The organism is Marivivens sp. ABH4_498 (assembly GCF_056160585.1).
Map to the genome: position 1 here is coordinate 1 of NZ_JBSWXL010000004.1, position 57,671 is coordinate 57,671.

The 57,671-nt window shown below is 54.5% G+C and carries 51 protein-coding genes and 1 tRNA gene (1 of these 52 running past the window's edge); 28 read left to right on the forward strand and 24 right to left on the reverse strand.

Annotation, left to right across the window (positions count from 1 at the left end; translation table 11 throughout):
• On the reverse strand, window positions 1-3,019 hold a 3,019-nt coding region (locus ACXAGA_RS10165; RefSeq protein WP_475117365.1), incomplete at its 3' end, for an Ig-like domain-containing protein.
• 660 nt (window positions 3,020-3,679) lie between these two features.
• Window positions 3,680-3,764: transfer RNA gene (locus ACXAGA_RS10170), tRNA-Leu, on the reverse strand.
• Between the two features lie 112 nt (window positions 3,765-3,876).
• On the opposite strand from ACXAGA_RS10170, the gene ACXAGA_RS10175 reads away from it, so the two are divergent.
• The gene (locus tag ACXAGA_RS10175) at window positions 3,877-4,455 is read left to right on the forward strand and encodes a YqaA family protein (protein ID WP_475117366.1); all 579 of its coding nucleotides are present in this window, start codon (window positions 3,877-3,879) and stop codon (window positions 4,453-4,455) included.
• On the forward strand, window positions 4,452-4,925 hold the full coding sequence (locus ACXAGA_RS10180) for a disulfide bond formation protein B (protein WP_475117367.1): 474 nt from the start codon (window positions 4,452-4,454) through the stop codon (window positions 4,923-4,925). Before ACXAGA_RS10175 ends, ACXAGA_RS10180 begins: the two co-directional genes overlap by 4 nt.
• A 28-nt stretch (window positions 4,926-4,953) precedes the next feature.
• On the opposite strand, the gene hflX is transcribed toward ACXAGA_RS10180, so the two are convergent.
• The 4 genes from hflX to trkA form a co-directional block, all read right to left on the reverse strand.
• The gene (gene hflX / locus ACXAGA_RS10185; protein ID WP_475117368.1) at window positions 4,954-6,231 is read right to left on the reverse strand and encodes a GTPase HflX; all 1,278 of its coding nucleotides are present in this window, start codon (window positions 6,229-6,231) and stop codon (window positions 4,954-4,956) included.
• Window positions 6,232-6,465 carry an RNA chaperone Hfq gene (gene hfq, locus ACXAGA_RS10190; protein WP_086450465.1) on the reverse strand — a complete coding sequence of 78 codons (234 nt, stop codon included), beginning with the start codon at window positions 6,463-6,465 and terminating at the stop codon, window positions 6,232-6,234.
• A 106-nt stretch (window positions 6,466-6,571) separates the two neighbouring features.
• Complete coding sequence (locus tag ACXAGA_RS10195) at window positions 6,572-8,092, reverse strand: TrkH family potassium uptake protein (RefSeq protein WP_475117369.1); 1,521 nt, start codon at window positions 8,090-8,092, stop codon at window positions 6,572-6,574.
• Window positions 8,092-9,468, reverse strand: a complete 1,377-nt coding sequence (trkA, locus tag ACXAGA_RS10200) for a Trk system potassium transporter TrkA (protein WP_475117370.1) — start codon at window positions 9,466-9,468, stop codon at window positions 8,092-8,094. Before trkA ends, ACXAGA_RS10195 begins: the two co-directional genes overlap by 1 nt.
• Window positions 9,469-9,686: 218 nt before the next feature.
• Here trkA and ACXAGA_RS10205 point away from each other — a divergent pair, with 218 nt between their 5' ends.
• On the forward strand, window positions 9,687-10,268 hold the full coding sequence (locus tag ACXAGA_RS10205; RefSeq protein ID WP_475117371.1) for a TetR/AcrR family transcriptional regulator: 582 nt from the start codon (window positions 9,687-9,689) through the stop codon (window positions 10,266-10,268).
• A 3-nt stretch (window positions 10,269-10,271) separates the two neighbouring features.
• On the opposite strand, the gene ntrX is transcribed toward ACXAGA_RS10205, so the two are convergent.
• The 5 genes from ntrX to dusB form a co-directional block, all read right to left on the reverse strand.
• Complete coding sequence (gene ntrX, locus ACXAGA_RS10210; protein ID WP_475117372.1) at window positions 10,272-11,663, reverse strand: nitrogen assimilation response regulator NtrX; 1,392 nt, start codon at window positions 11,661-11,663, stop codon at window positions 10,272-10,274.
• A gap of 7 nt (window positions 11,664-11,670) precedes the next feature.
• Window positions 11,671-13,917 carry a sensor histidine kinase NtrY-like gene (locus ACXAGA_RS10215; protein WP_475117373.1) on the reverse strand — a complete coding sequence of 749 codons (2,247 nt, stop codon included), beginning with the start codon at window positions 13,915-13,917 and terminating at the stop codon, window positions 11,671-11,673.
• Between the two features lie 93 nt (window positions 13,918-14,010).
• Window positions 14,011-15,375 (reverse strand): response regulator, encoded by a 1,365-nt coding sequence (locus ACXAGA_RS10220; RefSeq protein WP_475117374.1) that lies wholly within the window; start codon window positions 15,373-15,375, stop codon window positions 14,011-14,013.
• Window positions 15,375-16,457, reverse strand: a complete 1,083-nt coding sequence (locus ACXAGA_RS10225) for a two-component system sensor histidine kinase NtrB (protein WP_475117375.1) — start codon at window positions 16,455-16,457, stop codon at window positions 15,375-15,377. The genes ACXAGA_RS10220 and ACXAGA_RS10225 overlap by 1 nt, the downstream gene beginning before the upstream one ends.
• Window positions 16,454-17,461, reverse strand: a complete 1,008-nt coding sequence (gene dusB, locus ACXAGA_RS10230) for a tRNA dihydrouridine synthase DusB (protein WP_475117376.1) — start codon at window positions 17,459-17,461, stop codon at window positions 16,454-16,456. The genes ACXAGA_RS10225 and dusB overlap by 4 nt, the downstream gene beginning before the upstream one ends.
• A gap of 181 nt (window positions 17,462-17,642) precedes the next feature.
• On the opposite strand from dusB, the gene ACXAGA_RS10235 reads away from it, so the two are divergent.
• The 4 genes from ACXAGA_RS10235 to ACXAGA_RS10250 all read left to right on the forward strand — a co-directional run bounded on the left by ACXAGA_RS10235 (window position 17,643) and on the right by ACXAGA_RS10250 (window position 21,053).
• A complete protein-coding gene (locus ACXAGA_RS10235) occupies window positions 17,643-18,764 on the forward strand; it encodes a bifunctional 2-C-methyl-D-erythritol 4-phosphate cytidylyltransferase/2-C-methyl-D-erythritol 2,4-cyclodiphosphate synthase (protein WP_475117377.1) in 1,122 nt (373 codons plus the stop codon).
• Complete coding sequence (locus ACXAGA_RS10240; protein ID WP_475117378.1) at window positions 18,761-19,258, forward strand: phosphatidylglycerophosphatase A family protein; 498 nt, start codon at window positions 18,761-18,763, stop codon at window positions 19,256-19,258. The genes ACXAGA_RS10235 and ACXAGA_RS10240 overlap by 4 nt, the downstream gene beginning before the upstream one ends.
• Window positions 19,258-19,737, forward strand: a complete 480-nt coding sequence (locus ACXAGA_RS10245; RefSeq protein ID WP_475117379.1) for a CinA family protein — start codon at window positions 19,258-19,260, stop codon at window positions 19,735-19,737. Before ACXAGA_RS10240 ends, ACXAGA_RS10245 begins: the two co-directional genes overlap by 1 nt.
• A 155-nt stretch (window positions 19,738-19,892) precedes the next feature.
• A complete protein-coding gene (locus ACXAGA_RS10250; protein ID WP_086450454.1) occupies window positions 19,893-21,053 on the forward strand; it encodes an ammonium transporter in 1,161 nt (386 codons plus the stop codon).
• A 53-nt stretch (window positions 21,054-21,106) separates the two neighbouring features.
• On the opposite strand, the gene ACXAGA_RS10255 is transcribed toward ACXAGA_RS10250, so the two are convergent.
• Window positions 21,107-21,550, reverse strand: a complete 444-nt coding sequence (locus tag ACXAGA_RS10255; protein ID WP_475117380.1) for a type II toxin-antitoxin system RatA family toxin — start codon at window positions 21,548-21,550, stop codon at window positions 21,107-21,109.
• Window positions 21,551-21,703: 153 nt separating this feature from the next.
• Between ACXAGA_RS10255 and hpt the strand changes: the two genes are divergently transcribed.
• Complete coding sequence (gene hpt, locus ACXAGA_RS10260) at window positions 21,704-22,246, forward strand: hypoxanthine phosphoribosyltransferase (RefSeq protein WP_475117381.1); 543 nt, start codon at window positions 21,704-21,706, stop codon at window positions 22,244-22,246.
• Between the two features lie 83 nt (window positions 22,247-22,329).
• Here hpt and lipA read toward each other — a convergent pair whose 3' ends face one another.
• A complete protein-coding gene (lipA, locus tag ACXAGA_RS10265) occupies window positions 22,330-23,283 on the reverse strand; it encodes a lipoyl synthase (RefSeq protein ID WP_475117382.1) in 954 nt (317 codons plus the stop codon).
• Between the two features lie 165 nt (window positions 23,284-23,448).
• Between lipA and ACXAGA_RS10270 the strand changes: the two genes are divergently transcribed.
• From ACXAGA_RS10270 to ACXAGA_RS10280, 3 genes are all read left to right on the forward strand, one after another.
• Window positions 23,449-24,636, forward strand: a complete 1,188-nt coding sequence (locus tag ACXAGA_RS10270; protein WP_475117383.1) for a methyl-accepting chemotaxis protein — start codon at window positions 23,449-23,451, stop codon at window positions 24,634-24,636.
• On the forward strand, window positions 24,629-25,435 hold the full coding sequence (locus ACXAGA_RS10275) for an MHYT domain-containing protein (protein WP_475117384.1): 807 nt from the start codon (window positions 24,629-24,631) through the stop codon (window positions 25,433-25,435). The genes ACXAGA_RS10270 and ACXAGA_RS10275 overlap by 8 nt, the downstream gene beginning before the upstream one ends.
• A 194-nt stretch (window positions 25,436-25,629) precedes the next feature.
• The gene (locus tag ACXAGA_RS10280) at window positions 25,630-26,178 is read left to right on the forward strand and encodes a redoxin family protein (protein ID WP_475117385.1); all 549 of its coding nucleotides are present in this window, start codon (window positions 25,630-25,632) and stop codon (window positions 26,176-26,178) included.
• 52 nt (window positions 26,179-26,230) lie between these two features.
• Here ACXAGA_RS10280 and ACXAGA_RS10285 read toward each other — a convergent pair whose 3' ends face one another.
• A complete protein-coding gene (locus tag ACXAGA_RS10285; protein WP_475117386.1) occupies window positions 26,231-27,355 on the reverse strand; it encodes a DUF6456 domain-containing protein in 1,125 nt (374 codons plus the stop codon).
• Window positions 27,356-27,581: 226 nt separating this feature from the next.
• Between ACXAGA_RS10285 and ACXAGA_RS10290 the strand changes: the two genes are divergently transcribed.
• On the forward strand, window positions 27,582-27,881 hold the full coding sequence (locus ACXAGA_RS10290) for a DUF6477 family protein (RefSeq protein WP_475117387.1): 300 nt from the start codon (window positions 27,582-27,584) through the stop codon (window positions 27,879-27,881).
• A gap of 18 nt (window positions 27,882-27,899) precedes the next feature.
• Here the strand turns inward: ACXAGA_RS10290 and ACXAGA_RS10295 are convergent, their stop codons facing one another.
• Window positions 27,900-29,450 (reverse strand): trimethylamine methyltransferase family protein, encoded by a 1,551-nt coding sequence (locus ACXAGA_RS10295; RefSeq protein ID WP_475117388.1) that lies wholly within the window; start codon window positions 29,448-29,450, stop codon window positions 27,900-27,902.
• A 194-nt stretch (window positions 29,451-29,644) separates the two neighbouring features.
• Between ACXAGA_RS10295 and guaA the strand changes: the two genes are divergently transcribed.
• From guaA to ACXAGA_RS10335, 8 genes are all read left to right on the forward strand, one after another.
• Window positions 29,645-31,204 carry a glutamine-hydrolyzing GMP synthase gene (gene guaA, locus ACXAGA_RS10300; RefSeq protein ID WP_475117389.1) on the forward strand — a complete coding sequence of 520 codons (1,560 nt, stop codon included), beginning with the start codon at window positions 29,645-29,647 and terminating at the stop codon, window positions 31,202-31,204.
• A 249-nt stretch (window positions 31,205-31,453) separates the two neighbouring features.
• Entirely contained in the window at window positions 31,454-32,530 is a 1,077-nt protein-coding gene (locus tag ACXAGA_RS10305; RefSeq protein ID WP_475117391.1) for an outer membrane protein transport protein, read from the forward strand.
• A gap of 88 nt (window positions 32,531-32,618) precedes the next feature.
• Complete coding sequence (locus ACXAGA_RS10310) at window positions 32,619-33,533, forward strand: DMT family transporter (RefSeq protein WP_475117392.1); 915 nt, start codon at window positions 32,619-32,621, stop codon at window positions 33,531-33,533.
• Window positions 33,534-33,554: 21 nt separating this feature from the next.
• On the forward strand, window positions 33,555-34,418 hold the full coding sequence (locus ACXAGA_RS10315) for an ATPase (protein ID WP_475117393.1): 864 nt from the start codon (window positions 33,555-33,557) through the stop codon (window positions 34,416-34,418).
• A 44-nt stretch (window positions 34,419-34,462) separates the two neighbouring features.
• A complete protein-coding gene (locus ACXAGA_RS10320; RefSeq protein WP_475117394.1) occupies window positions 34,463-35,386 on the forward strand; it encodes a homoserine O-succinyltransferase in 924 nt (307 codons plus the stop codon).
• Window positions 35,370-36,323, forward strand: a complete 954-nt coding sequence (locus tag ACXAGA_RS10325; RefSeq protein WP_475117395.1) for an alpha/beta fold hydrolase — start codon at window positions 35,370-35,372, stop codon at window positions 36,321-36,323. Before ACXAGA_RS10320 ends, ACXAGA_RS10325 begins: the two co-directional genes overlap by 17 nt.
• A gap of 45 nt (window positions 36,324-36,368) precedes the next feature.
• The gene (gene ppk2 / locus ACXAGA_RS10330; protein WP_475117396.1) at window positions 36,369-37,238 is read left to right on the forward strand and encodes a polyphosphate kinase 2; all 870 of its coding nucleotides are present in this window, start codon (window positions 36,369-36,371) and stop codon (window positions 37,236-37,238) included.
• Window positions 37,231-37,848, forward strand: coding sequence for a TetR/AcrR family transcriptional regulator (locus tag ACXAGA_RS10335; RefSeq protein ID WP_086450439.1), 618 nt, complete (start codon window positions 37,231-37,233; stop codon window positions 37,846-37,848). Before ppk2 ends, ACXAGA_RS10335 begins: the two co-directional genes overlap by 8 nt.
• Here the strand turns inward: ACXAGA_RS10335 and urtE are convergent.
• From urtE to urtA, 5 genes are all read right to left on the reverse strand, one after another.
• On the reverse strand, window positions 37,845-38,540 hold the full coding sequence (gene urtE, locus ACXAGA_RS10340; protein ID WP_475117397.1) for an urea ABC transporter ATP-binding subunit UrtE: 696 nt from the start codon (window positions 38,538-38,540) through the stop codon (window positions 37,845-37,847). The two genes, ACXAGA_RS10335 and urtE, sit on opposite strands and share 4 nt — an antisense overlap.
• A gap of 2 nt (window positions 38,541-38,542) precedes the next feature.
• Window positions 38,543-39,283: an urea ABC transporter ATP-binding protein UrtD gene (gene urtD, locus ACXAGA_RS10345; RefSeq protein WP_475117398.1), complete on the reverse strand. Its 741-nt coding sequence runs from the start codon at window positions 39,281-39,283 to the stop codon at window positions 38,543-38,545.
• Window positions 39,280-40,458 (reverse strand): urea ABC transporter permease subunit UrtC, encoded by a 1,179-nt coding sequence (gene urtC / locus ACXAGA_RS10350; RefSeq protein ID WP_475117399.1) that lies wholly within the window; start codon window positions 40,456-40,458, stop codon window positions 39,280-39,282. The genes urtD and urtC overlap by 4 nt, the downstream gene beginning before the upstream one ends.
• 3 nt (window positions 40,459-40,461) lie before the next feature.
• Window positions 40,462-42,384, reverse strand: a complete 1,923-nt coding sequence (urtB, locus tag ACXAGA_RS10355; protein WP_475117400.1) for an urea ABC transporter permease subunit UrtB — start codon at window positions 42,382-42,384, stop codon at window positions 40,462-40,464.
• Window positions 42,385-42,455: 71 nt separating this feature from the next.
• On the reverse strand, window positions 42,456-43,742 hold the full coding sequence (gene urtA / locus ACXAGA_RS10360; RefSeq protein WP_475117401.1) for an urea ABC transporter substrate-binding protein: 1,287 nt from the start codon (window positions 43,740-43,742) through the stop codon (window positions 42,456-42,458).
• Between the two features lie 722 nt (window positions 43,743-44,464).
• Between urtA and ACXAGA_RS10365 the strand changes: the two genes are divergently transcribed.
• Both ACXAGA_RS10365 and ACXAGA_RS10370 read left to right on the forward strand, forming a co-directional pair.
• Window positions 44,465-46,858 carry a hybrid sensor histidine kinase/response regulator gene (locus tag ACXAGA_RS10365; protein ID WP_475117402.1) on the forward strand — a complete coding sequence of 798 codons (2,394 nt, stop codon included), beginning with the start codon at window positions 44,465-44,467 and terminating at the stop codon, window positions 46,856-46,858.
• Window positions 46,855-47,169: a TfoX/Sxy family protein gene (locus ACXAGA_RS10370; RefSeq protein WP_475117403.1), complete on the forward strand. Its 315-nt coding sequence runs from the start codon at window positions 46,855-46,857 to the stop codon at window positions 47,167-47,169. Before ACXAGA_RS10365 ends, ACXAGA_RS10370 begins: the two co-directional genes overlap by 4 nt.
• 74 nt (window positions 47,170-47,243) lie before the next feature.
• Here the strand turns inward: ACXAGA_RS10370 and ndk are convergent, their stop codons facing one another.
• On the reverse strand, window positions 47,244-47,666 hold the full coding sequence (gene ndk, locus ACXAGA_RS10375) for a nucleoside-diphosphate kinase (protein ID WP_475117404.1): 423 nt from the start codon (window positions 47,664-47,666) through the stop codon (window positions 47,244-47,246).
• Between the two features lie 123 nt (window positions 47,667-47,789).
• On the opposite strand from ndk, the gene ACXAGA_RS10380 reads away from it, so the two are divergent.
• Genes ACXAGA_RS10380 through ACXAGA_RS10390 form a run of 3 tightly spaced genes read left to right on the forward strand, consistent with a single transcriptional unit; the run spans window position 47,790 to window position 50,895 of the window.
• Window positions 47,790-49,643 (forward strand): ABC-F family ATP-binding cassette domain-containing protein, encoded by a 1,854-nt coding sequence (locus ACXAGA_RS10380; protein WP_475117405.1) that lies wholly within the window; start codon window positions 47,790-47,792, stop codon window positions 49,641-49,643.
• 36 nt (window positions 49,644-49,679) lie between these two features.
• Window positions 49,680-50,300, forward strand: a complete 621-nt coding sequence (locus tag ACXAGA_RS10385) for a MarC family protein (RefSeq protein WP_475117406.1) — start codon at window positions 49,680-49,682, stop codon at window positions 50,298-50,300.
• Window positions 50,301-50,334: 34 nt separating this feature from the next.
• Window positions 50,335-50,895, forward strand: a complete 561-nt coding sequence (locus ACXAGA_RS10390; protein WP_475117407.1) for a retropepsin-like aspartic protease family protein — start codon at window positions 50,335-50,337, stop codon at window positions 50,893-50,895.
• Here ACXAGA_RS10390 and ACXAGA_RS10395 read toward each other — a convergent pair whose 3' ends face one another.
• From ACXAGA_RS10395 to ACXAGA_RS10405, 3 genes are read right to left on the reverse strand one after another with little or no spacing between them, the layout of a single operon-like run.
• Complete coding sequence (locus tag ACXAGA_RS10395; RefSeq protein WP_475117408.1) at window positions 50,896-51,351, reverse strand: GFA family protein; 456 nt, start codon at window positions 51,349-51,351, stop codon at window positions 50,896-50,898.
• 22 nt (window positions 51,352-51,373) lie between these two features.
• Window positions 51,374-51,835 carry a DNA polymerase III subunit chi gene (locus ACXAGA_RS10400; protein WP_475117409.1) on the reverse strand — a complete coding sequence of 154 codons (462 nt, stop codon included), beginning with the start codon at window positions 51,833-51,835 and terminating at the stop codon, window positions 51,374-51,376.
• A 2-nt stretch (window positions 51,836-51,837) separates the two neighbouring features.
• On the reverse strand, window positions 51,838-53,304 hold the full coding sequence (locus tag ACXAGA_RS10405; RefSeq protein WP_475117410.1) for a leucyl aminopeptidase: 1,467 nt from the start codon (window positions 53,302-53,304) through the stop codon (window positions 51,838-51,840).
• Between the two features lie 135 nt (window positions 53,305-53,439).
• On the opposite strand from ACXAGA_RS10405, the gene lptF reads away from it, so the two are divergent.
• The 3 genes in view from lptF to ACXAGA_RS10420 are tightly spaced (each overlapping or abutting the next) and all read left to right on the forward strand, a layout consistent with a single transcriptional unit that may run on beyond the window.
• Window positions 53,440-54,567 carry an LPS export ABC transporter permease LptF gene (gene lptF, locus ACXAGA_RS10410; RefSeq protein WP_475117411.1) on the forward strand — a complete coding sequence of 376 codons (1,128 nt, stop codon included), beginning with the start codon at window positions 53,440-53,442 and terminating at the stop codon, window positions 54,565-54,567.
• Window positions 54,564-55,658: an LPS export ABC transporter permease LptG gene (lptG, locus tag ACXAGA_RS10415; protein WP_475117412.1), complete on the forward strand. Its 1,095-nt coding sequence runs from the start codon at window positions 54,564-54,566 to the stop codon at window positions 55,656-55,658. Before lptF ends, lptG begins: the two co-directional genes overlap by 4 nt.
• Window positions 55,658-57,671, forward strand: the 5' portion of a protein-coding gene (locus ACXAGA_RS10420; protein WP_475117413.1) for an LPS-assembly protein LptD. Its footprint extends 77 nt past the window's final position; 2,014 of the gene's 2,091 nt are visible here — the first part of the coding sequence; it begins with the start codon at window positions 55,658-55,660; the stop codon falls past the right edge of the window. The genes lptG and ACXAGA_RS10420 overlap by 1 nt, the downstream gene beginning before the upstream one ends.

Consider the following 57,671-nt stretch of genomic DNA (forward strand, 5'->3'; position numbering starts at 1 on the left):
ATGTCGCCTCGGTCACGGTCAGAGGCTCGCCCTCTGGATCGACGTCATTGCCCAGAACATCGATGGTGACGGGTGTGTCTTCATCGGTGGTGGCCGCATCATCCGCAGCGATTGGAGCCTGATTTACCTGTTCGCCGATGATGTTTTCAATCTCGACAAACGTGATTGTTTCGCCAGTCGGCACACCATTCGCGTCAACGAATACAACCGTACCGTCGATACCGTTGCCGTTGCTGTCTGGCGTGACATTGTCCAGATAGAATGGACCTTTGCCGGTCAGGTCTAGCGTGTCATAGTCATTGCCTGCGGCGCCACCATAGACGGTATCGCCTGCGCCACCGATGATATAGTCGGCGTCTGCACCAGCTTTAATGATGTCGGCACCTGCGCCGCCATCCAGATAGTCGTCTCCGGCTTCGCCGCCCAGAGTATCGTCGCCGTCGCCGCCAAATAGGGTGTCGTTGTCGTGGCCCAACCAGATTTGGTCGTTGCCCGCGCCACCGTATGCGACGTCAGTGCCGTTACCGTCCTCAGCTGTGCCGCGAACGTCATCAATAATATCGTCGCCATCACCGCCCGACATGACATCATCGCCGTCGCCGCCAATAATGCGATCGTTGCCGGCTTCGCCGTTCAGGTGGTCGTTGCCTGCACCGCCGTCGATGTAGTCGTCGTCCAAACCGGTCCAAGCAACATCATCACCTTCGCCGCCGTAAACAACATCGTTGCCAAGGCCGTCATCGGAGGTGCCTTCAACGTCATCGAACGTGTCGTTGCCCGCGCCACCGTGCATGGTGTCGTTGCCTTCGCCGCCAATCAGACGGTCGTCGCCTTCGTTGCCTTCGATGATATCGTCGCCAGCGCCGCCATCCAGATAGTCGTTGCCGGCAACATCAGAAACCAACACTGTTTCCATGTTGAAATCGGTCAGAGTGATCGCTTGGTCAGTTGCGCCGCCGTTATCGTAATCGATGACAATCGTTGCCACTGGGCCTTCGATCGACACCAGAACAGAACCGGTTACGGATGCGGTGGATACATTACCGGTATCCACGTCGCCGCCCGAAACGGTGTTGCCCGAAATAACCTGATTGCCGCCTGCGTCGAATGTGACAGGGACTTCGTTACCATCTGCGTCATAGGCGCGAATGGTGACAATATCATTGTGGGTATCGTTATCTGGGCCAAGGTCCAGATCGTTGATACGGAACGTCACATTTTCAACTTCGCCGGTGTAACCTGTTGTGTTCGCAGCAAAATCAATGGTCGTGGTCGAGGTGTTCGTGACATGCGATGCCGAACCGCCGTCACCGCCGCCATACAGGCGCAGAGCGGTCGCGGTATCAAACGCTTCGCCTGCTTCGGTGTATTGCGTTAGGTTAACGACCTCTGCCGTGGCGTGATTGCCCTGAGCGGCGAAGTTAAAGGTAGCCGTCACACCACCGATATCTTGGGTCGCGCCGTTTGGCACGGTGCCGCCTGCGGTGTAGTCGGTCCAATCCAGAACTGCGTCTTGATGAATAACGTTGCCGTTGCTGTCGCCGTCACCAATGATCGTGTCGTTGCCGTCGCCGCCCAAAACGACGTCGTCATTGGCGCCACCGATCAGCAAATCATTGCCTTCGTTGCCTTCGATCCAGTCGTCGCCAGCGCCACCGTCAATGGTGTCATCGCCAGGCAGCGTGTCTGCTGTCACGACAGGGTCAACGTCAAAATAGACGTCGGTGATGTTCACTGCGCTATCGTGATCGTTGTATTGCGAATGCACGATTTCCAGTTTGGTGATCGGGCCTTCGATATTGACCAGAACCGAATAATGGTGGTCCCAATCTTCGCTGTTGCCGCCGTTCGAATATGCGGTTTCTGCATCGCCGTTCTGACCGTCATAATCCACAACGGTGACGCCGCCGCCAGCCGACAGGCTGACCGGCACTTTGTTACCGTGGACGTCGTAGGCGTAAACCTGAACAGCAGAGCCGTTGTCGACATCGTTGATACGGAACGAGATATTGGAAACTTCGTCCGCAAAATCCAACGTGTGAACGGCGTAGTCGCCATGATCGTTCAGTTTCGACCCCAACGAGCTATGCGCATCCAGCTGTTCGGTGCCGCTGTTGATCGAATGAACTTTTTGTTCGTTCGATTCAAAGGTCACAACAGCGCCGCCGTGGTTTACGCTGGTGCTGTAGGTAACAGTGGTGTTGCCGGTGTCTTGGCTAAAGCTGCCCAGAATTTCGCCGCCATCAACCGTGCCAGGGCCATCGGTGTCAGGCGCATCTGTCCAGTTAAAGCTTTCGCGAACGGTTTCGGTGGTGCCTTCTGGCGACCCATAGGCGCCATTGATCGCGTCGCCGATCAGAACGTCATTGCCTGCGCCGCCCGACAGATCGTCGGAACCGCCGCCGCCGTAGACTTCGTCATTGCCAGCGCCAGCAATGGCAACATCGTCGCCACTACCTGCCACGATGATATCGTCATCACCGATTTCACCGGAAAGGATCGCATCTATGCTATCAACCAAATCGCCATCGGGATCACCAATGTATGTCGCGTCAATGATGTCTGCGCCTGCGGTACCTTCGACAATGCCATCACCCGTGGGCAGAGGTGCACATTGTACTTCACCGACTTTGACGCCATGGCAGTCGTTGTAGCCGCATACATCGAATGATTTTACGGGTTGATCACAGGTCACTTTGACACAGCCATCAATCCATTCATATTTCGCGTCGATGACTTTGCCGTATGCATCTTTAAAGATGACATCGACCTTCGAACCGCAATCGGAAAGGTTCACACCGTATAGGTTGAACGACACGTTATCTACGTTGCAGTCAAAATCGACGTTGATCGTGTTAGAACTTTTCGATCCCAAATCAACGCAGTTTTCACCGTTGTAGCTGTACGTAGACGTCGAGTGGGTCGAGGACGTTTTGCAGTCCATTTTGCCCCAATCGCCATTGTAGGTTTTTGTATCACCCCAAAGGCAGGTCGCCCAATCAAGCGTAAACCAGGTCATCTTTAACTCTCCATTTGCCCACTGCGGTCCATAGACCATGCAGCGTTAAGACCCGGATGAGAGCCAATGAGGCATACTCAGCCGAACCTATGCAGTCAGGCCCCCGCCCAACCGCAGTTGTTCATTTAAGCAAAAAGGAAACACCTTTTCGCAGACACCAAATATTCGATCGTCATAGCAGTAACGATCATGGCCGCCCCATTCGGCCATTTGCCCCCCAGTTTGGGCAGTACCTATGTATCCGAAGGGATATTCTGGAAAAAGGGAAAAATGTTCAAAATTTGTCACATGGCTATGTGCGACTACCCAAAGGGATAAACTATAGGCGTATGGCGCTACCGTTTTCCGTGCGCCTGTTTTTGCTGGAAAATGGGCGCGATGTACAAAAAAACCAATAAAAACGGACTTTTTCCGCTGCGCTGCAACATTTCAGAGTTGAGTTATGTTGAAAAATCGATCCGCCGCGATCCGGAAAATAGGCCATTAACCTTGCGTTAAAATTTATGGCGAAAAAATGTGCGCATCCGTACACTGTTTCCAAAAATGGTACATTTTCCGATTAAATCGTAAATTGATCAGCCAATGCAGCAACCACGCGCAATGCGCATGATCCTTTGACGAGAATCAAAATTTCACAAATTCAACATGTAAGGGATTTACTGGTGCCGGTGGAGAGACTCGAACTCTCACGATCCAGGATCGGGGGATTTTGAATCCCCTGCGTCTACCATTCCGCCACACCGGCCAGTGGCGTGTGATCTACACAGGGTTTTTGGTGGCGTCAACGGCCAAAGCGACGCTTGACCTATGTTGTTTGTTCGTGGCCTAACAGAACCTAATATTTATAGGCAGGTTTGATGCTACGTAAGCTATATGATTGGACTTTTTCGCTGGCAGAATCCCCGAATGCGCTTTGGGCTCTGGCATTTGTTTCATTTATCGAATCCTCGGTTTTCCCGATTCCACCGGATGTTTTGATGATTCCCATGATCGTCGCACGTCCGAACCGCGCGTTCCTGATTGCAGCGGTCGCGACGATATCGTCGGTATTGGGCGCGCTGGTGGGATATTACATCGGTTACGGACTGTATGAATCGGTTGGTCTGCCGATCCTCGAATTTTATGGCAAAGCTGACTATTTCCTAGAATTCCAACACAAATTCGACAGCTACGGTATTTGGGCCGTTCTGGTTGCGGGTGTGACCCCCTTCCCGTTCAAGGTTATTACGATCGCCTCGGGTGTGCTGGGGTTTGCGCTGGTCCCGTTTATCGTATCGGCCATCATCGCCCGCGCGCTGCGGTTCTTTATCGTGGCGGGGCTGTTGTGGAAATTTGGCACACCTATTCGTGATTTCATCGAACGTCGTCTGGGGCTTGTGTTCGTGGTGTTCTGCGTGCTTTTGATTGGCGGCTTCTACCTATTGAAATTCCTATGACACTGACACGCAAACACTACATCGTCATCGCAGCAGGCGGATCGGCCCTAACCCTGTTCGGGGCCATGGTCATATTCCAAAGGTTTATGGATTTGCCACCCTGCGCCATGTGCATCTGGCAACGTTGGCCCCACGCCATCGCGATTGGGCTGGGCGTCCTGGCCTATCTGACACGCGGATGGATTTTTCCGGCGCTGGGTGCGATTTCAGCGGCGGTGACCGCAGGGATCGGCATCTATCACTTTGGTGTCGAACACGATTATTGGGAAGGCCCGTCATCCTGCACCAGCGGTGGTAGCGGCATTTCGGGTATGTCGACCGCGGATCTACTATCCGTCGACAGCGGACCGAAATTGATCATGTGCGATCAAATCAGCTGGGAACTGTTCGGCATTTCGATGCCCGGCTGGAACGCCATCGTATCAATCATATTGGTGTATTTCTGGATCAAAGCGATCCGCGCCAGTTAAAGAAAAGGCCCGCAAATGCGGGCCTTTTTTATTGCTGAGCAAATTTGTTTTTCTGAACCTCGGACCAGGTAATCGTCAGTCGATACCCATCTTCGGTCTGAATTTCATCGTCCACGATCCCCTGCCCGAACAACCACGCCCGTTTTTTACCTGCACTAAACGGCAGATCGATCACTTCGGTTGTGTGGTTCGGCCGTAGTTTAATCGAAATCGCAGCCAGCAGTCGGTCCAATCCCGTGCCTTCGATCGCAGAGACGGCAAACAAATCGTCGCGGCGATCCGCTTGAGCCTGAACCGCATCTGATCCTTCGGCGTCCAGCAGGTCGATCTTGTTCCAGACTTCGATCATCGGGGATTCTTCTCCGATGCCAAGGCTGTTCAAAATCGCATGGACGTCCTCTGATTGTTCTTCGGTCTGTTCGTGACTGATGTCGCGGACATGGACGATCAAATCGGCATCCAACACTTCTTCTAGCGTTGCGCGAAACGCGGCGACCAATTCTGTTGGCAGGTCCGAAATGAAACCCACGGTGTCCGACAAAATTATCTCTTCGCCGCTTGGCAATTCGACACGGCGCATGGTCGGGTCCAGTGTCGCAAAGAGCATATCTTTGGCAAACACATCGGCCCCAGTCAGACGGTTGAACAGCGTCGATTTGCCAGCGTTGGTATAGCCAACCAAAGCAACGATCGGAAATGGCACTTTGGCCCGTGATTTGCGGTGCAATTCGCGGGTTTTGACCACCTTGTCCAACTGACGGCGCAGGCGCACCAGCTGTTCATCAATCGCACGGCGGTCTGCCTCGATCTGTGTTTCACCCGGACCACCGACAAAGCCCAAACCACCACGCTGACGTTCAAGGTGGGTCCACGCCCGCACCAATCGCGTCCGTTGATAGGACAGCGCGGCCATTTCGACCTGTAAAACGCCCTCTCGGGTGCGGGCACGATCGGAAAAGATTTCCAAAATCAGACCAGTCCGATCCAGAATCTTAACGCCCCACTCTTTTTCAAGGTTGCGTTGCTGGACGGGGCTTAGGTGACTATCGACCAGAACCAGTTCAACTTCTTCTAGTTTGAACTTTTGACGCAGCTCTTCGATTTTGCCGGATCCGAACAGCATACCGGGCTGCACTTTGGGCAGCGGAACGATATCCGATCCGATGATCGTTAATGCAGGCAAAGCAGCCGCTAGGGAAATAGCTTCTTCTAACGCCGGGCCAGCAGCACGGCGATCACGGTCACTGCGAATATCGGGATGCAGTACCCAAGCCCGCGTCGCGGGCCGTTCAGTTTCTAGAGTCAATTATTCTTCGCCGTCGTATAGGCTGATCGGAGCAGCCGGCATGATGGTCGAAATAGCGCTTTTGTAAACCAGCTGCGATTTTCCATCGCGGCGTAGAAGTACGCAAAAGCTATCGAACCAGGTAATGTCACCCTGAAGTTTGACACCGTTCACCAGAAAGATTGTTACAGATACCTTTGCTTTGCGCACATGGTTCAGAAAGGCATCCTGAAGATTCTGCTTGTCGGCCGCCATTATCGTTATCCTTTATTCTTGTGGCCGCGGACCGGCCCTATCGATACGCCCACTATGTCCAACGTAATCCAGAGTTTCCAGCCCAAAAATCAGAGATTTGCTGTGCTTATTTGCGCCAGAAGTCCGGATTGAACAGCGCGATGATCGCCAAAGCTTCGAGCCGGCCTACGATCATGCCCACCGCAAGGATCGTTTTGGCCATCGGCGGGACGCCCGAAATGGAAATCGGCGCCTCGGCTGCGGTTTCAACCAACGGGCCTGTATTCGACAAAACCGCGACCGATAGAACCATGGCATTTTCAAATTGAACACCGGTCAACGACAGCGCCACGATGATTGCGATGATCGACAGCGCGAATAGCATGAAAAAGACCCACGAAATCTGGGCGCCCTGACGGCGAATGCGGCGTGCCTCTTGCCCTGAACCACCGACCGACGACGGATGGACCAGTTTTTCCAATTCGCGTTCGGAATGACGGAACAACGCATAGACGCGCAGCAATTTCACCCCACCCGCGGTTGTCGCAATGCCGCCGCCGATCAACGACAGACCCACCAGCATCAAACCGGGCGTTGATAGATTCGACCAATCGGTGACTGCGCCCCATGCTTTGGATTCGAAACCGGTCGTGGTCAGGAACGACAATGTCGTGAACAGCCCGCCCCACAGCGCCCGTAGCCCGTCCATCATCCCAGTGGCGGTTTCGCCTTCGACGACACCGGCAAAGTGGCGCAGATATAAAACGGTTGGTACAAGTATAATGAGGATCAGCGCCATTTGTAGTTCAGGATCGCGCCATATTTTGCCCCGTACTTGGTCAACGGTGTCCTGACTAAAGGTCAAACGGGACACAGCAAAGAACATGAACCCAAAGATTAGGATTTCACCCCAAATACCGCTTTCAGCCCAATATAGCCCACCAACTGGTGAAATGCCCGATGTGGACAGGGTCGCCATCGCATGGCACAGTGCGACAAATGGTCTGTCGCCCGCCACCATCAGACCCAGCCACAACACAAACGTCAGACCAGCGTAGATCGGCGTAAATTTCACCGCATACCTTGTGAGCCGTTCTGACGTGTCAGCAACCCGTGCAATCTGGACAAAGCTTTGGATGATGCGGCTGCGGTTGCCTGCGCTACGCACCTCGAACCCGCCTAAGTTCATCGGAGCAAGGATCGCAATAGCGGTGATCCAGACGAACAAACCGCCCATCCACCCGACAATAGACCGCCACAAATGCAGCGACGCATTCACCCGCCATGGGCTGTCGTACAAAGTTGATCCGGTGGTCGTGAAATCAGACACCATTTCAAACCACGCATCAAAAAACGTGGTGCGGCCGTGGGCTTCGTGAAATGGGATGGCCAAAAGAACGGGCAGCAACGCAAACGAAAACACCAGCGTGATGAAATGACTGCGCGCGATGCGGCGCGGCGGCCTGTCCCATGTCGACATCGCGATCAACGAACACAAAATCAGTGTCAGGATCGCGCCGTAGAAAAACGTCCGCGCGATATGAAATTCGTTATTGCCTAACGCATGGATCGCCGGGCCCATCATAGCCAAGCCTGATACGCCCATCAAAAGCACAAAGAACGGCAGGGATGTTATCCGCTTGATCATTAGAAAAAGTCGATCGCAACCTGAAGCAACTGTTCAACTCCAGGAACATCATCCGCCATGGCGAAAATTGCGACGATGTCGCCTTCTTCGATCCGCAGGTCACCGCGTGGTTTCAGGTATTTCCGATCACGATAGACGCCGCCGATCAAAACGCCTTCGGGGAAACCGACATCGCGGATACGTTCCCCAGAAATTGGCGACGTCCCCAGAACGTGGGCTTCGATCAATTCCGCTTCGGCATCGCCAATGGAATATACTGCACGCACCCGTCCATGACGGATATGGCGTAGGATCGATGACACGGTGGTCGCGCGCGGGTTGATGTAGGCATCGATATCCAATGGCCCCATCAACGGCACCAAGGTTGGATCGTTCGTCAAACAGATCGACATTTTTGCGCCCAATGATTTCGCGCGCACGCCTACCAGCATGTTGGTTTTATCGTCGTCCGTCACGGCCAGAACCGCGTCAGCGCTGCCGACGTTCGCCTCTTCTAACAGGCCAGAGTTCAGGCCATCACCGTGCAAAACGATGGTCCGTTCCAATGCATCCGCTGCGATTTCGGCCTGTTCACGGCTTTTTTCAATGACTTTGACGCGAACGCGGTCGGTTCGACTTTCTAGTTCTTTGGCAACCGCCAGACCGACATTGCCGCCACCAATCACGATGACACGCTCTTGTTTTTTGTTGTTCTTGCCGAACACCTCTAGCGTACGATCGACGTCTTCGGTCCGTGAAAAGACATAGACATCATCGCCCGGAAAAATCTGATCAGCGGGCGATGGTGCGAATAACGTGCCTTCGCGGCGAATGCCGACAACGATGGCTTGCAGGGTCGAAAACAGATCGGTCAACTGGCGCAATGGCGTATTGATGACCGGACAATCGTCGCCAACCGTGATCCCCGACAACTGCGCACGACCGTCAAAGAAATTTTCGGTGTCAAACGCAGCAGGAGAAGCAAGTCGCTGCAAAGCGGCCTCTGCGACTTCGCGTTCGGGGCTGATCACAACGTCAATCGGCATGTGATCGCGTCGATACAGGTCAGAATATAGCGCCGTCAGGTAACTTTGCGCGCGCAGACGCGCAATTTTGCGCTGCACGGCGAAAACCGAATGCGCGACCTGACAGGTGACCATGTTGACTTCGTCAGAATGGGTCGCAGCGATAATCATATCCGCGTCCCGTGCCCCTGCCCGATCCAGAACATCAGGATAGGACGCGTGGCCGGTCACACCATTCACATCCAAAGTTTCAGTCGCGCGGCGTACCAATTCAGGATTGTTATCAACGACCGTCACGTCGTTCCGTTCCGAAGACAAGTGGCGCGCAATCTGCCAACCAACCTGACCTGCGCCGCAAATAATGACTTTCATTTCGTTCCTGCCGGTTCGTAACAATCTGCCAACAAGTGGCAGAACCTGACCACACCGTCAATTGCAGCTTATTGACAAGAAACCAGAAATCGCGGCATGCTGTTTCCCGTTATACGTGCAATATAGACGACAATTAGTTTTTAGTAAAAAGTTTTAGGTGATCCATGTCGGAAAGTTTTCGTGCAAATGTCTTGTCTAGCGGCCGTATCGGCCAAAAAATGCGCACCCGCACACAATTATTGGCAGCAACGCGCGAATTGATGGCGCAAGGTGAATCAATTTCTGTGTCCCGCGTTGCGAACCACGCAAACATTTCCACGGCAACGGCTTATCGGTATTTTCCCGATCCCGAAACCATGAAACTAGAAGCCGTGATGTTTCACGACCTGGATGACACCCAGAACCTATTGGAAATGTTCGAAAAACGCGTAACGCCTGCGATGACGGTCAAAGATCGATTGCTATTGGCGCATCAGATTATGGTGGATTTTGTGCGCGACAACGAAGCGGGCTATCGTCTGTGTCTGGCCAAAGGTCAGGAACAAGCGGCGATTAACGACAAACCCACTCAGGTTGCGTCACCAATTTCGGCCTATCGTATGTCCATCATCGAACAGGCCGTTTCCCCTGTGCGCGCACGGTTTGGCGGCGCGTATAAGGATCTGTGCTGCACTTTGGCCTGCGTCTGCGGCCCCGAAGGGTATTTAACGCTGCGCGATGCCTGCAATCACCCGCATGAACGCGCTGTGCAAACCAGCGCGAAAGCGCTGGGTCTGCTGATCGAGGCGATGGAGCTGTAAGCTTTACCCAATTTCGGCAACGCGGTTACCTGATTTATTCGTGGTCACCACGCCCAGCGATTTTAGCTTGCGGTGCAATGCCGACCGTTCCATGCCGACAAACGCAGCTGTTCGACTGATGTTTCCGCCGAAACGGTTGATTTGCGTCAGCAGGTATTCCCGTTCGAACAATTCGCGCGCCTCGCGCAATGGCAATGTCGCCAAAGCGCCCGACAAAACAACGCGCCCTTCTTCGCTGGTCGTTTCTTCCGAACTTGGCAATTCTTTGGCGCTGATCGGTTCGTCGCTGTCGCCCAAAATCAAAACACGTTCGACCATGTTTTTCAGCTGACGCACGTTTCCAGGCCAAACCATCGTTTCCAGCATTGCACGGGCGTCTTCGGCCAATTCGCGCAAAGGTAGCCCTTGGGTCTGGTTGAACATCGCGATGAAATGTTCGGCCAACATGGGGATGTCTTCGCGGCGCTCCTCCAATGCTGGGATGTCGATCGGCACGACATTCAAACGGTGATACAATTCCTGACGGAAATTGCCTGCCTCGATCTCTGCAACCAGATCACAGTTGGTCGAACTGATAACCCGCAGATCAACCTCGATCAGTTCCGTTCCGCCAACACGGTTGAATTTCTGGTCGACAAGAACACGCAAAATTTTCGACTGCGTGCCCAACGGCATATCAGCAATTTCGTCAAAATAAATGACGCCGCCATTGGCCTGTTCCAGCAAACCGGGCTCGACACCGTTTTCTGCGCTTTCACGACCGAACAATACGTTTTCCATATTGTCAGGATCAATCGATGCGGACGTGACAACAACGAAAGGCGCACCGGCGCGGTTGGAATTGCTGTGGATATAGCGGGCTGCGACTTCTTTACCGACACCGGGGCCGCCGGTCAGCATAACGCGGCCGTTCGATTTGGTGACTTTATCCAAATTGGATTTCATAATCCGGAACGCAGCGCTATCGCCCAGCATTTCCCCAACAGGACCATCTGCACGGCGCAGTTCCAAATTTTCGCGGCGCAAACGCGATGTTTCCATGGCGCGTTTGATAACGACCAGCAGCTGATCGATATTGAATGGCTTTTCAATGAAATCGTAGGCGCCTTGTTTGATCGCAGCGACCGCGATTTCAATATTGCCGTGGCCCGAAATGATCACGATCGGAATTTCGGGATGTTCTTTTTTGACCTTGGTCAGAATATCGATCCCGTCCATGTGGCTGTCTTTTAGCCAAATGTCCAAAATCATCAGGGCCGGTTTTTCTTTGGCAATTTCGCCCATGCATTCGTCCGCATTTGCGGCCAAGCGCGTGGTGTAACCTTCGTCTTTCAGAATGTCCGAAATCAGTTCGCGAATATCGCGTTCGTCATCTGTGATCAGGATATCAGTCATAAGGCCCTCATGCTGGTACTATCTGTGCGGCCTGATCCACAGGCGTTACAGGGATTGTAATGACGGCTTTGGCCCCCACATGCGACGCGCCATCAAACGGGTCCGCGTCCTCTAGGTGTAGGCTACCGCCATGTTCTTCTAGGATTTTCTTTACAATAGGCAGCCCTAGACCTGTGCCCTTTTCACGGGTGGTCACATAGGGTTCGAACAGCCGCGCCCGATCTTCGGGTAGGCCAATGCCATTGTCAGAAATCGTAATCATTGCCCGATCATCCATACGCGTCATAGCGATACGAATTTCAGGGGAAAAATTCGAGTTTTGTCTTTCTTTTCGGGTCTCGATCGCTTCGCCAGCGTTTTTCACCAGATTGGTCAGCGCCTGCCCGATCATGGCAGGGTCAACATCCGCCACGAAAGGCGTATCGCTGATCGCGCTGCGGATCGTAACATCCGGCTGACCGGCCTCTTGCAGCGTGATGATATCGCGCAAGATCACGCCCAGATCATGGTTAACCTTTTGCGGTTCGGGCATTCGGGCAAATTTGGAAAATTCATCAACAATGCGCCGCAAGTCATTGGTTTGACGCACAATAACGGCAGTCATTTGTTCCAGAACATCCGACTCTTCGCCGACTTTTGGCGCAAATTTCCGTTTGATCCGTTCCGCCGACAATTGGATCGGGGTCAGCGGGTTTTTGATTTCATGCGCAATACGGCGCGCAACATCGCCCCATGCGGCAGTGCGCTGTGCGGTGACTAGGTCCGTCACATCGTCGAATGCAACAACGTAGCCTTCTAACGCACCGTCGCTATTGCGCCGCGTGCCCATGCGCACCAGCAGCGTTTCTTGTTTACCAGACCGGATCAAATTGACCTGATCTTGGACAACTTCGCGGCTTTCATCGCGCAGCATTGTCAAAAGCTCGGAAAACTCTGGGACAGCCACGGACAAGGCCACATTTTGCTGACCACTATGCATATCAAGTAGCCGTTGGGCAGACCGATTTACGAATGTAATTCTGCCTTCGGGATCCAATCCCACAACTCCGGATGTGATCGAACTCAGCACGGAATCGAACAGACGGCGGCGGCCTTCGATCTGGTGGGTATTTTCCAGCAGGGTGTCGCGCTGCGCCTTAAGTTGAGCGGTCATCTTGTTGAAATCACGTCCTAAAATAGCGATTTCATCATCGCCCACGATCTCTGGCACGCGGACGTTCAAATCGCCTTCGCCCACGCGGTGCGCAGCGGTCAGCAATCGACCAACAGGACGCGCCAAACGTTCGGCAAACCAAAGCCCCAGCCAAATCGCCGCTAGGATCAAAATGACGGCAAATCCCAGATACAAAAGACCGAATTCGAACAGCAACCTGCCTCTTTCGTTTTCCAGCTGGTTGTACAGCGTGACGGTCTGTTCGGTTTCATCCAGCAGGTTCAGCACATCCCCATCAACCGCGCGGCTGACATATAGATAGCGATCCAGAAAACTTTCTAGCGGGATGACAATCCGAAATTCGTTGTTATCCCAGTCTTCGATGATCAAGATGCCGTTTTCATCTGATAGCGCAATTTGATCAGGCGTCAGGCGTTCCAGATCGAATTCATATGACCCAACCGCGCGGGCGCGATAATCCCCTGCACTATCGATCACGAAGGCTTCGGTCAGGGACCGGTCGATGGTTGCCTGAACCGCGGCCAAAGCTTCGCGGACTTCGCCATCCGTCATAAAGGGCGTATTTTGCCGCTGTTGGTTGATATAGGCCGCGAGCGCCATGCCATCGCGCGTCAATTCACGACGATGTTCGTCTTTATACGCCTGCGCGGCCGCCAACGAACTGTTCAGAACGGTCCCCACACGTTGGGAAAACCACCCCTCTAGCCCCATGTTGATGGACAGAACCGCAAACACAGCCACCAACACGGTTGGGATCAGCGCAAGCAATGCAAATACGCCCGTCAAACGTAGGTGGAGCCTAGACCCAGCCGACCGTGCGCGGCGCGCGGATACCATTTTCGCCACGCGCTGCATGACCAACGCGGCAACGACCGTGATGTAGATAAAGTCGGCCAGCAAAGTCAGACGCAGGATATTATCGCTGGCGCCCTGATCCAACGGCCCCAAAACGACAAACGTCAGCGCAACCAGAATAGGCCCAAGGATCACCAGACCCAAAGTCGCCGCATTCTGGACGATGCGTTTTCGCCGCCAACGGTTGAACCGCGCAGCCCATGATCCCAATAGGGAATGGTACACTCGTTCGTCCTGTAACTTTCGGGTCTTTGCCCGATACCGCCTTTTTAATTGCGAAAAGCCGTGCGACTCTTTCGCAACTGTTGTGTGGCGAATTTACATCAACTTACGGCGCCGTGTCACGCGGATATCTAGCTCTGTGATCTTTTTGCGCAAAGTATTGCGGTTGATCCCCAGCAAATCGGCACATTTAGCCTGATTACCGCCCGTTGCATCCAATGCGATTTCGATCAGCGGCGTTTCCACCTCTTTCAAAATGCGCTGGTGCAAACCAGGAGGCGGCAGCACACCGCCATGTAGGTCGAAATAGCGACGCAGGTGTTTTGCAACCGACGCCGACAATTTGTCGCCTGCATCGCCGCTGCGCAAAGGTTCCATCGCGGGTTGGCTGTTCAGGATCGATTCCATCTCTGGTCTGGTGATTTCCTCTTCGGCGGCGGTGACGACCAGACGGCGAATGGCATTTTCCAACTGACGCACGTTTCCGGGCCAGCTATAGGCGCGGGCCAAATCCAGCGCGGATTGCGACAGGTGACGCACCGGCATGCCATCGCGTTCAGCGCGCGCCAGAAAATGATCCGCCAGCAACGAAATATCGTCTACGCGTTCACGCAACGACGGCACATTAATTGTGACGCCTGACAGACGATAGAACAGGTCTTCGCGAAACTCTCCAGCCTCCATGCGCGACATCAGGTCAGCCTGCGATGTCGCCATGATGCGCGGCGCGTGTTCGCCCAAAGTATCCAGCATCCGCACGATGCGGGCTTGGCTATCGTGGTCCATATCACCGACTTCGTCGAACAAAATCGACCCACCTTTGGCACGGGACAAAACAGCAGATGGACCATCCATCCCTTGCAGGTCACCTGGCGCGACAACCACAAACGGCAAACTGCGTCGATCCGACAAATCGTGCACCGATCGCGCAATCAGAGATTTGCCCGTACCGCTTTCGCCTGTGATCAGAACGGTCAGTTGGGTGTTCATGACACGCGCAACTAGGCGATACAATTCTTGCATGCCGCTGGTACGTCCGACCAAAGGCAGGTCGCTTTTGCGGTCTTCGCCTTCGGCACGCGCGGTTGGGGCGCGGCGCTTGACCTCTAACGCGCGGGCGGCGCGTTTCATCAGGTCGGGCAGATCAAATGGTTTCGGCAAATAATCGTAGGCATCCGCTTCGGCCGCTTGGATCGCTGTCATAATCGTGTTTTGCGCCGAAATCACAATCACAGGCAGGCCCGGGCGTGCTTCGGCAATTTTTGGCAATTGTTCCAGACCGTTACCATCTGGCATGACGACATCGGAAATCACCAGATCACCTTTGCCTTCTTCGACCCAACGCATCAATGTGACCAACGACGATGTCGCATGCACCTTACAGCCAGCACGGGTCAACGCTTGGGTTAGAACCGTGCGGATCGTGCGGTCGTCGTCAGCGACTAGTACTGTGCCGTCCATTATTGGTCTCCATCACTTATTTGAATATCATTTGGTGCAACTGGCAAAGAGATGCGGAATTTTGTTTTGCCCGGAACAGAGTCGACCGAAATCCAGCCGCCGACATCACCGATCAGTTTCGAAACCAACGCAAGCCCAAGCCCCGTGCCGTTTTCGCGGCCCGAAACGAACGGTTCGAAAACATCTGCGGCGATTTCTGGCGGCAACCCGGGACCATCATCGATAATTTCGACCTGCAGCGGCAGGCGCGCATGCGTTCCATCGTTTCTGCGTACCCGCAGGGATGCATCATAGAACGTATGCAGCCGTACCGACCCGCCTGCCCCGCCTGCCTCTGATGCGTTTTTCAACAGGTTCAAAAACACCTGTAGCAACTGGTCGGCATCCGCCATCGTCAAAGGAAGCGACGGATCGTAATCTTCGACGAACAGCATATGAGCGCCAAACCCGACCGAGGCAGACTGGCGCGCGCGATCCAATATATCGTGAATATTTACGGGCTTTAGAACTGGCGGACGCAGGTTGCCGAACTGTTCGACTTGTTCAAGCAATTTCACAATGCGCCGACATTCATCGACGATCAGGTCGGTCATTTCCTGATCTTCGGTATCTAGGTTCATCGATAGCAACTGCGCGGCACCCGTGATGCCAGCTAGCGGGTTCTTAATTTCATGCGCCAACATTTCGGCCATGCCGATGGCTGATTTTGCCGCCTTGTTGGATGACGTATTCACCGTCATGCGGCTTGCGATTTCACGGGGCGAAATCATCATGAGCATACCGTCGGCGGTGCCCTGTAGCGGCGCAAACTGAATGTTGCACTGCATGGGGGCGCGTTCACCCGACCCGACATCAATGTCGTTCACGAACAAGGACGATCTGTTGGCGCGGGCACGTTCAAAGGCTTCTTCGATCGGGGCGTCCACCATGACCTTGTCCCAGACATTGGACCCAACCAATGACCGCGACGACAAGTTCAGAAAACTTTCCGCCGATGGGTTGCTTTCCAATATCGTGTCATCCCCGCCCAGCAGCAGCGCTGGGACGGGCAAGGAATTCCATAAATTCTGGTCGTTAATCATGCCGCAACCTGAGTGTTCGGGGTCAACGCGTCAGGCAGCAAAGCCAATACCTTTGCCGGATCTTTTTCGGTCAAAACCGAACGGCGCAACTCTGCAGTTGGATTGGCGTTATCCATATACCACCCCAGATGTTTGCGCGCGACGCGCGTACCCAATTCTAATCCATAAAAACCAAGCATTTTTTCGTAATGCTCTGAAACCAAATCGATAATTTGTTCAACTGTCGGTGTGTCGGGCGGTGTTTGCCCTGCCAATTCGGCCGCGATTTGCGCCAGTAGCCATGGGCGTCCTTGGGCGCCGCGCCCGATCATGACGCCATCCGCGCCTGATTGATCCAGCGCCGTCTGGGCCGTTTGCGCATCGACAATATCGCCATTGGCCACAACGGGAATGGAAACCGCGTTCCGCACATTGGCAATCGCCGCCCAATCGGCAGAGCCTTTGTAGAATTGGCATCGCGTGCGTCCATGGATCGTAATCAATTTGATCCCTGCGTTTTCGGCACGTTCCGCCAGCGTCGGCGCATTCAACAGATTGTCGTCCCACCCCAGCCGCGTTTTTAGCGTGACTGGAATATCAACGGCTTCGACGACCGCTTCGATCAGGGTCAGCGCGTGATCCAGATCTTTTAACAAAGCCGAACCGGAATACCCGTTTGTCACCTTTTTCGCGGGACACCCCATGTTGATATCTATCAGACGGGCGCCATTTGCTTCGATCAACTTTGCAGCCTCGGACATCCAATAGGCATCACGACCTGCAATCTGGACCGCTGTGTTGGCTTGATCATAGCCCAGCTCTGCCCTTTCACGGACGCCGGGTTTGGCTTGGATCATTTCTTGGCTTGCGACCATTTCCGACACAACCCATCCCGCGCCAAAACGACCGACAAGCTGCCGAAACGGCAAATCGGTAATGCCCGCCAAAGGGGCCAAAGCGACAACCGGCGACAAAGCAACATCGCCGATATTTAGGGAATCACGAATTCGCAAGGAATTGCTCATTTGTTGTGCGTTCGATAGTGATCTAGACAATTGCGGCACCTGCCACAACGAAACTGGGTGTTTTTTTTGATCAATTGGACGCAATTGCACAAAAATTAATCAAACAGCCCGACATCCTATCAGGATTTGCCTGTCACCAACGGACGGCTTAAAGATCGTTCACAGTTTATAAGAGGCCAAGATGACCATAGCCGCGATCATCGTTGCCGCAGGCCGCGGCACCCGCGCTGGCGGGCCCATCCCCAAACAGTGGCAACTGCTGGATGGGCGTACGATATTATCCCGAACGATCGAACGATTTAACACATGCGATCATTGTGTGGTGGTTTTACATCCCGACGATTTCGACCGCGCGGCGGAATTTACAAACTGCATATTGGTGGCGGGCGGCGCGACGCGGTCTGAATCCGTTCTGGCGGGATTGAACGCCCTACGCGACATTGCCCCACACAAAGTGTTAATCCACGACGCCGCACGACCATTGACCCCGCGCCGCGTGATTGATGACGTGATAACCGCGTTGGACGTACACGATGCGGCCGCACCAGCAATGGCTGTGACCGATGCGCTATGGCGCGGTGTGGATGGCGTTGTAACGGATACACAAGACCGATCCGGAGTATACCGCGCGCAAACACCCCAAGGCTTTATCTATTCAGCAATCTTAAATGCGCATGAAACCGCGACGCAGGACGCGGCGGACGATGTCGAAATTGCACGCCTTGCAGGCATTGATGTTTGCATAACCCAAGGCGATGAAGCCAATATGAAAATAACCACGCCCGACGATTTTGCACGGGCCGAGATGATATTAAGGACGAATATGGATATCCGAACAGGCAACGGATACGACGTACATGCATTCGAAGACGGCGATCACGTCTGGCTGTGCGGCGTCAAAATCCCCCATACAAAGAAACTAAAAGGCCATTCAGACGCTGACGTTGGGATGCACGCCGTGACCGATGCGATCTATGGCGCGCTGGGCGACGGTGACATTGGCCAACATTTCCCGCCGACGGACCCGCAATGGAAAGGTGCAGCCAGCCATATTTTTCTGGAACATGCCTGTGCGTTAGCGCGCGAACGCGGGTACACGATTACCCATGTCGACTGCACATTGATTTGTGAACGCCCAAAAATTGGACCTCATGGCCCGACAATGAAGGCAGAAATGGCGCGCATAATGGGATTGGACCCTGACCGCGTTAGCGTCAAAGCCACGACATCCGAACGCCTAGGCTTTACCGGCCGCGAAGAAGGCATCGCATCCATCGCAACAGCAACATTGGTGAAATCATGACCGCTTGGGCCAAACCCGTCGCAACCGTCGCTTACGTTGGGCTGATGCGCCCTGCCCCCGGCACATGGGGATCGCTGGCCGCTTTGCCGCTGGCTTGGTTTCTGTATCAACTAGGCGGTGCGGTTCTAATCGCTGCTATGATTATTGTGGCCTATATTGTCGGGATTAAAGCGACCGCGATCTATACCGCAGGCAAAGCCGACCATGACCCATCCGAAGTCGTCATTGACGAAGTCGTGGGGCAATGGATTGCGCTGCTACCTGTGGTTTTTGGTGCGACGATGATGGGTGCGGACATCACGCGCCTATGGCCCGGTTGGATCGCGGCCTTTGTTCTGTTCCGCCTGTTCGACATCTGGAAACCGGGCCCGATTGGCACGGCGGACAAACGCGGCGACGCGACGGGCGTGATGCTGGATGATGTCATCGCGGGCGTTTTTGCTGCGATAACCTCTAGCGCGTTGGCAGCGTTTTCGCATCTGGTGCTTATGTAATGACGTTAGCTGAAACCCTACTGACCAAAGCCAAAGCCAAGGGCATTATGATCGCCACCGCAGAAAGCTGTACGGGCGGTATGGTTTCGGCTGCCATCACCGACATCCCTGGCAGTTCGGCCATTTTGGACCGCGGTTTTGTCACCTACACGAACAACGCAAAAATCGACATGCTGGGCGTGAATGGTCAAACACTGGCTGACCACGGCGCGGTCAGTTGCCAAGTCGCGCGCGAAATGGCGCTGGGCGCTGTCGCGCATTCGAACGCCGGAATGGCCGTATCTATCACCGGCATCGCTGGCCCCGGTGGTTCGGAATTCAAACCCGAAGGCCGAGTTTGTTTTGGCGTAGTAATTGGGCAGTACGTCAAAGTTGAAACGATTGAATTCGGCGCAATCGGAAGGCAAAGCGTCCGCGAAGCTGCGAAAAACCACGCTTTGCAGTTGTTAATCGACACAATTGATACCCAATGCGATTAATATGTGCGCACAGGCCTATTTATCTGATTAAATTTTAATCAATACGCAAACTGCCGCATAAATTAGCACACCAAAACCACATTGCCGCTTTCCTAAGCGGGCAAAATCCGCCTTTTGGCCCCTCAAAGAATGGGAAAACCTATAGGAGTGGGACAATGAACGGAGCGGATACCGCCTGGATTCTTGTTGCAACGGCCTTGGTGTTGTTCATGACACTGCCCGGCCTTGCGCTATTTTACGGGGGCCTTGTGCGCGCTCGTAACGTACTAAGTGTGTTCATGCACTGTTTCGCCATCGCATGTTTGATGAGCGTTCTGTGGATGATCGCAGGTTACACAATCGCCTTTGGTGGCGAAGGAGCATACTGGGGCGGCTTGTCCAAATTGTTCCTAACGGGCGTCGATGCAGACAGCCTGTCCGGCACAATCCCTGAAATCCTGTTCTTTGCGTTCCAGATGACATTCGCTGTTATCACGCCTGCGCTGATCGTGGGTGCATATGTCGAACGCATCGGCTTTGGCTTTGTTCTGGCGTTTTCCGCAGCGTGGATGCTGCTGATCTACGCACCCGTTGTTCACTGGATCTGGGGTGGCGGTTTCTTGGCTGAAATGGGCGTTGTTGATTTCGCGGGCGGCATCGTGGTGCACGAAACTGCTGGTCTGGCGGCAATTCTGCTAGCGCTCGTATTGGGCCCACGCAAAACCAAACATACGCCTCCGCACAACCCTGGCCTAGTCTTTGTCGGCGCGGGCATGCTGTGGGTCGGCTGGTTCGGCTTTAACGGCGGTTCGGCATTGGCTGCGGATGGATCGGCTGCGATGGCAATCACGGTCACCCACCTGTCGGCTGCGACCGCGTCGTTGACTTGGGCACTGTGGGAACGCATCAAATTTGGCCGCGCGTCGCTGGTTTCGATCGTCACCGGTTCGATCGCTGGTCTGGCATCGATCACCCCAGCTGCCGGTTCTGTTGGCCCGGTTGAAGCGCTGATCATCGGCGGCGTTGCAGGTATCCTGTGCCAAGAAGCCGTTGTTCTGATCCGCGACAAACTGAAAATCGACGACTCGTTGGACGTTTTCGCGGTCCACGGTGTTGGTGGTATTTTCGGCACCATCATGATCGCGGTCTTTGGCGGTGCAACTTGGGCGGCTCAGCTGACCGGTCTGGCTGTTGTGGGCGTGTTTACCATCGTTGGCACCCTGATCATCATCTACGTTGTCAAAGCGATCTTTGGCCTGCGCGTTGATGAAGAAACCGAAACCAACGGTCTGGATTTGGCAGTACACGGCGAACGTGGTTACGAATTGAATTCGTAAGATCACGTTAGACCTAATAAAACGGCCTCGCAATTTGCGGGGCCGTTTTGCATTTAACCATATAATTCTTTGGCGCGGTTTTCGAACGCCGCGACGATCCGCGACATGGCTTCGTTGAAAAACATCCCCGCAGCGCCCTGAAGAAGTTTGGATTTGAATTCAAAATCCACGCGAAACGACACATGACAGCCACCTTCGGCCTGATCAAATTTCCAAACCGAATTTAGATATTTGAACGGCCCATCAATATAGGCTGTTTCGATCTTTTTGCAGTCAGGCCAAAGTAAAACGCGGCTGCCAAAGCTTTCGCGGAACACTTTGAACGAGACGACAAGATCCGCAAACATTTCACTGTGGTCACCGTGATCGGTGATAGATCGAATTCGCGCGCCCGCCGTCCAAGGTAGGAATTTTGGATAATTCGCAACATCCCCGACCAGTTGGTACATTTGTTCGGGGGTATACGGCAGGAATTTCGTCTCGGCGTGTTGAGGCATCGGCAGCTCTTTTTTATCGTGCGCTGCTTTATTTACGTGCTGACGCAATGGACGCAAGGGGCGCGGATGCGGCGATTGGCTACAATTGGCCAATTATCTTTGACAAAGGGGAACCGCAAAGCCCAATCTAACAGCGCCACAAAGGAGCCATCCATGCCAGACAGACCCTATGTCATCGATGTTCTAATCTCTGCCAAAGCGATTGCGGCGCGGATTGAAGATTTGGCCAAAGAAATCGAAGCGGAATTTACAGACACCGACAAGCTGGTTGTGGTGGGTTTGCTTCGCGGGTCATTTGTGTTCATCGCCGATTTGGTGCGCGAAATTGATCTACCGATTGAAGTCGATTTTCTAGAAGCGTCATCCTACGGCGATGGCATGGAAACCACCCGAGAAGTGCGTATTCTAAAAGACTTGCGCGGCCAGATCGAGGGGCGCGATGTATTGATCGTCGAAGATATCGTAGACAGTGGTTACACGTTATCGCGCGTCACCGAATATCTGAAAACGCGCGGCCCTGCCCGTTTGAAAACAATCGCGCTGTTAGACAAACCCATCCGGCGCGAAGTTCCGTTTCAGGCAGATTGGATCGGGTTTGAAATCCCCGATGAATTCGTTGTTGGCTATGGCATCGATTTCGCCCAGCGTAATCGAAACCTGCCCTATATCGGCGCCGTGAAATTCATCCAAGATTAGGGACTGCTCCCGCCCCGCCCCGTCGGGCTACGCCCTAGTTGCGCGTTGGGGGTGGCCGCGCCTTGCGGCGCGGCGGTCAGGCGTTAAGCTAAGCCCAGTTTTTTATTCCGAGCCTCGCGTAGGCGCGCGAAATCGTCGCCTGCGTGGTAGGACGACCGCGTCAGAGGCGTGGCGGAGACCATAAGGAAGCCTTTGCCGTAGGCGGCTTTTTCGTAGGATGCGAATTCTTCGGGCGTCACAAATCGATCCACGGCGTGGTGTTTCGGCGTTGGCTGAAGATACTGACCGATGGTCAGGAAATCGATGTCGGCGGCGCGCATGTCATCCATGACTTGCAAAACAGCCTGACGATCTTCGCCAAGGCCAACCATAATGCCGGATTTGGTGAACATCGACGGATCGATTTCTTTGACACGCTGCAAAAGACGAAGCGAGTGGAAATAGCGGGCGCCTGCGCGAACCTCTGGGTATAGGCCCGGAACAGTTTCCAGGTTGTGGTTGAACACATCGGGTTTCGCCGCAACGACCGTTTCCAGAACGCTAGGATCACATTTCAAAAAGTCGGGCGTCAGGATTTCGATCGTCGTGTTCGGAGACCGGTGACGCACAGCGCGGATCGTCTGCGCAAAATGTTCAGCGCCGCCGTCTTCGATATCGTCGCGGTCGACGGAGGTAATAACAACGTGGTTCAGCCCCAGTTTCTGGACCGCATCTGCAACGCGGCCCGGTTCGAACACGTCCAGCGCCTCTGGTGGTTTACCGGTTGCGATATTGCAGAACGAACAGGCGCGGGTACAGACTTCGCCCATGATCATCATGGTGGCGTGGCCTTGGCTCCAGCATTCGCCGACGTTCGGGCAGCCGGCCTCTTCGCAGACGGTGACCAGTTTGTTTTCGCGCATGATATCGCGCGTTTCTTTGTAACCAGCAGAGGTTGGGGCCTTGACGCGAATCCAGTCGGGTTTTTTCGGCTGCGCGTTATCCGGGCGATGGGCTTTTTCCGGATGGCGTTGCTGTGGAATCTTTAGGTCGCGCATGTGTGGCTCCTCCGGCGCAAATTCGGCGGAAATCTACGCGGTTTTACGCCGGATAGCAACGAATGGCAGATATGCGTCAAACGCGGCAGTAAATTACAGGGAATTTCTAAAAAAAGCGAAAAATGGGCCGTTCGTTTACCTGCCAAATAAAACCAGCAGGTCTCTATGAAAAACGCCCGCATAGCACTGAAATTGCCAATTCTTTTATTCTGCCTCACCATCGCCAGCGCAGCGATCACGGCGGTATTAAACTATTTCTCGGTCACAAGATGGGTGGAAACGCTTGCAGCATCGGGTGCGATTGGGGCCGAATTGGCCACCCAGATTCGCCATGATGCGATCGCAAATTTCGCGTCGATTGCGCAGTTCACATCCCTTGCCGTGTTGTTCGTGACGACCCTGATCATCCGAAAAATGGTTGGTCCGCTGACCCAATTGTACCAACAGCTGTCCAAAGTCGCGCAGGAAAAAGACCTGTCATACCGCGTGCCTGTCAGCGGCGAATGCGAAGTTGGTCAATCGGCAAAAGCATCAAACCAGATGCTAAAAGTGTTCGAAGAGTTTGTGACCAAAACGGCCATCGGGGCCAAACAAATGGAAAGCATGTCGAATTCTTTGGCTGATGCATCGGTCGATTTGGCCCGCGATTCACATACGCGGTCCTCTTCGGTGGATCAGCTGTCTGCCATGTTGACCGAAACAGCCAGTCAAGCCGCCGCCGCCGTCGATGCGGCCCAAATGGTCGGGGCTTCGGTGAAACAAGCGCGCCAATCTGCGATTGATGGCGAAAAAGAAGTCGACATGATGGTGACGGCCATGTCTGAAATTTCGGACACAGCCGCAGATTTGGCAAAGATCATGGAAGTCATCAACGACATCGCTTTCCAGACCAAAATCCTTGCGTTGAATGCCAATGTCGAAGCCGCCAGAGCCGGCATCCACGGCAAAGGGTTTGCGGTCGTTGCCAACGAAGTCGGCGATTTGGCGCGCCGGTCCGCAGATGCCGCAAACCGCAGCGCCGAGCTGATCGCGCAGTCATTGGATCGTGCCGAATTGGGCCGCAAAGCCGCGACAACCACGCGCGACGCGTTTGGGAAAATCGTCGAACATGTTGCCGCTGCCGACCGCGATATCAAACGGATCGACGCGGTCATCAATGAACAGAAAAACGCTGTTGATGTGGCGAATGATACGTCCAACCTGATCTCGGGAACTGCGATGAACGATCTGGAACGGACAGAACAAATCAGCAAAGCGGCCAACAGATTAAAAGAACAAAGTCAGGATGTCCGACTGCGGCTAGAGCAGTTCAAATCGTCCGCTAACGACGAACAAGGGGCGCGCTATGCTTGAACACATCCGCATTCTACTACCTGGTCAATCGCTGCCATCAACGATGGAAGGCCATTATAATCTGAATTTGGTGCCTCTTTCGTTGATGCTGTCGATTGTTGGCGCATATGTTGCGCTGGAAATCGCATACAAGCTTCGGAAATCGGAACGGTTTGACCAGCGCGGTAAATGGCTTTGGGCTGGTGCTGTGGCATTGGGCGTTGGTGCGTGGTCCATGCATTTCGTCGGCATGAATGCGTTCAAACTGCCCGAACCGGTTTACTACAGCCCTTGGGTCACGCTGTTGTCGCTCGTCCCTGTTATTTTTGCGAGCCGTCTGGCCATGGGCATTATTTCGAACCAAAATCATAGCTTTGTCACGACATTGTCGGGCGGAGTTTTGTTCGGCGCGGGGATCGGCGTCATGCACTATGTCGGAATGGCGGGCATGTTGACGAATGCCTACATGTATTTCCGCGTTGAAATCGTACTGCTGTCCGTCGTCATCGTGGTGGTCTTGGCAACCATTGCGCTGTCATCGCGCCAGATTATTGATGCCCTACTGGGTAAACAATCGGGTATGCTGCCGATCTTTTTGGGCGCTGTGTTGATGGGCGGCGCTATCGCGTCTATGCATTTTATCGCGATGAAAGCGACGCTGTATTATGCCGATGAAACCTGCGCGGATTGGGTTCAGCTGTCCGATGATTCATCTATTGTTTTGTCGCTGGGTATGCCGATCGTGTCCGTGTTGCTGGGGCTGATGGTCGTCGTCGTTGCCGAAATTTCGCCAAAGGCGCGCCGAACCGAAACCGCCTGATCACGCCTAAATTCCATGCATTGAACGAAATGCTGCATTGCAATTAGCCGCAATGCAGCAAACTTCCTTTTGCCCAAAAAACGGATCGGTTAAAACGACCGAGAATCGAATGGTTCTAAACTAGCGTTTCGATCCCCATCCAATCGGGCCGTATCAAACGGCCCGCCACACTATAAGCAGAGCGAGTTTTTCTGATGCAAGTAGGCTACAAACTTCCCGAAGTTACATTCCACACCCGCGTTCGTGATGAATCGATCGAAGGTCCAAACCCATTCCGTTGGGAAGACAAAACAACGGGCGACTACTTCAAAGGCAAGCGCGTCATCCTATTTTCGCTGCCAGGCGCGTTCACCCCGACCTGTTCCACCTACCAGCTGCCTGGTTTTGAAAACGGCCACGCAGATTTCGCTGATCTGGGCATTGACGAAATTTACTGCATGTCGGTCAACGACAGCTTTGTCATGAACAAATGGGCGCTGGATCAGGGCCTGAAAAACGTCAAAGTCATCCCAGACGGTTCGGGCGAATTCACCCGCCGCGTTGGTATGCTGGTGCGCAAAGACAACTTGGGCTTTGGTCTGCGTTCGTGGCGCTATGCTGCCATCGTAAACGACGGCGTTGTCGAAGCATGGTTCGAAGAGCCAGGCCTGTGCGACAACCACGGCGAAGACCCATATGGCGTATCGTCGCCAGAAACCGTCAAAAAATGGCTGACCGAAAACAAAGCAACTTCGGCTGCTTAAGGTTCGCCTTTCATTTTAAAAGGCCCGCCAGAATTTGGCGGGCCTTTTTGTTTTATCCGATCTTGGGCGCAAATTTGCCCTGTTCGTCGTAATGACGTTTCAGTCGCTGCAATGCGATCCGCAGAACAATTTTTCCCGACCGCGCGGCCCAATTCAGTTCCTTTTCGGCTGTTTCCAACCCTTCTAGGTAGCAACAGCACCGCAACACAACATCGCCCAGCCCCGGCCCCAAATCTGACAATGCGGCGGCAACACGTTCTTGGGCGCTTTGTGAAATCTCTTGTTCTTTTTTGCCGCGGATGCGCGCGGGCATCAGAATATACCGTTCCCAATCGACCTGTTCGTCACGGCCAATATTGGCCAATTCAAAATCTTCTCTTAGGCGTTCCCCGACCGACACCAAATCACGCGCCAAAAAGGGCTGACCGTCTTTGTCGCGACGACGCGCCAACCCATAAAGCGGGCTTTCAGACAGCGTATTACGTGTTGGGCGCGCGGGCACATCTGGGAATTCCACATTGGCCAACGTTTGGGGCGCATGAACGAACCCAGACTGCGCTTCGGCGAAACCTTGGGCTTTGTTTTCAGCCGATGCCATCAATTGTTTCAATGCGGCGCGGCCCAAAGACGTGATTTGATAGCGGACAATGCGGGCTTCTGGATCGGAACATGCAATCCATTCGCGCAGCGCCATGGCCCGCGCTATCGCGTTTTCCGTGACGGCCGTGCGGGTTGTACCACCCTGCCCGTCATCGCGTACGACCACAGCCATTTCCATATCACGCGCAACCGCCAATACAGCGGTCGGTTCAATCAAACGCCGCATGATACGCATGCCTTCTTTTTCGATACGCGCAGCGTCTAGGTTTGATGTCTGAGTGTCAGAAAGTTTCGAACTATCTTTGTCCATGGCAGGCTGATCCTTTTTCGGGCCTTGTCTGCGGCGGGCAACATATCGCGACAATTGTCGCAATGCGTCATCCACCAAAGGGTCATCACGCCGGTTTTCAAAACGCCTAACCTGCCGCAAGATCGTCGATGCATGACAATCTGCGGCCCTTGCCACTGCCCGAATGGATAATCCCATTTCAGTATGAACCAGATAGTTTCGCGCAGCATCCGGAACCCAATCGGGAAACGACAGATCAACCGTTGTTCTTTCGATCACTGCAGTCATTTTGCCCCCAAGTTTCATTTGCTACATGGCGAATTCCGTTAACACTTTAGCAACCTATGTGAACGTCGGTTACACAAGCGTTAAGAAAACCAACACAGCGTTCATCATTGTAACCAAATCATAAATATCCCTAACCCGACCGAACGCAGCATCCCTACGCGGCGCAACACCCCAAAGTTTGTGAGATGGTTTTGCAATCACAAAACCTGCCACTCGGGGAAAAACAATGTTTGATATTTTGGGAATGGTTGCTGCCTTGAACCGTCCAGGACTGCTGGTTCGTACTGCACGTTATGGGTTGGATGATTACCGCCGCGAGGTCCATCTGCCTAGGCTATTGGCAACCAACGCGCCTGTCAAAAATGGCGATGCGCTGCTACGTTTGATGGATATTGAACGCGAATTGAACGATCAGCGCGTCGCCGATCACGCTGAATATTCATTCGCGCGTCACATCGATATTTTGATTGCGATCATGGGGGAAACCCGCCTGCTGCGGGCGGGGCATGCCCCTCGGGTTCAGTGACCCAAGGGGCAATAAGATTTAGGTAAAGCTGTCTGGCATGGACGCTTTTTTGTTGGCGACATATTCACGTAGCGCGGACTCAATGGACGGATCCAACACCGGCTGCTGATAGTCATTCAACAATTTTTCTACGCGGTTCCCGGCCAAGGTACGGGTGTCGCGTGCGCCTTCTTCGTCCCAGGTTTCGAACGGTTTGTAATCGAACAGATCCGACCGCCAGAACGCTGTTTGGAAATTGGCCTGCGTGTGCGCGCACCCAAGATAGTGACCGCCTGGGCCGACTTCGCGGATGGCATCCATGGCTTGGCCGTTTTCGGACATGTCGATGCCTTTGGCCAATCCGTGCAGCGCGCCCAATTGGTCCGCGTCCATCACAAATTTTTCGAAATCGGCGACCAAACCACCTTCGAGCCAACCGCAGGAGTGCAACATAAAGTTCACGCCAGCCAACAGGCCCATGTTCAGCGAGTTCGCGGTTTCATATGCGGCCTGCGCGTCAGGCAGTTTCGATCCACAGAACGATCCGGCCGAACGATACGGCAGGTTCATCCGGCGTGCCAATTGACCCGCGCCATAGGTGATCATCGCGGCCTCTGGCGTACCAAAGGTCGGTGCGCCCGACCCCATGTCGATCGACGTCACGAACGCACCAAAGATTACCGGAGCCCCTTTGCGGATCAGCTGGCTATAGGCCACACCTGCCAGAACTTCGGCCATGACTTGGGTCAGCGTGCCCGCAACGGAAACAGGCGCCATCGCGCCGCCCACGATGAACGGCGAAATGATGCAGGCCTGATTGTTTCTTGCGTAAACCTCTAGTGCACCCATCATGATGCCGTCGAACGTCAACGGAGAGTTGATGTTGATCAGCGATGTCATCACCGTGTTTTCCTGAACGAATTCTTTGCCGAACAGGATTTCACACATCTCAACGCTGTCTTGGGCGCGGCTGGGTTCGGTGACCGACCCCATGAACGGCTTATCGCTGAGCGTCATGTGCGCCAGCAGCATGTCCAAGTGACGTTTGTTCACGGCCACATCGGTGGGTTCGCATACGGTGCCGCCCGAATGGTGCAGCCATTTGGACATGTAGCCCAATTTTACGAATTTTTCGAAATCCGCCATGGTCGCATAACGGCGTCCGCCTTCGGCGTCGCGCACGAATGGCGGGCCGTAAACAGGTGCCAGAACCAGATTATTGCCGCCGATTTCCACCGAACGTTCGGGGTTGCGGGCATGCTGGATGAATTTCGACGGCGCAGTTTTGCACAATTCGCGGGCCAAACCACGCGGAATGCGGACGCGTTCGCCGTCTACATTGGCACCAGCCGCTTTCCACAGTTCCAACGCCTCTGGGTTATCGACGAAATTTACGCCAACCTCTTCCAAAATGGTTTCGGCGTTTTGTTCGATGATATCCAGCGCTTCGTCATTCAGAACCTCTAGGTTCGGGATGTTGCGTTCGATATATTTTGCGGTCTCGACACTGACAGCCGAACGGGCTGCGCGGCGTGCTGCTCCGCCGCCTCCGCGACCGCGACGACCCCGAGATTCTGCAACTTCAGACATACTGATCCCTCCGCTGAATTTTACACCTTCTTAACGGCTGCGGAATCACACGACAGCCGGTATGCGTCCTATGCGGTGCGAAAACGACATATACCACCGGTGCTGCACATATTTTTGGCGCGCATAGGTCATCGGATACGATTTTCGGTTATTTGGCGCTTGCGCGAATGGGGCAACCGCCCTATGCCCCGCACATGACACAGCATCAACGCCTCCTCATCATCGATTTCGGTTCGCAGGTGACGCAGCTGATTGCGCGCCGCCTACGTGAGCTGAGTGTTTACTGCGAAATCCACCCCTATCAGTCGGTCACCGAACAGACCATCCGCGAGATGGATCCTAAAGCCGTGATCCTTTCGGGTGGTCCTGATAGCGTGACACGCGAAGGTAGCCCTCGCGCGCCACAAGCCCTGTTTGACATGGGCCTGCCAATTTTCGGCATCTGTTACGGCCAACAGGTCATGATGGAACAACTGGGCGGCGCCGTCGAAGGCGGCCACCACGCCGAATATGGCCGCGCGTATGTCGCACCTGCCGAAGGTCACAGGCTGGACGGAATCTTTGCCGGTCTGTTTACCGAAGGCAAAGAACAGGTCTGGATGTCCCACGGTGACCGCGTCACCAAACTGGCCCCCGGTTTCGAAGTTGTCGCAACTTCGCCAAACGCGCCATTTGCCATGATCGCGGACGAAGATCGACAATTCTATGCGGTTCAGTTCCACCCAGAGGTACACCACACGCCAAACGGCAAAACCATGCTGGAAAACTTTGTCCGCATGGCAGGCTTTACCGGCGACTGGACGATGGCATCCTACCGTCAGGAAATGATCGAAAAGATCCGCGAACAGGTTGGCGACAAACAGGTTATCTGTGCGCTGTCGGGCGGCGTGGACAGTTCCGTGACCGGCATCCTGCTGCACGAAGCCATCGGCGATCAGCTGACATGTGTGTTCGTGGACCACGGCTTACTTCGTTTGAACGAAGCGCAAGAAGTCGTTGATATGTTTAGGAATAACTACAACCTAAACCTGATCCACGCAGATGAATCCGATCTGTTCCTTGGCGAATTGGAAGGCGTGTCCGACCCAGAGGTCAAACGCAAAACCATCGGCAAACTGTTTATCGACGTATTCCAGAAATACGCCGACCAGATCGAAGGCGCGGAATTCTTGGCGCAGGGCACATTGTACCCTGACGTGATTGAATCGGTATCGTTCTCGGGCGGTCCTTCGGTGACCATCAAATCGCACCACAATGTGGGCGGCCTGCCGGAAAAAATGGGCCTGAAACTGGTCGAACCTCTGCGCGAGTTGTTCAAAGACGAAGTCCGCGCATTGGGCCGCGAACTGGGTCTGCCTGACAGCTTTATCGGGCGTCACCCGTTCCCTGGCCCTGGCCTTGCGATCCGTTGCCCTGGCGAAATCACCCGCGAAAAGCTGGACATCTTGCGCCAAGCGGACGCCGTTTACATCGACCAGATCCGCAAACACGGTCTGTACGATGAAATTTGGCAAGCCTTTGCCGCGATCCTGCCAATGCGCACCGTTGGCGTTATGGGCGATGGTCGTACCTACGATTATGCCGTTGCGATCCGCGCGGTGACATCTGTGGACGGCATGACCGCTGACACCTACCCGTTCAGCCATGAATTCATGGGCGAAACGATGACTCGCATCATCAACGAAGTCAAAGGCGTGAACCGCGTGTTCTATGACCTGACTTCGAAACCTCCGGGCACCATCGAACTGGAATAATATCCTTTCGGATACAAAAGGTTAACAAAGTCTTAAGGGCGCGTTGCACATTTGCATCGCGCCCTTGTTCTTTTCCGCCCCATAAGAAATCAATCTAACGTTTAAAACCGAAACGCCTTTACGTAATCTGTAGGTGAATGGCGCTCTTACGCCGCGTAACAGATTGACCCAAAGGAAAACAACAATCTAACCTTTGGATCATGGGAGAAGGAGACCGTCTAAACGGACGGTATACAGAGGGAAGATATCATGAAGAAATATCTAAGCGCCGGCGCAGCATTGATGCTGACGACTTCGGCAGCATTCGCAGGTGGGATCGATCGCAGCGGTCAATCGATTGCCGTCCTGTTCGAAGAAGGCACCTATGCTGAAATCAGCTTTGGTTCGGCAGCGCCTGAAGTGTCGGGTCACATGATCGGCGTAACCGCAGCTGAAACCGGCGACATCGCACCAGATTACACCACCTTTGGCCTGGCATTTAAAATGGACGTGAATGATCAGGTTTCGCTGGCATTCATTTCCGATGAACCGTTCGGCGCTGATGTGTCCTATGACGCTGCGACCTACCCGCTGGTTGGTGCAGGCGCCGAAGTGAACACGCGCGGTCTGACCATTCTGGGCCAGTACCAGATCAACGAAAACGTCAGCGTTTACGCAGGTCCACGCATCGTATCGGCAGACGGCCAATACCGCGGCCCGACCGCATTGGGCGGCTATGTATCGAACTATGAAAAAGGCACAGACGTTGGCTATGTCATCGGTGCAGCCTATGAAATTCCTGAAATCGCGCTGCGGGGGTCGCTGACCTATTCGTCGCAGACCGAATTCGAACTGGACGGTGATGGCGCAGGCGGTGCTGGCGATCTATCCGCAACCATGCCTCAGTCGGTTAATTTGGAATTCCAAACCGGTATCGCGGCTGACACACTGGCGATGGTTTCGGTTCGCTGGGCTGACTGGTCCGAAGCAACCATCGACGACGCTGTCGCAGGTAACCTGACCGATTTCGGCAACGCTGACACCATGACGTACACGGTCGGTATCGGTCGTCGTTTCTCGGATAATTTCTCGGGTCTTGTGTCGGTTGGCTACGAAAAAGCAACGGGCGACCTGACTGGCCAGCTGGCCCCGACTGACGGCTACCTCAGCCTGTCGCTGGGCGGCGCCTACACGCTGGACAACGGAATGGAGATTTCGGGCGGCGTTCGCTACGTCAACATCGGCGACGCGGATTCGAACGCAATCGCAGCTGCTGGTTTCCCAGGCGGTCGTTTCGAAGACAACCACGCCATCGGTTACGGCCTGAAACTGGCTTACAACTACTAAGATCAATTATTTGATCAAATGATAAAGCCTCGCCTTGCGGCGGGGCTTTTTTCGTTCAATATGCCCGCATGAAAACGGGTGCACACGAATGACGGAACAACTACGCCTTACCTCACGCGGCTGGGTTATGATCATGATCTTGGCGTTGGTCTGGGCGGGGTCGTTTACGGCAAATCGCGGTGCATTAGAAACCGTAGGCGTCTACACCACTGTTGCTATTCGGGTCACAGGCGGAGCCTTGGCTTTGTGGCTATGGGTTGCCCTGCGGCGCATTCCACTGCCGCGCAATTGGAAATATATCCCGATCTTTATGCTGCATGGATTGCTGAACAACGCTCTGCCGTTTTCGCTGATCGTTTGGGGGCAACAGTATATCGACAGCGGTTTGGCCAGCATCCTGAATGCAACGACAGCTTTGTTCACGGTGATCCTTGCGAGCCTGTTTTTCGCCGATGAAAGACTGTCGTTGAACCGCTTGGTCGGTGTCATCATCGGCTTTCTGGGCGTTGTGATCGTGATTGGTATTGATGACATCGCCGCATTGGGATCTGGACCGAGAGCCTTGGGCGAATGGGCCATTTTGGCCGCGACCTTGTCCTATGCTGTGTCCGCCATACTGTCTCGCAAAACACTCAAAGGTTTAGCGCCCGAGGTTGCCTCTGCCGGGATGCTAACCGGTGCAGGTCTGATTATGTGCCTTCTTGCATTCAGCACCGAAGACATAAGCAACATGACCTTCAACACCCAAGCCATTATTTCCGTTGCATATTTGGCGATTTTATCCAGCGCATTTGCCTATATCCTGTTTTTTAAAATCCTGAACACCGCAGGCGCAGGCAACCTTAGCCTTGTGACCTTGCTTGTGACCCCGTTTGCGATTGTCCTAGGTGCCTTGTTTTTCGGCGAAGCCTTGGAATGGAACGCGTATTTTGGCTTTATTGTGCTGGCATTTGGCCTCGCAGTGCTTGACGGACGGCTGCCCATAGGCAAAACCCGTTCCTGACAACCAAACCTGTGGTGGAACATGCTGTATAACTCTGCATCTGAATGGCGCGATGCGTCCAGTAAACACATTCTTTTGTTCGGCATGTCCGGATTGGGCAAAACCTTTGTGTCCAACCTGCTGCGCGCGCAGGGCGACTGGTTCCACTACTCTGTCGATTACCGCATCGGCACGCGCTACATGGGCGAATACATCGCCGACAACGCCAAAGCCGAGGCGATGAAGAACCCGTTTTTACGCGAACTACTAATGACGGATTCGATCTATATCGGATCGAACATTTCATTCGAAAACCTGACGCCCGTTTCTTCCTATTTGGGCAAACCGGGTGATCCGGACAAAGGCGGCATTTTGATCGATGAATACCGCCGCCGTCAGGATCAATTCCAACGTGCCGAACATGATGCGCTGTTGGATACGGGGTACTTTATTCGCCGCGCCAAGGCGCTCTATGGCTATTCGAATTTCATTTGCGACAGCGGCGGGTCGATCTGTGAATGGGTTGATCCAGAGGATGATAACGATCCGATCATGTCCGCGCTGGCGGCCGAATGCCTGTGCATCTGGATCGAAGGCACCGAAGACCACATTGACGAACTGTGCCGTCGTTTTGACAAAGCGCCCAAACCGATGTCCTATCAGCCTGCGTTCCTGACCCGCGCGTGGGATGAATATCTGGCTGAAAAAGGCGTGGCCGAAAACAAGGTCGATCCAGATGATTTCATTCGCTGGACCTATCGCCGCGCACTGGACCACCGCCAGCCGCGGTACCGCGCTATGGCGGATAAATGGGGCATCACGGTAAAGGCCGAAGACATCTATGCCGTTACTACGGCTCAGGACTTTGATGATCTGATCGCCCGCACCCTTGAGGCTCGCAGCTAATCGCCCTACATACGGCACCTTACGACACATCAGGATAAACGCATATGCCAATCAAACTGCCCGAAAACCTACCCGCCTATAACGTTCTGTCGAACGAAGGCGTGATGGTGATGTCGGACGAACGGGCCGCGCGTCAGGACATCCGCCCGCTGCGGTTTGGCCTGCTGAACCTGATGCCGAAAAAGATTCAGACCGAAAACCAATTTGCGCGGCTGTTGGGCGCAACGCCCCTGCAGATCGAATTGTCGTTGATCCGCATGACGGAACACGAAACCAAAAACACTGCCGCCGAACATATGGCTGAATTTTATCGCCCCTTTGCCGAAGTCGCGGCCACGGGCGAAAAATTTGACGGGTTGATCATCACCGGCGCCCCGATCGAACATCTGGACTTTGATCAGGTGACCTATTGGGATGAACTGAAACAGGTTTTCGAATGGACGAAAACCCACGTGCATTCCACGTTCGGCGTGTGCTGGGGCGGCATGGCGATGATCAACTATTTGCACGGTGTGGAAAAACATCTGCTGGATCACAAAGCGTTTGGCTGCATTCGTCACACCAATTGCGAACCGTCGTCGCCCTATTTGCGCGGGTTTTCAGACGATCTGGTCATGCCTGTCAGCCGCTGGACGGAAATGGATCGCCCGCAAATTGAACAGAACGACAATCTGGAAATCCTGCTGGATAGCGCGGAAACAGGTCCGGCGCTGGTTCAGGATCTGCAACATCGTGCGCTGTATATCTTTAACCACTTTGAATACGACAGTGGCACCCTAAAGGAAGAATACGATCGTGATGTCGACGCAGGGAAACCGATTAACGTTCCGTTGAACTACTATCCTGATGACGATCCGACACAATCTCCGCAAAATCGCTGGAGAAGTCACGCGCACCTTCTATATGGCAATTGGATAAACGAAATTTACCAAAGCACGCCATATAACCTAGATGATATCGGGAATTGAAATCGCAGCCATCGCTGTTGTAGCCGTCGCTATTTTCGCGGCCCTGACCGTTTACCGCGCACGTAAGCGGTCAAACGCATGGGAACAGGAATATCCGCCCCATGGCCAGTTCGTTGACGTCAACGGGCATCCTGTCCACACCGTCGTGATGGGAACCGGTCCCGATCTGGTGCTGATCCACGGGGCCAGCGGCAACACTCGCGACATGGAAATCGCTCTGGGATCGCTGGCACAGCGGTATCGCCTGATTATCTTTGATCGCCCAGGTCTGGGTCATACGCCGCGTTTGGCCAAATGCCGCAATGCAGGATCGCCGCGCGAACAAGCCGCGCTATTACAGGCCGCTGCTGCGCAACTGGGCGCAGATAGGCCAATTGTCGTCGGGCATTCCTTTGGGGGCTCTGTCGCGGCGGCTTGGGCCGTGTATCACCCCGATAATCTGTCAGGCTTTGTGGATATATCAGGGGCAACGCATCCTTGGGGCGGTAAGGTCGCAGGCCTATATCAGGCGCTTTCGACGAAATTGGGGTCTGTGATCATTCCGCAGCTGGCCGCTGCATGGGTTCCGCGGTCCTATGTTCAAAAATCGGTGGATGGCATTTTCGAACCCGCATCGGCGCCCGATAATTACGCACACAATGTTGCAGGCGTTTTGGTCGCCCGCCCTTGGTCCCTGCTGGCGAACGCTATGCAAGTCGTCCATCTGGACCAAGAACTAGAAAAACAGCACGTGCACTATCCCCAGATCAAAGTACCGGTCGAGGTTCTGCACGGCGATGCGGACGATACCGTCTATTACGAAGTCCACGCCGTACCAATGTCGCAGCAGGTCCCGAACGCCCGATTTACAAAAATCAGCGGCGCAGGCCACATGCCGCACCACACGCACACTGACCTGATCGTCGATGCCATTGATCGCATTGCTGGATTGAACTAGGCGCCCTCTCTGATCATAATAAGATCAAAGAATTAGGAGAACGTGATGGATCTGCCCTTTGACGGTGCAATCAGCGAATATTTCAAAAACGATGCGCCCAAAGACGTGCGCAAGGCGATTGAAACCGCAGGCAAAAAAGACATCCATGATCCCGACTATCCCTATGACAAAGAGATGGACAAGAAAGAGTATCAGGAACAGATCGATGCGCTACAGGTCGAACTTGTCCGTCTGCAGTCTCATGTCAAAGAAACAGGCGAACGGGTAGCGATCGTGTTCGAAGGCCGCGATGCCGCGGGCAAAGGCGGCACAATCAAACGGTTTCGCGAAAACCTGAATCCACGCGGCGCGCGCGTTGTTGCCCTGTCCAAACCGACCGAGGTCGAAGCAGGACAATGGTATTTCCAGCGATACGTCGAACAATTGCCCAGTGCCGGTGAAATCGTGTGTTTTGACCGTAGTTGGTATAATCGCGGTGTCGTGGAAAAAGTGTTTGATTTCTGCACCGATGACCAGCGGGCGAAATGGTTTGATCAGGTTGTCCCGTTCGAACAGATGCTGGTCAACGAAGGCATCAAACTGTTCAAGGTTTGGCTGAACGTCGGACGCGCCGCCCAATTGCAGCGTTTTCTGGACCGCGAAAGTGATCCGTTAAAACAGTGGAAGCTTAGCTGGATCGACGTCGAAGGCCTGAAACGTTGGGATGCCTATACAGACGCAATCGACGAAACGCTGAACCGGACTCACAGCGACCATGCGCCGTGGATTGTTGTTCGGTCCGACGACAAAAAACGGGCGCGATTAAATGCGATCCGTTCGATCCTGACTCAGCTGGATTACAAACGCAAAGACCCGAAAAACATCGGCGAAATTGATCCGAAAATCGCAGGCGGTCCAGATATCTGGAATGGCTAAGCGCGGATACCATCACGGCAACCTTCGTCAGGAATTGGTAGACGCCTGTCTGCGCCTGATCGAAGAAAAAGGCCCAACAGGTTTCACCCTATCCGAAGCCGCACGCGAAGCAGGCGTGACGCCCGCCGCCGTGTATCGCCATTTTGATGGCCGTGAAAACCTGATCGCCGAAGCCGCCCGTCAGGGATATGAAATTTTCGGCGACCTGATGGAACATGCCTACGCGGGCGGCAAACCCACCGCATTGACGGCGTTTGAATCGACAGGTCGTGCCTATTTGGCATTCGCACGAAAATTCCCGGGCCATTACATCGCCATGTTCGAAAGCGGCATTTCGATCCAAAGCTCGCCCGAGCTGAACACGGCATCCAGTCGCGCGTTGGGCGTGATGGAAAAAGCCGCAACAGACCTAAGCCAACATATACCCGCCGACCGCCGTCCGCCGCCGCAGATGTTCAGCGCCCATATCTGGGCGCTCAGCCATGGGGTTGTCGAATTGTTTGCGCGGGGGTCTCCGGGTACGAAATCGCCTTTCCCACCCGAAGATTTGTTGGAAACAGGTATCGGCGTTTACCTACGCGGGCTTGGCCTGATCCCACCCGACGCCTAGATCGATACCCGTTCCAACAATGTAGCGCGTTGGATCGTCTGTTTGGGTTCGTGCATCACAATTTCACCGCGGTTCACGGCATAGAAATCATCCGCCAGATCAAACGCGAAATCGAAATACTGTTCGACCAGCACAACGGCAATTTCACCTTCGTCCCGCAATTGCGAAATAACGCGGCCAATTTGCTGGATGATGTTCGGCTGGATACCTTCGGTTGGTTCATCCAGCAACAGCACGCGTGGGCGCGTGATCAGCGCCCTTGCGATTGCCAACTGTTGCTGCTGACCGCCCGACAAATCGCCCCCGCGACGGCCCAGAAATTCCTTGAGGATCGGGAAGAGGTCGAAAATCTTTTCAGGCACCCCGCGTTCTGTTCGGTCCAGACAGGCGAACCCGCTTTCTAGGTTTTCCTGAACGGTCATCAACGGGAACACTTCGCGGCCTTGGGGAACATAGGCGATCCCTGCCCGCGCGGCACCAAAGGCCGATAGGTGGTCCAGTTTTTTCCCATCCAGACGGATTTCGCCCTGATCATAGGGGTGACGCCCCGCAACCGCCTTAAGCAATGACGTTTTGCCAACACCATTGGTGCCCATGACCGCCGTGACCTGACCCGGTTTGGCCGTCAGGTTGATGCCATTCAAAATCTGGCTTTGCCCGTATTTGAGCGTTAGGTTTTCAATTTCCAACATGATTAACGCCCCAGATAGACTTCGATAACTTGCGGGTTTGCGGTGACGTGATCCAATGACCCTTCGGCCAAAACCGATCCTTCGTGCAACACGGTCACTTTGCAATTCAGGCGGCGGACGAATTCCATGTCGTGTTCCACCACGATCACCGCGCGCGTTTTCGCAGCGCGTACCAACAAATCGGTGGTGTGTTCGCGTTCGGCTGGCGTCATGCCCGCAGCGGGTTCATCAACCAGCAAAAGACGCGGGTCTTGGGCCAACAGCATCCCGATTTCCAACCATTGCTTTTGACCGTGGGACAATTCGCCAGCGGTTCGGGTCAGCTGGTCGGTCAGGCCGACCTCGGCTGCCAATTCTTCGATCCGCGCGGCGCCAGCGGCGGATTTGCGATAGAACAACACGTCAAACGGCCCGCGTTTGTTTTTCAACGCCATGGCGAGGTTTTCGCGAACGGTCTGCGCTTCGAACACGGTGGGTTTTTGGAATTTGCGACCAATGCCTTCGCGGGCGATTGCGCTTTCGGACATGCCCAGCAGGTTGCGGGACTGTTCGCCCCACAACACATGGCCCGTATCGGGTTTGGTTTTGCCCGTGATGATGTCCATGAACGTGGTTTTGCCCGCGCCGTTCGGCCCAATCACCGCCCGTAATTCCGGTTCGTTGATCGACAGCGACAGATTGTTGATCGCGCGGAACCCGTCAAACGTGACCGATACGCCCGAAACTTCTAATAGAGCGCTCATGCTTTTGGCCCTTTTTCACGGTTGATTGTGATGTAATCGAACAGCCCGCCGATACCTTTGGGGAACAGCAAAGTGACCAGAACAAAGGACAGGCCCAGCAGCACAAGCCACCAATCGGTCCAAACGATTTCATAGAAACCTAAGTCTATGTTCGGCGCACCGCCGCCAGTGAACCACGACGACAGCAGCGACACGAAAGTTGCACCGATCACAGCGCCATACAGACGCCCGCGGCCACCGATCGCCACCCAAACCGCCAGATAGATCGACGCGATTGGCGCGATCTCGGCGGGGTTAATGATGCCTGCCTGCGGATAGTACAGCGCACCCGCAATACCCGCGACCATGGCCGTTATCGTGAACACGAATAGTTTATAGGATTCAACATGATACCCTAGGAACCTAACGCGCGCTTCGTCATCGCGGATGGCGCGGATCACACTGCCCATTTTACCCGAAGTGACAAAGGCGAACAACACATAGCCCAGCCCCAGCGCGACAGCCGACGCCCAAAAGAAACGGATCGACAGAACGTCTTGGCCCAGATCGGTGCCGGGGATGTTTTGCAGACCCGACAGGCCGTTATTCCCGCGCAGACCGCTGTCATTCTGGAACAGGTACAGCGACAGCGCCAGAGTCATCGCTTGGGTCAGGATCGACAGGTAGACACCCGTCACGCGGCTGCGAAATGCCAGCCAGCCAAACACCAGCGCCAATAGACCCGGCACGATGACAACCGCCGCCAACTGCAACGGCAGAGAATGCGCAAAGGCCCAGATCAGTGGGAATTCGCTGCTGCCAACGACGCCGAAAATCTGCGTGCCAATCGCGTCGGTAATTTCGGCCGACGTCGCAGGGATCACGTCGTTCGACAGCGATCCGACAACGATATCATGGGTACGTGCATACATCAGCCACATGCCAATCGCGTAGCCGCCAATGCCAAAGAACGCGAAGTGACCCAATGACAGGATACCGCAGTACCCCCACACCACGTCCATCGCGATCGCGATCAGGCATAGACACAGCGTTTTGCCCAAGGTTTTTACGAAAGAGGTTGAAATGACCCCTGCCCCTGTTGCCTCGGCCAATACCGTCACGCCTAGCGTGAACAGCGCCAAACACAGCAGAAATACCAGAACAGATCGATTTGTTACTAGGAACGAATTTTTCATGGTTTAGTTCCCCGCCGCGCGGCCCTTTAGGGCGACGATGCCTTTGGGTCGGAATTGGATAAAGATGATGATGAAAAGGATCATGTATGTCTGCGCCGCCAGCGTGTTCGACGGGTTCATCCATTCGATGCCTTTTTGCAGGAACCCGATCAGCGATGCGCCAGCCAGAGTGCCCCAAACATTGCCCACACCGCCCACAACAACGGTCATAAACGACTGTACGATGTAGTCGGCACCCATTTCCGACGTCACTTTGGCGTATAGGCCAATGGCTACGCCCGCGATGCCAGCGATGCCCGATCCCAGACCAAAGGTCAGCATGTTGATGCGGTCAGGGTTGATACCCATCGATGCCGCCATGCCTGGGTTTTGGGTGACTGCGCGGACCTCTAGGCCCAGTCGGGTCTTTTTCAGGATGAACAGGATCAGGCACAAGAACAACACGGCCAGCACGAAAATCGCGATACGGATGTAGCTGATGGCGACAACGTCGTTGAACACCAGCGCGCCATCCAGCCACCCGGGCGAGGTTAGCGGACGTGCTTGTGTGCCAAAGATGTTTTTGGCGATCTGCTGCAACGCGATGGAAATACCAAAGGTCGCCAGCAAAGTTTCCAGCGGACGTTTGTACAGGTGACGGATCACCAACCGTTCCATCGCCACACCCGCGGCAAAGGTCACTGCGAACGCCACAGGCAACGCCACGATGATCGAAACAGTATAATCAGGGATGATCTGCTGGATGACGTAACCAGTATATGCGCCCATCATGATGAATTCGCCATGGGCCATGTTGATCACGCCCATCACGCCGAACGTCACAGCCAAACCAATGGCCGCCAAGAAATAGATCGAGGCGAGCGAAATCGCATCCAGCGCAAGGTCAGCGGTTTGCATCGCGCCGACTTTCAGCTCCATATGTTTTAGGGCTGCGGCGGCTGCAACCGTGACGGCGACATCTGGTTCGGCATATTCGGTATAGAACACGTGACCCGACACAGCGGCGGCCATGTCTTGGGCCGTGACCAGTGGGTCGACAGTGCCCGCATCGGCCAGCGCCTGATAGGCGTCCTCGCGCGATTGCAAATCAGACAGCGATCCAACAGGGATACCGCCTACGCGGCCATCAACCACATTCGCAGCCAGAATTGTTTTGATCGCCGATTGATCCAGAACCGGTTCGGCCAGCCCCGCAGCGACCAGTTCGGCGTATCCATCGGTCACGTCAGGTTCGCGGATTGCCGCAATATTGCCCGCAGGCAGGTCCAGCGCGACGCCATCGGACGACGTTAGGATTTGGTTCATCACGGCGCGGGCATCAACGCTGACTTCACTGCTGAGCGCGTCAATCGCAGCAACGCGGGCTTCGGTCGTTTCACCGAAACGCGCTGTCAGCATCTGCAGTAAGCTTTGCTTGCGGGCGCGAATATCGGCGTCAGGCTCTGCATCGATTGACGCAGCCAATGGAGCCAGCTGATCAGCCGATCCATCACGCGCAATCGCATCCAGCGCGGCAATGCGGCGGTCGGCGTTAGGATCTAGCAGTTGGAATTGCACCAACGCCGTCCCGATCACGCCGCGCACACCAGCGTTTGGTTTAATCTGGCTCAGCTCGCCCTTGGGCGCTTGGCCAATGATTTCGCCAGTAGAAATATCAATTAGATCAAAAGGATCGTCACCATCAACATAGTAAAACTGACCGTCCGCATCCCACTGATAGACCTCTTTGCCCTGCCAGCGCTCTAGGAACACAGGGACCTCGGGTTGACCTAACGCGATCAGGTCATCGATAGCCACCTGCACCGAACGGCGTGACGGTTTGGCAATTTCATCTGAATGGGTTTGCAGAACGGATTGCAGATCTTGGGCAGCAGCGGCAGCCGCCAGCACAACGATGGACACAGCCATCACCAAAGCGCGAAGCATGGGCGCGATCCTTATGGGGGTAGTCAAAAAAATGGGCCGGAGGATGGTCCCCCGGCCCGGGTATCAAACGATTAGTAGTTCGACGTCAGCTGAACACAGGTTTCAGTTTCAGTGTTGTACATACCGCATTCCAGTTCGACCCAGTCGGATACCAGAACAGCCGATTCAGGCAGGTAGTCGGTCCAAGCATCGCCTGGAACTTCGGTGGTTTGGCTGATGATGTCGAATTGACCATCTTCCAGAATTTCACCGATCAGAACTGGTTTCGACAGGTGGTGGTTTGGCAGCATAACTGCGGTACCGCCGGTCAGGTTCGGGAACTCTTGGCCAGGCAGCGCTGCGATAACGGTGTCGATATCGGTGGTGCCGGTTTCCGCAACCGCGTTCACCCACATGTTAAAGCCGATGTAGTGCGCTTCCATTGGGTCGTTGGTGACGCGCGCTTCGTCGCCGATGAATTCGTGCCATGCAGCGATGAATTCAGCGTTGGCTTCGGTTTCAGCCGACATGAAGTAGTTCCAAGCAGCCAAGTGACCGACAAGGTTGGTGGTATCCAGACCCGACAGTTCTTCTTCGCCGACCGAGAATGCAACGACTGGGATGTCTTCAGCCGATACACCCTGCGCTGCCAGTTCTTTGTAGAAACCGATGTTTGCGTCACCGTTGATGGTGGACACAACGCCAACCTGTTTGCCGTCTGCACCCAGAGCCACAACATCAGACACGATGGTTGCCCAGTCCGAATGACCGAATGGGGTGTAGTTCACAAAGATGTCTTCGGCAGCAATGCCGTTGTCCATCAGGTAGGCTTCTAGAATGTTGTTGGTGGTACGTGGGTACACATAGTCGGTGCCCAGCAGCGCGAATTTTTCGACGCCCAGCTCTTCTAGGAAATAGTCAACCGCAGGGATCGCCTGCTGGTTCGGCGCAGCACCGGTGTAGAACACGTTGCGCGACGATTCTTCGCCTTCGTACTGAACTGGGTAGAACAGCAGGCCGTTCAGCTCTTCCAGAACTGGCAGAACCGATTTACGCGATACCGATGTCCAGTTGCCGAAAATGACGTCGACTTCGTGAACCGAGATCAGTTCGCGTGCTTTTTCTGCGAACAGCGGCCAGTCGGATGCAGGGTCAACAACGACCGCTTCCAATTCACAGCCCAGCAGGCCGCCAGCAGCGTTCTGGCCTTCGACCAGCATCAGCATGGTGTCTTTCAGCGTGGTTTCCGAAATGGCCATGGTGCCGGACAACGAGTGCAGAACACCAACTTTGATGGTGCAGTCTTGAGCGAAAGCAGTGCTGGCGCCAGCAATGACCGCTGCGGTGGAAAGTGCAGGCAGCAAAGTTTTCTTAAACATAAAATACGTCCCCTGTATGAGACATCGCGCAACTTGGCCTTTGGCCATTTCCCGTTATCGGGTTATAACGATGTCTCAGCTTGTTGCTGTTGTCGCGCGGGGGGATGATCTGCCAGGATGGCCCCTCGTGCGGCGGTTAAAGCGGCGTTTACCGCTCGACCAGAGATTGCTGTAAACGTTCCCAGATGCGCAAGAAATTGGCAGCTTTTTTTGAAAAGTCGCGCGCATCAGGTCAAAAATTAATCACCTCCACATTTCGCGCCCATTTTTTAACCACAGCAAATATGAAATTCGTTAAAAATTTCCCAAATGATAAATTTTTCAACCAACCCAGCGCCCAAATTTGCGTGACAGAACCGCATGCTGGTACAGGGTCATATTTTCATTGACCAATCCGCACAAAACGCCCGAAACTATACGTATGGATAATTCGTATACTCCAACGTGGAGTTTGCGTTGCGCTTGGGTTGATTTACGCTAAGCGAAATTGCCATGACTTGTTTCAGGTTACAGGGTCGCTTTTGATGTCATCAACACGAACAAGCCAACGCATCGGCCCTAACTATTCGGACGCCTCCAGAGACGCGGTATTATTCCAAGATCTAGAAGGGTCGCAGATCTACGCCCTTCGGCAGAATATCCGTAAGTTCCCGTATAGACACACGATAATATACCTGATCACCGGACTGGTTTGGGTTCTTATTCTGACTGTCAGCACAGGCATGGAAAACCCGACAGAACTGGCACTGGCCTATATGCCCCACGTCGGGCTGTTCATGATTGTTCTGGGGACACTAATCTATCCGACAAAGCTGATCATGATCCCAACGCTTGCGTTCACCGCAATATTTCTGCTGCAGGCGATCATTCCCAGTCTGTCTTTGTCCGCAGTCATAAACGGCGTTTATACGCCGACGATCATACTAATTGCGCTCATCGGAAATTTGTCAATCGGGCTCATCACTGGCGGCTTGGGGCGGTTTTTTCTAACCCGTTACGCGACAACATCCGACGCGCATACGCTGGACTTGGTCGTTTCGACCTTTACGGGGATGTTGTTTACCATCGTAGCCGTCGCGGTGGTGATGGTTTTCCACGCATTGACCACACATTATTTCCCGCAATCGTCAATCGCGCTGGGTATCAACGAAACCTTTTTGCACACCGCGTTAATCCGCTGCGCATACGGCGGTGTTGTGGCCTCTATTTTTCTATTGGGCGTACTACAATTCCCGCGCCCTCTGGATCTGGTTTGGGCAATGCCGTTTACGCTGCTGTATGCGGTCCTAGACACATTGCAAGGCTGGGGATTTGGCGTTCATGAAATGCTGGATCCAATCGTGCTATCGGCTGTTCTGACGGTCGCCCTGCCCGTGCGGCTCGTGGTGCCGACGCTCATGTCAGGCATATTGGTCTACATCATGTTATCGGGCACCTTTGTAGACGTTGGGCCATATGAATCAGAATTAGATCAGATCATAGAAACCTATTGCATCATTGGGCTTGCGATTATCGTTGCGATTTTGGCGATGCGCAGTCACCTCATGCATAATGAGAACCGCCAAACCAATTCGATCCGCCGACTGAACACCGTTCGCAACTATGCGGGCGTGGGGATTTTTTCGGTCGACATTCGAAACAGGTTGGTCAGCGTCGACCCCGTAACACAGCGCATGCTGGGCGTTCCGACCCAGTTCGATGTCGCGGCCATGATGCGGAAATTCGGCCCTCGAGAACAAAAAGAATTGCGCCGCTTGATGTTTTACCGCCCAGGCGAAACCACCACCCTTTTGGCCCGCTTGCGTGAGGTCCCCAAATCGAACAACAGCCGCGTGATCCGTTTGTTTTTGTGGTACGAACGATCTGTTGAAAATTCGCCTGTCGTCTATGGGCTGGTCGTCGACGTCACGGGCGAACACCTGCAGGAACGCGCGCTAAAAGAAACATTGGCAGAATTGTCGATCCGCCAGGACCAACAAAAACAGATGTTTTCGATTATCAGCCACGAACTACGAACCCCAGCATCGGTCATTTCGATGCTGATTGACGATCTGGATGATGAAAACACCGACGTCAGCCACACGCATCACCGCCTTCGCGAAGCAACCGATCAGTTGCTTGGCGTTCTGACCGACATGCGTCAGGCGGTGAACCCCGAAAAAAACCTGCCCGTCAACATTCAACCGTTTAGACCGACAGATGTGGCGGAATCCATTCGCAACACATTCGAAATGCAGGCCCAATCCGCCAAAGTGCAAATCCAACTGCGATTGGGTGACGGCGCCGAAGAAACCGTTTTGGGCGACAATGTGCGCATTAAACAAGTTTTGGGCAATCTTATCAAAAACGCGATCATCCATTCGCGGTGTTCAACGATCACCCTTAGCTACCGCGCAGGTCTAGACGGCACAGATGGTCAACGCATGGGCATGTGGGCCGTCACTGACGACGGTATCGGCATCCCCGATGACGAAGTCGAACGCCTGTTTCAACCGTTTCAACGCGGCGGCAGTGACGCCCGCAATCGGCCGGACGGATCGGGTCTGGGCCTTTATATCGTCCGCACCTCGATTCAGCTTTTGGGCGGGGATGTCCGGTATTTCCCGGCCCCCGAAGGCGGCGCAGGATACCATGTGCGCTTGCCCGAACCCCTTGCCTCTCAGCAACAGATACAGGCGCAAAAACAAACCCATGTCGCCGATGTCGACTTTAGCTCTCTTTACGTTGTTCTGGCCGAAGACAACCCTCTGGTCGCCGAAGTCACCAGCGCGCGCCTGCGTAAACTCATGGGCCGCGTCGAGGTTGCCACCTCGGGACGCGCCGCGTTGGATCTGATCGACAAAGACCCGCCAGACCTCGTGATCACTGACCTCTTTATGCCGGAAATGTCGGGCGACGAACTCACGCAAACCTTGCGGAGCCAAGGTTTCGATCGTCCGATTATCGGCCTAACAGCTGCCGTTGTCGGTGATGATATGCGGCGCTTTGAATTGGCCGGCGCATCAACGGTCATGTCCAAACCGCTTGACGCCAATGCATTGATGAAGTTCCTAGAAAGCCACCAACCCAACACCGAAACCACGTCCGAACCAATCGATCATCGCGCCGCACAATGACACTTCAATCCATCAAAGGCATCGGTCCTGCAGTCGCAGCCGAACTGGAACGCGCGGGTATTCATTCTGCGCAAGACCTGCGCGATCTGGGCGCAGATGCAGCGTATCAACGCATGATCGCTGCAGGCACACGCCCACATTTCATCGGCTATTACGCCCTGCACATGGCGCTGCAGGGGCGCCCTTGGAACGACTGTAAGGGCAAAGAAAAAGATGCGTTTCGCACACGGTTCGATGCTTTGATCGCTTCGGACACATCCCGCCCCGGCACGGAATTGCAAAAATTCCTGTCAGACATGGGGCTCGCATAGTCGCTGCAGCCTTTAAAAACAGCAAAGCCCGCGCACTAGCGCGGGCTTTACCGTTGAATAACCGAAATGGCGAATTAGCCAACCAGTTCCAGACCCGAGAAGAAGAAAGCGATTTCTTCTGCAGCGGTTTCTGGTGCGTCCGAACCGTGAACCGAGTTTTCGCCAACCGATTTCGCGAATTCTGCGCGGATGGTGCCTGGTGCTGCGTCTGCTGGGTTGGTTGCGCCCATAACTTCGCGGTTTTTCGCGATTGCGCCTTCGCCTTCCAGAACCTGAACAACAACTGGTGCGGATGCCATGAATTCGCACAGTTCGCCGTAGAATGGGCGCTCTGCGTGAACAGCGTAGAACTGACCAGCTTGTGCTGGGGTCAGGTGAATACGCTTGGATGCGACGATGCGCAGGCCAGCTTCTTCGAATTTTGCAACGATAGCACCGGTCAGGTTGCGTTCGGTTGCGTCTGGTTTGATGATCGACAGAGTGCGTTCTACAGCCATCTTAGCCTCTTTTTAACAGCGGCCCCATTGGGGCGGATTGAATTTGGCGCTGCCCTAGCACGTGTTAGCGCATAAGAAAAGCCGCGATTGACGCAAGCAGCGTCATCAGGCAATGACGCATCTATGCTACGCCTTGATGACATCAGTTATTCGATCGAGGGTCGTGTTCTGATTGACCACGCCTCTGCTGTAATTCCCACCGGCCACAAGGTCGGCCTAGTGGGCCGAAATGGTACGGGAAAAACCACTCTTTTCAAACTGATACGGGGCGACCTGCATCTGGACACGGGCGACATCACCCTGCCCAACGGTTGGAAAATTGGCGGCGTCAGCCAAGAGGTACCAGGAAACGAAGTATCCCTGATCGACACCGTTTTGGCCGCAGATACCGAACGCGCGTCGCTGATGGCAGAATCGCAAACCGCCACCGATCCAACCCGCATCGCCGATATTCAAACCCGCCTTGCCGATATCGACGCATGGAGCGCCGAACGCCGCGCCAGCACGATCCTAAAGGGTCTGGGGTTCACCGACGAAGAACAGCAAATGCCATGCTCGGCCTTTTCGGGTGGCTGGCGGATGCGCGTCGCATTGGCTGCCGTTCTGTTTTCCGAACCTGATCTGCTGCTATTGGACGAACCGACCAACTATCTGGACCTCGAAGGCGCGCTGTGGCTGGAAAACTATCTGACGAAATATCCGCACACCGTGCTGATCGTCAGCCACGACCGCGAACTGTTGAACCGGTCGGTCACGGGTATCCTGCATTTGGAAAACCAGTCGCTGACCTATTACACTGGCCCCTATGACAGCTTTGCCAAACAGCGCGCCGAACAACGCGCGGTTCTGATGCAAGCAGCCAAAAAACAGGACGCACGCCGCGCCCATCTGCAATCCTTTGTCGACCGGTTCAAAGCCAAAGCGACCAAGGCCAAACAGGCGCAATCCCGCGTTAAGATGTTGGAAAAAATGGAAACCATCCGCGTGCCCGAAGACGCCGCGCGCACCGTTTTCACCTTTCCATCGCCCGAACCACTGTCCCCGCCTATCATCCGCGTCGAAGGCGGCAGCGTGGGTTACGACGGCAAACCGATCCTGCGGCACCTGAACCTGCGTATCGATCAGGACGACCGCATCGCGCTGTTGGGCCGCAACGGCGAAGGCAAATCGACGCTGTCAAAATTGCTGTCCGACCGTTTGGACCTGATGGATGGCGACAAACACAGCAGTTCGAAACTGCGCATCGGGTTCTTTGCCCAGCATCAGGTGGACGAACTGCGCGTCGAAGAAACGCCATTGCAGCACCTTCAGCGCGAATTGCCCGAACTGCACCAATCCAAACTGCGGGCGAAATTGGCGGGCTTTGGCCTGATGGCCGCCCAAGCCGAAACCGAAGTCGGCCGTTTGTCGGGCGGTCAAAAGGCGCGTCTGTCGCTGCTGCTGGCGACCTTGGATTCGCCGCATCTGTTGATTTTGGACGAACCGACCAACCACCTAGACATCGAAAGCCGCGAAGCATTGGTCGAAGCGCTGACCGAATATTCGGGCGCTGTGATCCTTGTCAGCCACGACATGCACCTATTGTCGATGGTCGCCGACCGCCTGTGGCTGGTCAAAGACGGCCGCGTTGCGCCCTATGACGACGATCTGGCGGCCTATCGCGCACTATTACTGCAATCGGACAAACCCGCCGACAAACCAAAGGTCGAAAAGCCGAAACCACAAAAGGCCGACCGCAACACGATCCTTGCCCTGCGGGCCGAAGTTCGCAAATGCGAAGACCGCATTGAAAAGATCAATGAAATTCGTGAACGCGTCGCAACCGAACTGGCGGACCCTGCCCTGTACGAAGATGCCAGCGCCGACAAACTGGAAAAACTTAACCGCAAATACGCCGAAGCCGTCGATGCCACAGAACGCGCCGAAGAATTGTGGATGGAGGCATTGGATAAATTGGAACAGGCTGAAAACGGATAGTTTGCCAGATGGTCAAATATCGGCTAGCACGTCGCCATGACTGAACTGATTACCGCCTTCACGACCCTATTCGTGATCATCGACCCGATCGGCCTTGCGCCTTTGTTCGTGGCCCTAACCCACGGCCAAACCGCAGCGCAGCGCCGCGGGATCGCCATTCGTGCGTGTTTGATCGCGCTGGCTATTTTGGTCGTGTTTGCGTTTGTCGGTGAATCTTTGTTGGAATTTGTGGGCATTTCTATGCCGGCATTCCGTATCGCGGGCGGTATTTTGTTGTTTCTGACCGCGCTGGAAATGCTGTTTCAAAAACGCCAGACACGCCGTCAGGGTCATACCGACGATGCCGCCGAAGACCACATCGACGATCCATCCGTTTTCCCAATCGCGATTCCGTTAATCGCCGGCCCCGGCGCCATCGCGACCATCATCCTACTCACCGAAGAAGCAGCCAGTGTATTCGACTACGCGTCGGTGTTTGGTGTTTTATCCGCCGTTTTGCTGATGGTGTTCGTGATGTTCCTGGTCGCGATCCCGCTGGAACGGTTGTTGGGGCGCGTTGGTGTCAACGTGGTCACCCGAATTTTGGGCATGCTGCTGGCCGCACTGGCCATCCAATTCATATTGGACGGTTTGCGGTCTTTTGGTTTGGCCCCTTAACACCTATCTATTGCGCATGGATAGTTACGACAAAATGCGCCTTTTGTACCTTGGGCTGTTGCTGGCCGTCATTTTGGGATCGTTGTTGATGCGATCGGGTGGCCGCATGGGCCATGTGTTGCGGCAGGCAGGTCTATGGGTTGTCATCTTTGCGGGTGTCAGCTTCGGGATCGCCGCCCTACAAGGTGATTTGATCCTTTCCAGTCAAAACCAGACAGTGCTGGATGACGGCAGGATTGAACTGACCATGCAGCGCGATGGGCATTATTACCTAACCGCGAACGTCAACGGCACCCCGATTGAATTTGTCGTCGATACAGGCGCCAGCCATATCGTCCTGACCCAAGCGGACGCAAAACGCGCGGGCATCGATGTGGCGAAATTACGGTATATCGGATCGGCCTCGACCGCGAATGGCATCGTGCGCACGGCGCCCGTTACGATCCAGTCTATGCAGGTTGATGATGTGACCGACAAAAACATCCGCGCCGTCGTCAATGGCGGCGAAATGAACGGATCACTTTTGGGGATGTCCTATCTGAACCGATTTCAAAAAATTGAAATCAGTCAGAACCGTTTGGTGCTTACGCGCTGACTATGTTTCGTGATCGGGATGTTGGTGCGACGTTGCGATCGCCTGTTCAGTTGTGATGAAATCCATATCGCTTTTGTGGCCGGGCACCGTATCCAACATATCGAAATGTTCGGTCCGGCTTTCGACGCCCCATACAAATTTCAATTTAACCGCGTCAGGTTTATCCAGTGACGCAATGCTGATCGATAGATGGGGCCGACCTTCGCGCCGAAAGGCGAGCGTTGTTCCGCAATCACGGCAGAATGATCGCTCTGCCACGTCAGAACTGTTGAAAACTTCGGGTAGGTTGCGGGTCCAGATCACATTGCTCACGGGACAAGACACCCAAAACGCAACCAGCGAACCGGTGGCTTTTTGGCACATACGACAAAAACAAGCGTGTCCGTTGTCCATTAAATTTGTAATGCGATAGCGCACGCGGCCGCACTGGCATCCGCCAGCATGATATCCGTCCACCTGATATTCCCCTACGTATGAATTACCCAGTTTCTGCTTTTTTGGTCCAGCGCCCCCCCTCTTGGGCCCAATATTGCGCAGTGGTTCCCGCGCCGGTCAACTGTTTCCATGCGTTACGGGCAATTTGAACCGCATCGCCGTCATGGCCGTCAAACACGACCATCGCGCGTTCGGCCGATGCGACCTCTTCGGCGGTGAGGACTGCACCATGAACCGACACGATGCAGGACGGGTTATTCGCGCGATTTGCCGCGGTCGTCAGCAAAATGGGCTGATCTGCGTCATGCGGACCGCCCGACATGCCATGCGGCAAAAACGTTGGGCCTGCGCCTTTCCATAGTTCGACATCCAGTCGGGCCAACCGATCAGGATCGGTGCCGCGCAGTTCAACACGCCAACCCGCCTCTAGCGCTTTGCCCAGCAATATAGGCAAAGCGCGTTCAAGGCTGTCTTCGGTCAGATGATAAAAATACGCGGCGCCCATGGTTACGCTTCGTATTTGTCAGCGATCAATCGGTTCAACGCCATCACGCCCCAACCTGTCGCCCCTTTCGGCGCAAGAGCCGTTTCCGATTTGGTATCAGCCGTGCCAGCGATATCAATGTGCGCCCATGGCATGTCGTCTTTGATGAACCGTTTCAAGAACTGCGCCGCAGTGATCGATCCACCTGCACGGCCGCCGGTGTTTTTCATATCCGCTTTGTCCGATTTGATCAGTTTGTCATAGGCTGGGCCCATCGGCATGCGCCATGCACCTTCGCCTTCAGCCGCAGCCGATCCAACCACATTGGCCGCAAGCGTATCATCATTGGAAAAGACGCCTGCGTGTTCATTGCCCAACGCGATGATAATTGCGCCCGTCAGGGTCGCCAAATTGACGATGCCCGACGGGTTGAACCGTTCTTGCGTGTACCAAAGAACATCCGCCAGAACCAAACGGCCTTCGGCATCGGTGTTGATGACCTCGATCGTGTCACCTTTCATCGATTTCACGATGTCGCCCGGGCGCGTTGCATTACCTGACGGCATATTTTCGACAAGACCCACCAGACCGACCACATTCGCTTTGGCCTTGCGCAGGGCCAGTGTTTTCATCACGCCCGACACAACACCCGCGCCGCCCATATCCATGGTCATATCTTCCATGCCGGCGGCAGGTTTCAGGCTGATGCCGCCAGTGTCAAACACCACACCTTTGCCGACGAACGCAAATGGTGCCTCATCACCGCCGCCGTTCCATTTCATCACGACGACTTTCGACGGGCTATCGGACCCTTGCCCAACACACAAAAGAGACCCCATTCCCAATTCTTCCAATTGGGGCTCTTCCAATACTTCAACTTCGATACCCAAATTACTGAGGTCTTGTAGTTTTTCAGCAAACGTGGTCGTCGTCAAAACATTCGCAGGTGCGCTGGTCAGGTCGCGGGTAAAGAACACACCTTCGACGACGGCAGACAGCGGAGCATAGGTTTCTTTCGCCGCATCCACGTCTTTGACCATGACCGAAATGGTTCCGTATTCAGGCGCGTCGCTGGATTTACATTCCGTGTAGGCATAGGCGCGCATGGCCAGACCGAATGCGATTTCTTCGGCTTTGAAAACTTGTGCTGCCAATAGGGTCACATTGCCCGATCCCATCACCTTGGCGATCGACGCGCCAGCCTTGCGGGCCTCTGATTGCGAAGGACGGCGCGGCAATTTGACCACCAGCACAGCGTCAGCGGCAACGCCAGCCGGATAGGCCAATGTGGTCACATCGCCCGACCCCATTTTTTCAAAACCATCAGAATCAACCAGGCGTTCGACCGCTTTTTTCGTCAGGCTGTTCACCTTGCGGGCCGATTGGTCCAATTTTCCATCCTCGGTGACGAAAATGACCACTCTGCCTGCGATTTCCGCGATGTTTTCCAGCGAAAAATTGGCAAATTCGATTGATACGGGGGTGGTCATAAGTGTCTCCTTGTTGGATCGTTTCGGCAATTGGTAGCCTGCGACAGCTAGAATGACCAGAATGCGGTTCAATCCCCCGTTCAAATCGGCTAGCGTCCTGCCAGTTAAAACCAATTTCACATTCGGGGGAATGCAGTGCCACGTTTCGACAGATATTTGCTGTCGCAATTACTGACCGTGTTCGGCTTTTTCTCTCTCGTGCTGGTGATGGTGTACTGGATCCGCGCGGCGGTGACGCTGTTTGATCGCCTGATTTCGGATGGGCAGTCGGCGCGCGTTGTGTTGGAATTGACCGCACTGTCATTGCCCAGCGTTATCCAGATCGTCCTACCTTTGGCGGCGTTCGCGGCAGCCGTATATGTCACGAACCGCCTGACATCGGACAGCGAATTGGTCGTGATGCAGGGCACAGGGTTTTCGCCATTCCGTATGGTGCGGCCCGCTGTGTTTTTCGGGATCATCATCACCATGCTGACCATGGCCGTCAGCCACTTTCTGGTGCCCGAAGCCGCCTACACAATGCGCATCCGCAATGCAGAAATTAGTCAAAACATCACCGCGCGTCTATTGGTCGAAGGTCAGTTTCAGACCCCGACGGATGATTTGACCGTCTACATTCGCGAAGTGACCCGTAACGGCGAATTGGTCGATCTGTTCCTATCGGACACCCGTTCAGAAACCCAAGAGGTGACCTACACCGCGACCAAAGCCTATCTTATTCGCACCGACAATGGCCCGCAATTGATCATGGTCGAAGGTCAGGCGCAAACGTTGGACTACGCGACCAACCGTTTGATGGTCACGACCTTTGATGATTTTGCCTATGATCTGGGCGACCTGATTACGACATCGACGAACACAGCGCGGCGGATATCGCATTACAATTCGATCGATCTATGGTTCCCGTCTGACCAAGTGCTGACCGACACAGGCAAAACCGCAGGCGTTTTGGCGATGGAGGCACACAGCCGCAACGCTGGCGCCTTGCTGGCTTTGGTTGGTGCGGTTTTGGGCGCGGCATCATTGCTGGTCGGCGGGTTCAGCCGTTTTGGCGTCTGGAAACAGGTCGTATTGGCGATCTTTTTGGTGATTGCTGTGAAATTCGTTGAATCAATGGCCGCGAACGCCGCGCGGACACAGCCGGAAAATTGGCTGCTGCCCTATATTCCTATCGTCTTTGGATTGGCTGTATCATTCGCGTTGCTGGTCCTTGCGGCAAACCCGGCACTGTTCAAACGCAGCAAAAGACAGGTGCTGTCATGATTTTGCATCGTTATTTTGCATGGCGTTTTATGATCACTTTGGGATCGGTTTTTGCGATCTTTGGGTTGATTTTGATCTTTGTAGAAATCGTTGACCGGCTACGTGAATTTCAGAATGTCGACGCGACGTTTACGCAAATTTTGGGCATGGCGCTGCTGAATTTGCCTGTCGGCATTTACCGCATCATCCCGCTGCTGATTATCCTCGCGACTGTTTGGCTGTTTCTGGGCCTTGCGCGGACGTCTGAATTGGTTGTGACGCGATCGGCGGGTCGGTCCGCATTGCGCGCGCTGGTTGCGCCGTGTTTGCTGGCCTTTGCTTTGGGCCTTGCTGTGATCGGCATACTAAACCCGATCGTTGCAGCCACCACGCGCGAATACGAAGTCCGAGAGGCGGCCCTAAAAGGCACAGACACATCGTTTTCTTTGGCATCTGACGGGCTATGGATGCGTCAGGGATCGCAGGAAACACAAACCGTTATTCGCGCAGGCAGCAGCAATTTGGACGGCACGGCGTTGTCAAACGTGACCTTCCTGACTTTCGGGGTGGGTAGCGGCCCGCTACGCCGTATCGACGCCCAAAATGCGCAATTGGCGAATGGCGAATGGCGCATCACAAACGCCAAAGTTTGGCCGTTGCAGGACGTGGATAACCCAGAAACCGCCGCTGAATTTTTCGAAACCATCACTATCCCGTCCACACTGACTGCGGACCAAATTCGCGATAGTTTCGGAACACCGTCGTCGATCCCGATCTGGGATTTGCCGGGTTTCATCAACCGGCTTCAAACTGCTGGATTTAGCGCAAGACGCCATCAGGTTTGGTTGCAATCGGAATTGGCGCAGCCGCTGTTTCTGATTGCCATGGTGATGATCGGTGCCGCCTTTACCATGCGCCCACAACGCGGAGGCCGCACAGGCCTAATGGTGATGTATGCGATCTTGCTGAGCTTTACGTTGTATTTCCTGCGAAACTTTGCGCTTATCTTGGGCGAAAATGGGCAAATTCCAGTGTTGTTATCCGCATGGGCGCCGCCGTTTGGCGCAATCGGCATCGCGTTAGGCGTTCTTTTGCATTTGGAGGACGGATAATGCGCCGCCTAATCACAGCAATTATTCTATCTCTTCCCCTGCCCGTTCATGCGCAAATGGCAGCGACGCTGCTGGCAGATCAGGTGACTGTGACGGCGGACGGACAGCTATCAGCCACCGGCAATGTCGAAGTGATGTTCGACGGCACCCACATGCGGGCGGCGGCGATTACATACACGCAATCCACCGACCAATTGGATATCTCTGGGCCTATATATATCAGCACCCCGAACGGTGATGTTTTCACAGCAGATCAGGCGCAGCTAAGCCCGACGTTACAAACGGGCCTACTGCTAAGCGCGCGGATGGTTCTGGACAATCAGCTGCAACTGACCGCGGGGCGCATTGATCGGACGCAGGGCGATTTGACCCAATTGTCGCGCGTTGCGGCAACATCGTGCAACATTTGCAATGATCGTCCGCCTTTGTGGGAAATCCGCGCCAATCGTATCATCCACGATGAAAACGAACAGCAGCTGTATTTGGAAAACGCCGTGATGCGCGTGCGGGGTGTTCCGATATTCTGGCTGCCGTATATGCGATTGCCAGACCCGTCGTTGGAACGCGCAACCGGTTTTTTGGTGCCTAGCTATTCATCAAACGATCTGCTGGGAACAGGCATTAAGATGCCATATTTCATCCGCCTTGGCGATCACCGCGACCTGACGCTAACGCCCTATATCAGCGCCGAAACCAAAACGTTAGAGGCGCGATATCGACAGGCATTCGCAAACGGCGATATCACGATCAACGCGGCGACCAGCGATGACACTATCGTCCCCGATACGCTGCGCGGGTACGTCGAATTAGTGGGTCGTTTCGATTTGGATCGCGGGTATGAACTGCGGTTCGGGGCAACAGGTGTGTCCGACATCAGTTACCTTAACCAATATGATTATTCGGACCAAGACCGCCTGAAATCATACGTGACGGTCGACCGCTATACGGACACAGGGTTCACTTTTGGCGAAATCGCGATCTATCAATCGACGATCGCCGGCGAAAACTCTAGCAGCCTGCCGCCTTTGGTCATGTCGTTTGCGACCGAAAAACAGCATGACATGTTCGGTGGAAACCTGACCCTATCGGCGGACAGCGACCTGCATTTCAGGTTTGGAACCGATGACGCTGGCAATGCCGCTGATGTGTTGCGGGTCGGAACCGCAGCCGACTGGTCCCGCAACTGGATATCCTCTGGCGGTTTGATGATCGACGCGGATCTGGGGCTACAGATCGACAGCTGGGTCATTGAAAACGATCCCGATCAGGGCGGCACCCGCATCAGCCCGTCCGCTGCCGTGACGCTGCGATATCCAATGATGCGCCAAAACGCATCGGGCGGTCACGATCTGTTGGAACCGATCGCGATGATTGGCTGGGCCGGAGATTACGGCGCGACCGTCCCGAACGAAGACAGCCTGTCCGCCGAACTCAGCGAAAGCAACCTGTTCGAACTGTCGCGTTTCCCTGGCGATGACCGGATCGAAAACGGGGCACAAATCGCCTATGGCGGATCATGGCATCGCACATCGAACAATGATTGGACCGCACATGTGGTGATTGGCCAGATTGTGCGGGAAACCGCCGCGACCTATTCGTCATCATCGGGCCTGTCGGGGGCCACATCTGATATTCTGGCCGCTGGTCAGTTTTCCATGAACGACGGCCTGTATGTGTTGGGCCGCGCTGTGTTCGACACCGACCTAACCGCGAAAAAATCTGAACTACTTATCGGAACCGACGGTGACTATCTGGATCTTTCGGCGTCTTACGTTTGGCTGCCGCTGGACACAGACGAAGGCCGCGACGCCGACATCTCTCAGTGGGCCGTCAGCGCCGATTACCAAATCAACGATATTTGGTCTGTCGGCGCAAATGGGCGCTATGACGTTGCCGCCAATGATCCGGTCAAGGCAGGCCTATCCGTCGGCTGGCGTAACGAATGTGTCGAAGTCGAGCTTTCGGCCTCGCGCAGTTATACATCTTCAACTACTGTAGAACCGACTACAGATT

What these genes read in the sequence shown, in the direction of transcription:
- ACXAGA_RS10385 (WP_475117406.1), top strand. Translation starts at nt 49,680, where the DNA reads ATGACTGAACTGATTACCGCCTTCACGACCCTATTCGTGATCATCGAC.
- ACXAGA_RS10370 (WP_475117403.1), top strand. Translation starts at nt 46,855, where the DNA reads ATGACACTTCAATCCATCAAAGGCATCGGTCCTGCAGTCGCAGCCGAA.
- ACXAGA_RS10255 (WP_475117380.1), bottom strand. Translation starts at nt 21,550, where the DNA reads ATGCCTCAACACGCCGAGACGAAATTCCTGCCGTATACCCCCGAACAA.
- urtC (WP_475117399.1), bottom strand. Translation starts at nt 40,458, where the DNA reads ATGAAAAATTCGTTCCTAGTAACAAATCGATCTGTTCTGGTATTTCTG.
- ACXAGA_RS10305 (WP_475117391.1), top strand. Translation starts at nt 31,454, where the DNA reads ATGAAGAAATATCTAAGCGCCGGCGCAGCATTGATGCTGACGACTTCG.
- urtB (WP_475117400.1), bottom strand. Translation starts at nt 42,384, where the DNA reads ATGCTTCGCGCTTTGGTGATGGCTGTGTCCATCGTTGTGCTGGCGGCT.
- urtA (WP_475117401.1), bottom strand. Translation starts at nt 43,742, where the DNA reads ATGTTTAAGAAAACTTTGCTGCCTGCACTTTCCACCGCAGCGGTCATT.
- ACXAGA_RS10285 (WP_475117386.1), bottom strand. Translation starts at nt 27,355, where the DNA reads ATGACTGCAGTGATCGAAAGAACAACGGTTGATCTGTCGTTTCCCGAT.
- ACXAGA_RS10240 (WP_475117378.1), top strand. Translation starts at nt 18,761, where the DNA reads ATGACCGCTTGGGCCAAACCCGTCGCAACCGTCGCTTACGTTGGGCTG.
- ACXAGA_RS10290 (WP_475117387.1), top strand. Translation starts at nt 27,582, where the DNA reads ATGTTTGATATTTTGGGAATGGTTGCTGCCTTGAACCGTCCAGGACTG.
- ACXAGA_RS10220 (WP_475117374.1), bottom strand. Translation starts at nt 15,375, where the DNA reads ATGGACGGCACAGTACTAGTCGCTGACGACGACCGCACGATCCGCACG.
- ndk (WP_475117404.1), bottom strand. Translation starts at nt 47,666, where the DNA reads ATGGCTGTAGAACGCACTCTGTCGATCATCAAACCAGACGCAACCGAA.
- ACXAGA_RS10320 (WP_475117394.1), top strand. Translation starts at nt 34,463, where the DNA reads ATGCCAATCAAACTGCCCGAAAACCTACCCGCCTATAACGTTCTGTCG.
- ACXAGA_RS10175 (WP_475117366.1), top strand. Translation starts at nt 3,877, where the DNA reads ATGCTACGTAAGCTATATGATTGGACTTTTTCGCTGGCAGAATCCCCG.
- ACXAGA_RS10295 (WP_475117388.1), bottom strand. Translation starts at nt 29,450, where the DNA reads ATGTCTGAAGTTGCAGAATCTCGGGGTCGTCGCGGTCGCGGAGGCGGC.
- ACXAGA_RS10315 (WP_475117393.1), top strand. Translation starts at nt 33,555, where the DNA reads ATGCTGTATAACTCTGCATCTGAATGGCGCGATGCGTCCAGTAAACAC.
- ACXAGA_RS10250 (WP_086450454.1), top strand. Translation starts at nt 19,893, where the DNA reads ATGAACGGAGCGGATACCGCCTGGATTCTTGTTGCAACGGCCTTGGTG.
- ACXAGA_RS10235 (WP_475117377.1), top strand. Translation starts at nt 17,643, where the DNA reads ATGACCATAGCCGCGATCATCGTTGCCGCAGGCCGCGGCACCCGCGCT.
- hpt (WP_475117381.1), top strand. Translation starts at nt 21,704, where the DNA reads ATGCCAGACAGACCCTATGTCATCGATGTTCTAATCTCTGCCAAAGCG.
- ACXAGA_RS10365 (WP_475117402.1), top strand. Translation starts at nt 44,465, where the DNA reads ATGGAAAACCCGACAGAACTGGCACTGGCCTATATGCCCCACGTCGGG.
- ACXAGA_RS10310 (WP_475117392.1), top strand. Translation starts at nt 32,619, where the DNA reads ATGACGGAACAACTACGCCTTACCTCACGCGGCTGGGTTATGATCATG.
- ntrX (WP_475117372.1), bottom strand. Translation starts at nt 11,663, where the DNA reads ATGACTGATATCCTGATCACAGATGACGAACGCGATATTCGCGAACTG.
- ACXAGA_RS10205 (WP_475117371.1), top strand. Translation starts at nt 9,687, where the DNA reads ATGCGCACCCGCACACAATTATTGGCAGCAACGCGCGAATTGATGGCG.
- urtE (WP_475117397.1), bottom strand. Translation starts at nt 38,540, where the DNA reads ATGTTGGAAATTGAAAACCTAACGCTCAAATACGGGCAAAGCCAGATT.
- urtD (WP_475117398.1), bottom strand. Translation starts at nt 39,283, where the DNA reads ATGAGCGCTCTATTAGAAGTTTCGGGCGTATCGGTCACGTTTGACGGG.
- ACXAGA_RS10275 (WP_475117384.1), top strand. Translation starts at nt 24,629, where the DNA reads ATGCTTGAACACATCCGCATTCTACTACCTGGTCAATCGCTGCCATCA.
- hfq (WP_086450465.1), bottom strand. Translation starts at nt 6,465, where the DNA reads ATGGCGGCCGACAAGCAGAATCTTCAGGATGCCTTTCTGAACCATGTG.
- ACXAGA_RS10325 (WP_475117395.1), top strand. Translation starts at nt 35,370, where the DNA reads ATGATATCGGGAATTGAAATCGCAGCCATCGCTGTTGTAGCCGTCGCT.
- trkA (WP_475117370.1), bottom strand. Translation starts at nt 9,468, where the DNA reads ATGAAAGTCATTATTTGCGGCGCAGGTCAGGTTGGTTGGCAGATTGCG.
- dusB (WP_475117376.1), bottom strand. Translation starts at nt 17,461, where the DNA reads ATGAGCAATTCCTTGCGAATTCGTGATTCCCTAAATATCGGCGATGTT.
- ACXAGA_RS10335 (WP_086450439.1), top strand. Translation starts at nt 37,231, where the DNA reads ATGGCTAAGCGCGGATACCATCACGGCAACCTTCGTCAGGAATTGGTA.
- guaA (WP_475117389.1), top strand. Translation starts at nt 29,645, where the DNA reads ATGACACAGCATCAACGCCTCCTCATCATCGATTTCGGTTCGCAGGTG.
- ACXAGA_RS10225 (WP_475117375.1), bottom strand. Translation starts at nt 16,457, where the DNA reads ATGATTAACGACCAGAATTTATGGAATTCCTTGCCCGTCCCAGCGCTG.
- ACXAGA_RS10405 (WP_475117410.1), bottom strand. Translation starts at nt 53,304, where the DNA reads ATGACCACCCCCGTATCAATCGAATTTGCCAATTTTTCGCTGGAAAAC.
- lptG (WP_475117412.1), top strand. Translation starts at nt 54,564, where the DNA reads ATGATTTTGCATCGTTATTTTGCATGGCGTTTTATGATCACTTTGGGA.
- ACXAGA_RS10270 (WP_475117383.1), top strand. Translation starts at nt 23,449, where the DNA reads ATGAAAAACGCCCGCATAGCACTGAAATTGCCAATTCTTTTATTCTGC.
- ACXAGA_RS10400 (WP_475117409.1), bottom strand. Translation starts at nt 51,835, where the DNA reads ATGGGCGCCGCGTATTTTTATCATCTGACCGAAGACAGCCTTGAACGC.
- ACXAGA_RS10195 (WP_475117369.1), bottom strand. Translation starts at nt 8,092, where the DNA reads ATGATCAAGCGGATAACATCCCTGCCGTTCTTTGTGCTTTTGATGGGC.
- ACXAGA_RS10390 (WP_475117407.1), top strand. Translation starts at nt 50,335, where the DNA reads ATGCGCCTTTTGTACCTTGGGCTGTTGCTGGCCGTCATTTTGGGATCG.
- ACXAGA_RS10245 (WP_475117379.1), top strand. Translation starts at nt 19,258, where the DNA reads ATGACGTTAGCTGAAACCCTACTGACCAAAGCCAAAGCCAAGGGCATT.
- ACXAGA_RS10280 (WP_475117385.1), top strand. Translation starts at nt 25,630, where the DNA reads ATGCAAGTAGGCTACAAACTTCCCGAAGTTACATTCCACACCCGCGTT.
- ACXAGA_RS10180 (WP_475117367.1), top strand. Translation starts at nt 4,452, where the DNA reads ATGACACTGACACGCAAACACTACATCGTCATCGCAGCAGGCGGATCG.
- ppk2 (WP_475117396.1), top strand. Translation starts at nt 36,369, where the DNA reads ATGGATCTGCCCTTTGACGGTGCAATCAGCGAATATTTCAAAAACGAT.
- ACXAGA_RS10380 (WP_475117405.1), top strand. Translation starts at nt 47,790, where the DNA reads ATGCTACGCCTTGATGACATCAGTTATTCGATCGAGGGTCGTGTTCTG.
- lipA (WP_475117382.1), bottom strand. Translation starts at nt 23,283, where the DNA reads ATGCGCGACCTAAAGATTCCACAGCAACGCCATCCGGAAAAAGCCCAT.